Below are 57,671 nucleotides of genomic sequence, written 5' to 3' on the forward strand. Positions count from 1 at the left end.
CATCCTACTCAATAACACCACCAATAACCCCAAAAACGTAGAAGCCAACAAAGCACCTACCCAGCGCCAAACAATCCACGATAACCCCAATTCCACCACCACCCACAACCGCCTTTTGCACACTACAACCCGCACCCCAAAGCCATCTCACAGACAACCGACTAGGCACATCCCACAAAAAGATGTATAATACAATCAGCACATACTGCATCACAAGGGAGGGGCTTTTATTGGACAATATCCTAGATATTTTAAATACATCGGCAAAGAATCTGCAGCAGCAGACGACCAAGATCACGAAAAAGTACCACGTCACGATTGCGGAGTGGAAGTTACTGCGTCAGATCGACGCGAACATTATTACACAGGATGCGATGGCAGGTGCCTTGCAGCTCGACACGTCAACGCTGAGTCGCCAGCTCAAAAACTTATCCACCAAGGAACTGGTCAGCAAGACCGCCGTTGGGAAAGATCGTCGACAGCTTGAATATGCTTTGACCACAACGGGGCAAGATGCGCTGACGGGGATCAACCAGGCGTACGACACACTTGTCGATGCCATTTTTCACTACTGGCCAAACGATGAGCAGGAGATGTTGCGCATCATGTTAAAGCGGCTGGATCGTAGTCTGCAAAAAGCCACTGTGACTTCGGGGGAAGACACAGCGGACGAGAAAACGCATTCTTAGCGCAGGTTTAGCAATTTGACCGCAAACCTGTTAGAATGGGTTACATATCATTTATGACAGCATTTAATAAATTGAAATTTAACTAAAGAAACGGGTGTTTTGTATGAAAATAGCTGTGGTCACAGACAGTACCAGCTATTTATCAACAGAGGAAGTTGAACGTTACCACATTCATGTTGTGCCCATTCCGGTTGTCATCGACGGCCGTTCCTATAATGAGGGCGTTGATATCACACTGGATGAATTCTGGGAGAAATTGCGGAATTCAAAATCCTTTCCAAGCACGTCGCAACCCCCAATGGGTGAAATGATTCAGCTCTATCAACAGCTGGGCGATGAGGGATACGATACGATCATCAGTATTCATCTCGCAAGTACCATCTCTGGATTTGTGAATTCGTTGCGAGACGTCAACAGTCAGCTGACAAATACGAAGGTGATCGTTTACGACTCCCAAATTACCGTTAAGCTGATGGGGTATTTAGCCATTGAAGCGGCTCGGATGGCTGATAAGGCGCCGATGCAGATCAAATTATTGCCCGGCTGGATGACGTTCGGTCCACCATTGACGAAGTCTTCATCGTGGATGATCTCCAACACCTTGTTCGCGGTGGTCGGCTGTCAAATGCGTCTGCGTTTATTGGCAGCATTTTAAAAATTAAGCCGCTGTTGACCTTCGATGATGAAACACACGAAATTGTGGCGTTTGAAAAAGTGCGGTCGCGTAAAAAAGCGCTGACCCGGGTCGAAGAGATCTTCAGTGAAGCTGTCAGCAAAGTGGATTACCCGTTGTGGGCCATTGTCATCAACGGGAACGACCCTGATGGCGGGAATAATTGGCTAAAAACAATTCATGAAAAATTTCCGCAAGTTAAAATTGAAACAGGTTACTTTGGTCCGGTTATCGGAACCCATCTGGGCGAAAAGTCATTAGCCTTGGCCTGGCTCAAAGATATCTATAAAGCCTAATTATTGGTATTAGCACTTATTTAAATGAAACATCTCTCAAAACCACAGCGCCCCAGTCGGTCTGTGGTTTTGATGTTTGGTCACAATGCGCTTTAGCAGATGATCATTACAAATAACAACTACTGGCATTAAGGTTACGATGGCGCTATAATTTGGCATCACAATAAGATTGGAGCGACACCGTGTTCGCCATTATCATTGCCCTGGCCGTTGGCGTGGGGTTACCGATTCAAACGAGTATCAATTCCCGCTTACGCAGCGTTTTAGGGTCCCCATTTTCAGCATCATTTATTTCGTTTTCCGTTGGCACGATTTTTTTAGCCATTATGAGTTTAATCGTCGTTCATACATTGGTATTTTTACCGTCGCTGCTGACATCTGAACCCATCTGGCTGTGGTTTGGCGGGCTATTTGGTGTCGTTTATTTAACCGGAAATATCTTGTTATTTCCAAAGCTCGGCAGCGTTCAGATAGTGATCATGCCGGTTCTGGGCCAGATCATCGCCGGACTAGCTATCGATAACTACGGTTGGTTTCATTCACCGATCAGCCACATCACGCTAGTTAGTGCCTCAGGTGCACTGTTGGTCATTCTTGGTGTCATTGGGACTGTCGCCGGCAAACGTGGGATTGCTGAAGGTCATGAAGTTTTGGATCAAGAAGGTGCAGCCCCCATCTCGGAAACGACTGAAGCGCACGGTATCGAAGCGTGGCTTTGGCGTCTGCTTGGTGTTTTTGCCGGAATGTTGAGCGCTTCGCAGACAGCAATCAACGGCTACCTCGGTGCCGTGTTGCAGTCAAAAATCCAGGCGGCGTTCGTCTCGTTCTTTGTCGGAACAGTCGTGCTGCTGATCATCGTGTTGATCTTACGGCCACCATTTCATTTACACAGTTTACGGACTGAACATCATCCGTGGTGGATGTGGATCGGCGGCCTCATCGGTGCGTTGTTTGTGCTCGCAAACGTCTATCTCGTTCCGGTTATCGGGACTGGACTGGCCGTTGTGATTACGTTGATCGGGTTGATGGCTGGCGGCCTGTTGATCGATCAATTCGGCTGGTTAGGGGCTAAGCAAAATCGCGTCACCGTTTGGCAACTTGTCAGTTTGATCGTGATGGTTGCTGGCGTTGTGCTCATCCGACTGGTATAGTAAAAGTTAAAGTTTTAACAAGATACAGGGGACCTGACTTGAAATGGCCACCCGGGTTAGGCGTAAACTAGACCTAGCCACTAAACTAAGCGCATTTTAAAAAGGGGAACTGATATGAACTTAACATTCAAATTTGATGACGAGATTACGGTCAACCGGCTAGGATTTGGGACCATGCAACTGCCTGGCACGGGTGTCTGGGGGCCAGCTGATGATGAAGCAAACGCCGTGAACGTCATTACAACAGCAATCGACCACGGCGTCGACTTTATCGATACGGCGGATTCATATGGCCCGCTCTTTGCCAACATCTACCTGAAAAGAGCGCTAGCACAACGCTGACAACCATGTTCTGGTGGCCACCAAAGTTGGGTTTACGCGTCAGGGACCCAGTGAATGGACCGAATTAGGCAATCCAGCCTACCTGCGTCAACAAGTTGAAGAAAACCTGTTCTCCTTGGGCTTGGACCACATTGATCTGTTGCAGCTGCACCGCATCGATGCCAACTACTCGTTAGAAGACCAGATCGGTGAACTGGCAAAAATGCAGCAGGAGGGAAAGATCAAGCATATCGGCTTGAGTCAGGTCTCCATTTATCAGCTGAAGTCGGCACAAAAGATCACGCCGATCGTGTCAGTTCAAAACCGCTATAATTTAATCGATCGTGCGGATGAAGATGTGCTGAACTATGCGGACGAGAATCACATTGCGTTCATTCCTTGGTTCCCATTAGCGACTGGTAAACTGACGGACGACAGTCAATTGACAACAATTGCCAAGAAATACGACGCAACACCGTCACAAATTGCCTTGGCTTGGCTATTAAAGCGGTCTGAGGTCATCCTGCCAATTCCAGGAACTTCGTCAAGTGAACACGTCATCAGTAACGTTGCAGCTCAAAATATTGCGTTAAGCGACGCAGATTTTGATGTGTTAAGTAAAATGAGTACAAAATAGGCATAGATTTAAACAAAATAACGCCACCTCAAAAGTCTAACTCGATCTTTGAGATGGCGTTTTTTCGATGTTCAGTACCCAGTCAAGACTGGCGTAAAATATCAGCTGTAAACTTTTGTTGGGCTTGCTGGGCAAGAAATTCTAACGGTCCCGAGAGTTGATGGTTACGGTGATAGGAGGCGCTAAAGTCCACACTGAGCTGCGAGATGGGCAGTTTAAACGCATTTATCGTCGCGCGTTGAGCTGTCGATAAACGCGTCAACATCGCTGTGGAAACAATTGTGCACCCAAGTCCCTTTAATACGAGATGTAACGCAAATAACAAATTTTCTACCTCGATCAACGGAATGGTTTGCACGCCCTGATCTGAAAAATAGTGATCGATCATCTCCTGCATCCGTGACTCACCTATTGACCGAATAAAGGGTTGGCCATTGAGGTGGGTCAACACATCAGCAGAAAATGGTCGCCAGAATTTGCCCGGTTGAAAGTCATCAAACGTTGCTGGGATAACTAATGATAGCGCAATCGTGGTCAACGGAAGAGAAACAACTTGCGGTTTATGAATCGTTTTTCCGATAAAAAAGTCTAATTGACGGTCAACGAGTTGTTTTTCTGCCTCAGAAGTACTGACTTCGATGATGCGGGTTCGCATGTTCGGGAACCGGCTGTAGAAGGCTGGTAACGTATCTGGATACCAGGCCATCGCAGCGGGTGGCGTAATGCCAAGCGTGATCGTTTGCGATTCAGTTTCCTTCAGTTGTGTCATCTCAGTCACCATGGCTTGGTTCAAGTGCTCGGCACTTTTAAGGTAGGTCAATAACCGCTCGCCAGCGTATGTAAGCTGAATGGGCCGATGGTCACGATCGACTAATGTAATTTGGTACTGCGCCTCCGCCGTTTTAATGACGCGACTAATATAGGGCTGTGAAACAAACAAAGATTGTGCAGCTTTCGTCATACTTGAATGTGACTGGATGGCCTCGAGAAAAACAAGCGATCTATTTCCCACAACAATTCCTCCTATCTATGTTAACTAGTGTCAGTATAGGATAAAACCGATTACAAAACAGTAATACTACAAAAATAAAAAGTTATTTCCAATTTTTGGAAAGCGGATTCATAATAGGTTTATAGTAATGGTGTGATGTGTTCCAAACCATTATTGTGAAAATAAAAACAAGGATTGCTGAAAGGCAGGTTTTAACTATGTTAGCAAAAGCATCACAACTCAATTGGGATCAAACCTTCGACACCGTAATTTTAGGCTTTGGCGGTGCCGGTGCAACGGCGGCCAGATTTGCCGCAGATGCTGGGGCGTCGGTGCTGTTAACTGATTCAGCACCCAATGGACATGAAGGTGGGAATACACGATATTCTGCCCAGCTGATAGGCACCGTTGACACGGCTGAGGCTGGTAAAAAATACTACCAGCGATTGACGTACCCGATGGCGCTCGATGAGACCATGGTTGACACCTTCGTCGACGGGATGGCCCATATGCGCGACTATGTTAAAAAATATCTCGGCGTTGAACCCGTCAGTGTTAAAAACGACTTTACAAGTGTGGACGCGCCATTACCTTTGGACAGCGCAGTTCACGAATATCCTGAGTACGAAGGTCAAGAGGCTTATGATTTCACGACGGTTCACCACGGCCTATTTGACGCGGCACTTTGGAAGAATCTGCGGCAACAGGTTATCTCGCGAACGGATAAGATTACCGTCTGGTTCAGTTCACCGGCCAAACACCTGATCCAAGATCCAGATACCAAGGCCATTATTGGTGTTCAAATCGAACGCGATGGTCATCTGTACAACATTCAAGCCAAAAATGGTGTTGTGATGGCCATGGGTGGGTTTGAAAATGACCCGCAAGCCGTTCAGGATTATCTAGGTGCTGACCATCTTGCACCGCTTGGCAGTCTCTACAATAAGGGTGACGGCATCCGGATGGGAGAAGAAGTCGGTGCTGACATGTGGCACATGCAAAATTACGAGGCCTTAGGCTTATTGCATGGCATGGCAGTCGCGGTTCCTGAAGGAGAACGCGGCCGACTATTGTTAGCATGGCCAGACATCGCAAACGGCAGCATCATGACGGTTGCTGACGATGGCAGTCGGTACTTTGACGAGACCGAACCGAATCGTCATGGGCACATTTACGATCACGGCACTTGGCGCGTACCACGAACGAACGTGCACCCATACCTTGTCTTTGATCAAACACAGTATGATCAAATTCAGACTAACGGCAACGTCCCCGTCCCAGATTTTGAACAACAGTTAGTTAAAGCTGATACGCTGACTGACCTTGCGACAAAGATCGGTGCCGATACTGAAATTTTGGCGAACACCGTCGCCGATTTTAATCACTTTGCTGAAACCGGTCACGACTACGCGTTTAACCGGAAGCCTGACACCATGCGAGCCTTTGACAACGGCCCATTTTATGCCCTTAAAATGACCCACGACGTGTTGAATACTCAGGGTGGTCCCCGTCGAAATGCACAAGCTGAGGTGTTGGACACAACTGGCCAACCCATTCCGCACCTGTATAGTGCCGGCGAACTTGGCGGTATCTGTGCGAACCAGTATCAAGGTGGGGGAAATCTTGCGGAGTGTTTGATTTTTGGAAAGATTGCCGGTGAAAATGCGGCCCAGGCCAAAGCAGATTCCCAGCCCGCTGCGATGGCTGCTAGCACTGATACCACAACGGGTGCCAGTGCCATAATGGGTTGAGCAGCGACTTAAAGCCAGACATTGATTTAAATCAGATTACGCTGAGTGACAACCAATATCTAGGCGTTGATAACGATGGTATTGGTGGCGAAATTGTGGTGCGAATCACCTATGCCAACGAAACACTCCAAAATATCGAAATTGTCGCACAAAGTGAAACCGGCGAAGTTGGTGGTCAAGCCGTTAAAAAACTGCCAGACAAAATGGTTGCTGCCAACACCTATGAGGTTGACGGTATCACCGGCGCATCCGTTTCCAGCCGAGCCATTAAAAACGCGGTTAAGGATGCGATTCAGAAAGCCAAAAAGGCGCAACCCAGTCTATAAAGGACGCGTCACGTCAGTTACAGTTGATTGAAAAATGCAGTAAATAAAAAATTCGTGCAGCCAAGGACCTTCAATGAGCTGCACGTTTTTTATTCTTTTTTTGCGGCATAGTCCCTTATATTGACACGCCATAAGCGTATAATAATGAGGATTGACTAAGAAATTACGGAGATGATTTTCATCATAGAGTTGTTTGAAAAGGCCCCGATACCAAAAGCGTACTTTACGCTGGCCTTACCCGTGGTCTTTGGGACTGTGGTTTCCATGATCTATAACCTGACGGACACCTTTTTTGTGGCACAAACGCAAAACGCTAATCTGGTTGCCGGCATCACAATTTGTACGCCCTTATTTTCCATGATGATCGCACTTGGCGACATGTTTGGACTGGGTGGCAGCTCAGCAATTTCACGACTGCTGGGGCAGCGCAAATATGATGTGGCTGGACGGGTTAACAGTTTTTGCTTCTACGCGGCCTTGGTGATGGGCGTCATTGTGACGATTTGTCTATTTGTGTTTAAACAACAGGTGCTTGGCCTCCTGGGTGTCTCACAGGAAACTTACCGGTATGCGGCAATTTACTACCAGATTATGGCGGCTGCTGGTATTTTGATTATTGTGTCGCTGGTGCCCATTAACACCCTGCGAACGGAAGGCTTAGCCACTCAATCCATGATTGGAACGGCCTCCGGAACGGTTTTTAAGATTTTCCTTGACCCGCTCTTTATTTTCGGCTTTCACTTGGGCGCAGCTGGGGCCGCCCTCGCAACCGTTGTCGGTTATTTGATCACGGATTCGATTCTGATTGCCTACACGGTTCGGCGGGCGCGGTACATCCACATTAACCCGCACAAAATGCACATTCCAGGCGCGGAAGTCAAAGACGTTTTCATGATCGGGATTCCAGCTTCCGTCACTAACTTTATGACAATGCTGGGAACAGCGCTCATGAACAACTTCTTGATCAAATATGGCGCTGACAAAGTTGCCGGGTTTGGGATTGCCACCAAAGTTGAAACCATCGTGACGATGGTATTGGTCGGGTTTTGTTTTGGGTCGCAAGCGCTGATCGGCTACAACTATGGTGCCCGAAACAAGGAACGCCTCAAAAAGATCATTCAATTTGATATTCTGGTCAACGCCGGCTTTGCGTTCATCATCGCGTTGGGATTGATTGCAATTGCCCCGTGGCTATGCGGCTGTTTATGAAGGACCAAAACGTGGTGCACGCAGCCAGCTACATGTTGCGCTGGTTCCTGACCACAACGCCATTTATCGGCATTTCGCTAGTCTTTACCACGATGTTTCAGTCGGTTAACCAACCGCTGGACGCGTTTATCATGTCGATTTCACGTCAGGGTTTTATCTTTACCATCGTCATCTTCATTGTGGCGTCAGTAATGGGGTACCAAGGCGTGATCGTTTCACAACCCATTGCGGATGTGATCACCGCCTGTATTGGTCTGTTGCTGTACTGGCGCGAATTCGGGCCACGGGGCAAGGTCATCCAAAACTGGTAGCCGGATGAGCATATCCTCCGCATCATTTGACTAAACCATGTACAATGGCCTTATCAATCTAGATGGAGGCGACGATAGTGAAAGCATTTGGATACGAAAAATTTGGTGGCCCCGATGTGTTTCAGGCATTCGAATTACCAGAGCCATCCGTGAAACAGGCAACGGACGTTAAACTCAAGACCCTCGCCGTTGGTCTTAACAATTTTGAGCGCAGTCAACGGGCCGGCAATTTCGGTGGCGGCCGATTTCCGATCTTCCCAGGTCGAGACGTCGTTGGCGAAGTGGTGGCCCTTGGCGATGACGTTACCGGGGCTCTCAATTGGCGACGTTGTGATCGGCCAGGGTGGGCCGGCGTATGCTGAATACGTGGTGGTGCCTGCGCAAGTGGTGGTCAAAAAACCAGCCAACGCGTCAAACGCTGAAGCGGTCACACTTGTCACGCCAGGCATTACTGCGTACAACGCTGCAACAGCCTTTACACAGATCAAATCCGGCGACCACGTTTTCATTAATGGCGCGACTGGTGGTGTTGGGGCGTTAGCGGCACAAATTGCGAAAAATTTAGGCGCTTACGTTATCGGGACGGGGTCTTCAAAAAATGAAGCCCTGTTAAAGGAATTGCCGTTAGACGAGATCGGTTTATACGATCAGGAAGATATTGCGGCAAAGTTTGCAAATAGTTCAGACGTTGTGATCAACGCTGCGATGAACGGTAACAACGGAGAATTGCTGGGCGCCGTGGTTAAAGACGGCGGGCGCGTTGCCTCCGTTGGTGGTGAACTTACGGTTGCGGATAAAGAAATTACGTTTGAACATATCCGGCCGTTACACGCAGATCAAACGCAAACGGCGCTGACTCAGCTGGCAAAAATGCTGGGTGATGGTACGCTGGCAGCCAAGATCTTTAAGACCTTACCACTGACCCTTGACGGTGTCATTGAAGCCATGAACTGTTGGAACAGCACCATGCGCCAGGTCGAATTGTGTTGCTCGCAGATTAAAGTCATTAAAAAGCGTGGTGTCTTCGCCTGAAATGGTGAAGACATCACGCTTTTTGTTTACCGGCCAGTTAGCAGTGCATCCGCCAGTTGATCAGTGATACCACTGGCGGCCTGTTCCGAGATCTGGGTCAAAAACCCAGTATCTTGAATGGAGAGTTTGGCCCGGGCTGGACGTTGTTGCCGCCGCTTTAAAATCTCAAAGACTGTCGCACACGTGAGCGCATCGCTGTCAGCCGTGTGCGGGCGCCCTGCGTCGATGCTGAATAACGCCGCCAAAGATTGGAGCGGCACGCTGTCCTTACCGATCACTTGCTTGACTAGTTGCTCCACATCGTAATACCGCACGCAGTTTTTGGCGAGGGATTCTGGACAGATCACATCTGGAAAAAAATGGGTCAATTGAATCAGGTCATTGCGCACGCTGTACCCCAATATGGGCAAAAGGTTAGCACTGTCCCTCAGTTGGTCTTCAGGCCAGCCGAGATTCCGGGCACTCATCTTGGTCCACCAGGAGAGAAAATGCCGGGCAATCGCCTTAATATCCCCATATTTGCGATAGGTTTTCGGCGTTGTGTCTGCGTATTCCAGTCCCCGGACAAAATCTTCCGGCCGCATATTATCGTAGTAGGCAAACCGGTTAAATCGATTGGGTTGAACTTTTCCTTGATGGACGTAAACGGCGGCTACCTGCAGAGGAAAGGACTTGCCTGATTTTTGGTGTAGGCAAATTCCAGATCTAATGAAATATAATTGCTGGGGTAGTGGTTGACCGCTTCTGCTAAAAGCTGATTCTTATTAAAGGTCACCAAACTCACTTCCGCTTCTAAATTAAAAGACTTCAAACAAGTTATTTATACTTAGTATAGCGTAAAATTTCACCAAAATCAAACATACGTTCGTGTAAAGAATCAGCGCTATTCTTTACATAACGTACATCAAATCGTTACAAACATGTCCATTTTTACGTCTTTCTAGACTGGAAGGCACTACGTCTTTTAATACTGGTAAATAAGGGGTACAGTAGGAGTAATCAACGCACCGACAAAAAATCCGTAATAAAGGAGCCATCGCCCCATGTTTCAAGAAATTGCACCAGATGTTTTAGACACGCAGTACCTCAACACACCGCTATCAGACGATGCCTACGTCGTGACGATTCATCAAAATCAGCTCTTATTAGTTGGTGAAGGCGCCGAAACCCGGCTGCCAACCTACGCTGAAATTAAGACCACTTATGGCCAAAAACTCGCAACATTGCGCTATTTATTGGCGGTGGGCGACCACCATTTCTTTTACCTGAGCACCGATTTGCCAGAGCTAGGTGACTTTTCGTACCAGTCCATGAACGCCCTGCGGCACACCGCACCTAAGTGGCGGGCCTTCGCATCCGTCACAGCGGGCCACCTCGCTGTTTGGTACGCAAATAACCAGTACTGCGGCCGCTGCGGTCACTTATACGAACCAGGCGCTGGCGAACGAAAGCTGGTCTGTCCAAACTGTGGGCAGGAACTGTTCCCGCGAATCTCGCCAGCCATCATCGTTGCGGTGAAACGACATGATCAGATTTTGTTAACGAAGTATGCCAAAGGGTACGACCGGTTTGCGCTTATTGCCGGTTTTGTGGAGATTGGAGAAACAATCGAGGAAACTGTTCGTCGTGAGGTCTACGAAGAAACGGGTCTTGAAGTCACCAATCTACAGTACTTTAAAAGTCAGCCGTGGGGCTTTTCCCAATCGATCCTAATGGGCTTCTTTGCTGATTTAGCCAACGGGGATACTTATGCAACGGATGATTACAAGTCGGACCCAGACGAGCTGGCTGTTGCCAAATGGTTTAACCGGGACGACATTCCAACCGATGATAATAATTTAAGTCTGACGAAAACAATGATCTCCGCGTTTCGTTCAGGCGATATTTAATAGGTGCGTTGCCTCAAGACAACAGCGTCAGTCATCGCGCAGATAAAAACACCCATCCAGAATTTTGATTCAAATTCGGGATGGGTGTTTTTATTTTGCAAAAATCCGTCAATAACTCTTTTAATACCGGGGATGAGACTGCGGATAACGCAACCGCCGACAAAAATACTCGACACGTCACACATATCGCAGTACAATGTATCTAGAAACAATATATCACACTACGATATATAGAGAGGTGATACACATGCCGATTGAAGATCAACTCCCCATGACGGAGAGTGCGTTCTACATTTTATTATCGCTGCTAACGCCCCGTCACGGGTATGGCATCATTCAACACGTTGAAACGATTACGGCCCACCGAATCGTTCTGGGGGCCGGAACCGTTTACGGCACGCTGAAGAAATTCCAAAAAGCCCAGCTCATCGATTTAGTGGATCAAACCACTGATCGGAAGGTCTATCAAGTTACTGAAACTGGCCGTCAATTACTCTTGGCGGAACGCAACCGGCTAAACGAACTTATCACGAACGCGGAGGTGCTCGACCATGGAACGCAAACAGATTAAGCTTTTTCCCGTATGGGCGTATCAAAAAGAGGCACAGTACTTGACCAAAATGGCACATGCAGGCTGGAAATTTACGAACTGGCGACTGGCCCGCTACCACTTTGTCCAAACGGAAACCTTATCCGGAACGATTCAACTCGATTTCCAAGCCAGTGAAGATATTGCAGCCTACGTGAAGCTGGCCCAGGATGCCGGTTGGCAGCTGATATTCAAACACGAAACGTTAAATGGAGCCTGGCTCTACTTCTACAATTCAGACGTGACTGCCAAGCTATACACTGATAAGACAAGTAAGATCTCCTTGTTAAATCGGCTCCGCACCCGTTGGACGATTTTTGGCCTTGCGATATTTGTTTTCGAACTGTGGTTGATTGATCCTTTTTCCGTTTCATTTGTGCAGCAAGCAAAAACGGTTGGCATGATGGTGTTTCTTGCACTTGTTATTTTTGAGATCGGCATCTATATTTGGAATTTCATTGCGCTCACAGGTCGGATTCGAAGGTTAAAACAGTGAATGACTGGACAACTATCCTGACGTCAACCCGCGACCTTCCTGCAATCTCAGCCATTAACGAAATTGGTGCTTGACGGCCATCTTCGATCCAGTCGATGGTCATGTTGTACAGTCCCGCAGCAACAAAGCTGTTCCAATACCGGGCGTAATCACCTTCAAAGGGAATCGTTTGGGCGTTGGTCAAATAAAATTGACTCACGAGCTGGGTGAACTGCTGGCTCAAAATAGTTTCAGCACCGCTCTTAATCAACACCTCAAACAGGGCACTATTATGTGCCACATAGGTAAAGTAGGCCTCGCTGATCACAGCGGGGTCCTTTGTCGGCAGCGCGTTGAGTTCATCGTAGAATGGGTCAATGTAGTGGTTAATAATCTCGCAACACCGCATCCTTTGAGTCGTAGTTGCGGTAAAAGCCCATCCGCGAAATACCCGCTTTCTTTGCGATGGCACTGATCGAGATGGCAGGGTACGGTTGTTCTTTCATCAGTGCAAACAGGGCTAACTGAAGACTTTCTTGACTTAAGGCTTTTTGCTCATGACTATATGGATTTGACGTAACAATGACCTCCTAACTGTAACGGTACAGCGCAATTGGCTTGTAATTGACTTGCCTCAAGACTATCATGTTCCCATAGCAGTTACAAGTGTAACGTCAAAGGAGACCATAATCTAATGAAAACCCCACAACAACCCATTAACAGTCCCTTCACCATGAAGCGACCAGCAAGCAAGTCATGCGCGGCATCAATTTGACCGGTAAAACAACCATCGTCACAGGCGGTTATAGCGGCATTGGCCTCAAAGTGACCGAAGCCCTCGTCAAGGCCGGCGCCCACGTGATCGTGCCCGCAAGAACCCTTGAAAAAGCGCAAACCGCTGCCGGCCATCTACCCAATGTTGAATTCGGCGTCCTCGACCTTATGGATCCGGCATCCATTGACACCTTCGCAGCCCAATTTCTCGCCCAGCATCATCAATTGGACCTGTTAATTGAGTGCGCTGGCATTATGTTTGCCCCGCTCAGGCGGTATAGCCGGGGAAATGAGTCCCAGTTTTCTACGAATTATTTGGGGCATTTCCAATTAACTGCCAAACTGTATCCCGCCTTGAAGGCAGCGGGTACGTCTCGGGTCATCGTGGTGACCTCGCGGGCGCAATCTTGGAACGGCGCTGATTTCCAGGATCCGAACTTCGATCATCGCGACTACGATTCTCACGTCGCCTATGCGCAATCAAAGGCGGCCGACATCCTCTTTGCAGTTGAACTCGATAAACGCGCACAAAAGGATGGTGTGCGGGCATTCGCCGTTCATCCAGGAATGGTCCCAGGAACCGGTTTAGGACGCTTTGTGAACAGCAATACGCACCTCCAGCACGCCATGGGCATCGTGATGAACAATTTGCAGGCGACCCGGTTGATCAGTACCCGCAACGCGATGAAAGCGCATCGTTACGGCCTAACGGAATACGATTATTTTAAAACGGTCAGTCAGGGCGCAGCCGATATCCTGTGGGCGGCCACGAGTCCGTTACTCCGAGATAAGGGCGGCGTGTTTGTGGAAGATTCAAACATTGGAACGGCTGTGAGCGCCGAGAGCACCTCAAAATTCGGGGCGCGGCCATGGTCGATCGACCCACAGTTGGCAGCAAAACTCTGGTCGCTTGGAGAGCAGTATTCCGGGACGAAATTCAGCCTTTAAAAAAGACGTTCGGCTACTTGCCAAACGTCTTTTTTGATAGCACCTATCGTGCCGCAACGATGTTAAACGACTTGCGGTTCATCATATAAATCACCCAAATCAACGGCAGGGTCACCAGCATCACTGGGTAGAACAAATGCAGTGGGAACACGCTCTTTAACGCGCCACCCAGCATCGGTCCCAGCGACATTCCAAGATCCATGCCAATGTAAAACGTGCTGTTTGCAAGACCCTGTTCGTTTTCGGGAACGATCAGCAGGGACGTTGCCTGACAGATGGAATACATGAGCCATAGCCGCCAGCAACACCCAATGCAGCAAGGCACAACCACACATTATTGGTGAGGCGGGTGAGGGCAATCAGACCGATAAGGGTGCTGATTAAACTCACGTACAAAAATTTACCAAAAGCAACGGTGTCAAACAGGGACCGTAAACTCAGGCGCAGGATGATCAAGAAGACCGCGTAGATCGGGAAAAAGCTGCCGACGGCCACGGGAGGTGCAGCGTTTCAACGTAGCTGACAATGTACGCCTGGGTTGCAAAGTAGGGCAGCGCAAACAACATCAAGATCATCGCCAGCGGAAAGACCTTCGGCTGAATCAAATGTGCCTTGTGCTGAACAGGCTGACGTTCTGCCTTGGTCACCATCGGCGCCCCCTTATCGCCCACGAGCTGAACGAGGATGATCATGAGTGCACTGCAGATGACAGCGGCACTGAACGCTTTGCGGTAACCAAACTGCTGGTAGAGCGCAATGCTGAGGGCGGGCGCGATGGCAATGCCAAGCGCATTCATCAACCCATAGATGCCCATGCCAGACCCAAGTTTTTCGCGCGGCAGTAAACTTGCCATCCACGTTGCCATACAAACGGAACACAGCACGTAGCCGACACCGTTAATGATCCGAAAAACCATCATCCAGGCAGTGTTACTGGCAATCATGTATCCGATCGTCGCAATCAGCAGGCAGATACCGCCAAGTGACGCCAGCAGTTTCTTTGAGTACCGGTCTGTCAGCTGACCGGAAAGCGGCCGCAAAAAGAGTGACGTAATGTTCATGGCACCGGCCACAAAGACCGCCATGAGCGTCGTGCAGCCGATGCCCTTGGAAAACCCTGTGATCAACGGGTTAATGAACATGGCGCTTGCAATATAGCAAAAACTCGCCGCTAGAATTAAAATTATATTGTGATTGTAGAAATGTGGTTTTGTCATGCGTTAGGCCTCTTCGTTCGTTAAATTTAAGTAAGCAGTATGTAAGGCGGCCGCGAATTGGGCAGTGTCGGTTTGTGAGAAACCAGCCAACAATTTTGCACCAGTGTTCACGCCATTTGTTTTTAGCTGGTGACGCACCTTGAGACCCGCATCGGTTAACTGTACGCGTTTTGCTCGCCGATCCGTTGGGTCCACGCTAAGTGAAATCAGATCCTTTTTGATCAACCGTTGAATCAGCATTTGAGCCGTTGCGTGTTGAATGTGAAACCCATTCTTCAGCGCGGTGATCGTACTGTTGGGATGTTCATCAAAGAAATTGATCGCATCAGCCTGACCCGCCGCAATCCCTAAATATTTTAGGTGGGCATTTCGCGTTTTTGTGACAGTGTTTGCGAGCAGCAAGACCGCCCGCGCAATTTGATAGTCTGTTGTTGTCATTTGTAACCTCCGTCTCATAATGTACAGCCGACTGTATATTATCGTCAATGGGGCTTTTTCCTTCTGAAAACAAATGAAAGGTGCTGTCTCAATCATGAAAACGATTACTTTTGCCTGCAATTATTTTGTGAAAACGTGTTATGATAGAGACGTTAAGGCAAGGCAATTAAACGATATGCCGGTTGATAAGTGTCACCAATAATGTAAGCGCTTTATTAGCCGGCTTTTGAAGGGAAGTTTATTGTTATGAGCAAACAATATCAAGGAACCGCAAAGGGCTTTCACGGCAACATCACAGCCACTGTGACCATAGAAGATGACAAAATAACCGCTGTCACTGCTGAAGTTGAGCCGGGCACGGTTGGTGCACTGGGAGTTGCCCGGTTAGCTGACGCCATTTCGGCAACGGGCAATCCTGACGTGGACGCCATCACGGGGGCAACGGTAAGCTCTTACGGGTTTGAGGCTGCGGTGCACAAGGCCACAGCGGTCGCAAAGGGTGATCTCACAGCAGACCAGGCACTGGATGCCGCCACTGAAGACCCCTATAAACTCGCAGATGTGACCACTGGTGCTTCTGAAAACGTCAACGTTGTCGAACGCAATCCATCACCGGTGACAAAACCCGTTCCCTATAACAGCGATGTTCACTTTGATGAAACGTACGACGTGGTCGTGGTCGGTGCCGGTGGTGCTGGGCTTTCAGCCGCAACCGAAGCGGCGCAGGCAGGCCTATCCGTTTTCATTAGTGAAAAGGCCGGTATTCCAGGCGGGACCACTAACTTTTCTGGCGGGGTCATGCAGGCGCTGGCACGTCCTATCAAAAGGACCTGACCGATTACGATTCAGATAATCCAGACAAACACGCCAGTTACTGGATCGACGCTGGTGAAGACCAGGTCGACATGACCCTTGTCCGAGATCTCGCCAAAAATGCGCCCAAGAATATCGACTGGCTGGCCGATATGGGCATTAAATGGCAGTCCGTTTATGGTAACACCCACATTCCGGCCACCAGTTCACTGGACTTTGCTGACCGGATCCACGTTTACGACAACGGCAAGGGTGGCGGCATCGTCCTGACCCAGACACTATTAAAGGCCGCTTTGGACGCTGGTGCCACTATCAGTTACGATACGCCGACTACTGCGCTGATTCAGGACCGTGACCGGAAAATCGTTTACGGTGTGGTGGTCAGTCAAAATGGTGAGAAGAAAGTGATTGCTGCTAAGCGCGGCGTTATTTTAGCAACCGCCGGGATCGACCACAACCTGGAACTCGCAAAGGCGCTGAACCCGCAACACTATAGTGACCTCCAGCATAAGGCCAATCTATCAGCGTGACGGATACCGGCGACGGCATCTTTCTTGGCATGGCTGCCGGTGCCGGGATCAACGGGATGGGCGGCACGATCGACCTGGATGGGAAGACCGGTAATGCCACGAATGACCAAGTACCGTCCATGCCAATGATCTACGTCAACGCTAAGGGCAAGCGGTTTGTCTGTGAAGATGCCACCTATGCGTTTACCATGCGGGCTGTTTTTCAGCAGGAAAAGCAGCTTGGTAAGCCGACCTACATGATTTTCGACGACAATAGTATCACTGCTGAAGGGAGTGCTTGGACCGCTGAAAGTCTCGCCAAGGATCTAGCCAGCGGCGAAGTGAAAAAGGCCGATTCCATCGCTGACCTTGCGAAATTAATTCACGCACCGGAAACGAATTTGTACGCCACATTAAAGGAGTGGAACGCCAACGTTGCGAATGGCGGTGACCCGGTTTATGACCGGCAAACTGGGATCGCGCCACTAGACGCACCGTTCTACGTCCACCAAACAAAAGCGATGAACCTCGGCGCAATCGGCGGGTTGACCATTAACGTTGAGGGCCAAGTCCTCGACGTCCTAGATGCCCCGATCAAGGGACTGTACGCTGCCGGCTGGCTTGGCCCGTACTATCCAGGGTCAGGAACCGCAATTGCGGGGATCGTCCATCAGGGTCGTAAAGCGGCACAAACTTTAATTAAAAAGCACGTTTAACACAAAAAACGACTGTGAATCCAATCATCCGCAGTCGTTTTTTCGTCGCCAAACATGACAGACGATTATGTTTGTTTTCGCACAATTATACCCACATCCGCCGCTAGCATGGTAAAATTCAAGTATCAGTTAAGGGGGAGAAACAACACATGAAACAGCGCCGACTAGCAGTACTCGTCGCGATTTTGGCGGGCGTGGTGACCATGGGGATCACGACCACCCAGGCACACGCACGCGAGTACACCATTAACAAGTACCACATTAACGTTGCCGTCGACAAAAACGGGAACGCGGAACTGACGCAAAATATTACCTACAAGTTTGACGGCTCATTTAATGGGGTCTATTACAACCAGGACATAACGGGTATCAAGGGGTTGAAGAATCCGCAGATCACGGCCACTCAAGACGGTCGTGAAACCACACTGCGCCAAAGTAATAGTGAAGCGGCGAATACCTACCAGACCACAGCCAGCAATAAGAACTATCGGTTTAAGGTCTTTTATCCGACCAGTGACAGTCAGGTGACTTTCCAGTATAAGTATCAACTCGACGGGGTCATCACCAACTATATCGACACCGCGCAACTCAACTGGAAGATCATCGGCAGCAAGTGGGATGTCCCGCTGAATAACGTCAAGATCAAGGTTGCCTTACCAGCCAAGAATATTGACAAACTCCAGGCCTGGACACACGGCCCACTATCGGGGCATACGGCTGTTAATCGACAGGCGGGTACCGTCACCATGACGGTCGATGAAGTGCCAGCCAACACGTTTGTTGAAAGTCACATGCTATTTCCAACCAGCGTGACCCCGACAAATACGAATAAGAAGAACACGCGTCATTTAAAACAGGCGCAGCAGCAGGAAGCCACGCTGGCAAAACAGGCCAATCAAAAGCGGTTTTGGTCCCGCATGATACCGCTTATTGCCGGTATTGTGATCTTGCTGATCGGTGCTTGGCATTACCTGTATCAACGTCGCTGGTTCAACACGCATCCGGCGCAACACATCACGGAACAGCCGGATGTGCACAACTATGAGATTCCAGCGTACGATGCGGTGACGTCCCAGGTATTGTTGTCCCGGGAAGACCCGACGGATGAGGCCTTCAGCGCGTGGTTAATGGAACTGGCGGCAGCTGGCGAGATCACGATTGCCCAAGAAGACGGCAAGCATCACAAAAAGACTTACCGGTTGACAGAAACCACCAAGTTGACTGCTGAACACAAGAAAAATAAGATGCTCAACTTCATCTTTGATCAGGTGGGAGAGGTCGGTAGCGATGATCACCGAACCGTCACCTTGGCTGAAATCAACCGTTATACTGGCCATGGCCGCCACAATAACCTGTACGATAAGTTCTCAGCCTGGCAGTCAACCACCTACACCCGCGTCAAAAACATGGGGTTGTTTAACGATATCAACCAAAGCGTGAAGAATCACGGCTGGATGTTGATCATCATCAACGGTGTCCTGTCGTTTGCGGGCATTCTTGTGTTCGCCTTCGCAGACAGTACCCCGCTGGCAATTGGTTGGCTGCTCACTTTGATTCTGTTTATTTTAAGCCTGGTCACGGCCATCAGCAGAATGTGGCACTTGTCGCCGTACACTCAGGAAGGCGAAGACAAAGTGGCGCCGATCCAGGGCTTTAAGGACATGTTAAACGATATTGGCCATTTTGACCGCTCAGAGGTGGGTGATTTAATTCTGTGGGAACAGATCCTACCGTATGCTGTGGCCTTCGGGTCAGCCAAGAAGGTCATTAAGCACTGCAGGCCAACTTTACGGATGCCGAACTCCAGACAGGCATGCCAGTCTACTACCAGATGTTCTTCTACGGCACAGGCTTTAGCGACAGTTTCGCCGGCCAGTTCAATACCGATTTCAACGCCAACGTGGGCAGAACGGAAGGCAGCAGCTCAACCGGCGGCTCAGGAGGCTTTAGCGGCGGCAGTTCGGGTGGCTTTGGTGGTGGATCGGGAGGAGGCGTGTTTTAGAGTAGAGTGTGGAAGAAGGCGCTTTGAGGGCGGAGCGTAAGCTGACCCTGGCAGAAAATCCCGGGCCTGGATTTTTTGCCAGAGTCAGCTTACGCAGTAGCCCTCAGCCTTCTGGAACACGTTTCCGCTATATAAAATAGGGGCGCAGTAGCCATAACTCCCCGATTGCAATAAACCCGAGAATCCGAACCTGACTTTTCGGACCAGAGCGACTTACACAGAAGCCCTCACCACCAACATCAAAAAACAAAAAAAGACGCAATCAAAATCCCATTCAAGAGATTCCAATTGCGTCTTTTATGATGCGGTCAAAAGCAACGATGACAAATGAGCAACACGCACCCATCTAATCCTGCCTATCACCCGCACGCTTTGACTTCGTCTGCCAGTTCATTTTCATATACAAATGCCCGTCTGTCAACTCTGTTAGCATTTGTTGCAGGCGTTTTTCCTGCGTGGCCGGCCGCTTGGCCTGTTGAATCCAGCGCAGATAATCATTTTGCTGGTAGTGGGGTCGCGCGTTAAATTGCGCCAGCAAGCCAGCTTGGGTCAATGCTTGTTGAATTTCAGGCGGCATGGCCTCAGTCGATCGTCGGTGACGCGCTGCCGTTTCAGGGTGAGCTAACCGTGACCGCACCAACTTCGTGATCAGATTGGTCGGCAAGGGGCGATCATAAGGAAACTGAATCGCACCCTTAGAATGGGTGTAGCCATCCAATTCATCCGCCAGCTCGACCAAGGGTGCCGCTGTGGGATAAAACCCTAGATGATGCTTGTTGGCGATAAAGTGCACAAGGTTGTGCTGCTGCCAAAACGTCGGCATCCCATAACTGATGCGTTCCTCGGCGTCAGGCAACAATTGTTTCAACAGTGCATAAATTTGTTGTAGATGGGGCTGTGCCAGGGTTGGCGCCTGGTCAATATAGTCTGTGATCACAGTCATGAGCCTCACGTCCTTTTGTACCGAGTATACCATAGCATCCAACCAAAAAGAGGCTTCCTTAAACCACCACGTGCCAGTTTTAAGAAAGCCTTCTAAACCATCATTCGGTTTAATCGTGATAGGCATCAATGCCTTGTTTCAACCGGTTCAACCCATCCGTCAACTCGGCAGTGGGACAGGCCACGCTGATCCGAATAAAGAGTTTACCGTTTGGTCCGTAAGCATTCCCGTCAGCGACAATCAGCCCGGTCTTTTCCCGCAAAACGCGGTCAGTGCCGCAGCATCCGTCGTCACAGCACTGACGTCCAGCCACATCAAATACGTGGCATGACCAGTGATCACGTGGACCTGAGGGAGGTTGGCGGCCATAAATGCAGTTAACTGCTGCTTGTGGGCCGTAATGACCTGGCGCAATTCTGTGACCCATTGCGCCCCAAGGGTATAGGCGGCAACACTTGCGGGTACCGCAAACGGGTTTGGTTCTGCCAGTTCATCCGTGTTCAGCCCGCGGTTCACAATTGCCCGTAATTCTGGGTTGGGCACGATCACTGTTGCAACGTGCATGGCGGCAACGTTAAAGGTCTTGCTTGGCGAAACACAGGTGACACTATTTTGCGCGTTCACGTCGTTTACAGACGCAAACGGCACGTACTGATAGCCCGTATCCGTGACGTCACCATGAATTTCATCGGCAATAACCACCACGTGATACTTAGTAGCCAGCGCACCGATACGTTCAAGTTCAGTGGTTTCCCAGATATGCCCGGTCGGATTGTGTGGGTTACAGAAGATCATGAGTGACGTGAGCGGGTCGGCCATTTTTGTTTCCAAGTCGGCCCAGTCAACGGTGTACGTACCGTCAGTATAGACGAGGTCGCTGGATAAAACGTGACGGCCGTTATTCAAAATGGAATTGTAGAAAATATTATAAACGGGTGACTGAATCAAAACGTTGTCACCAATCTGGCTCAACCGTCGCACGGCTGACGAGATGGTGGGCACAACGCCGGTCGCAAACAGCATCCAATCCGTTTTCGGCTGCCAATCATGTTGGTCACGATACCAGTTTGCGACGGCCTCAAAGTAGGCCTGGGGCACTTCTTCATACCCAAAAATCCCCGTTTCAGCTCGCGTTTGAATCGCACTGACGATCTCAGGTGCGGTGCGAAAGTCCATGTCAGCGATGCTGAGCGGCAGTTCATTTGGTTTGACGTCCCACTTCACAGAGTTGGTGTTACGACGATTTACGGGTGATTCGAAATCATACGGCATGTTGCTGATCCTTCCTTATTTGTATTTCGGTGCGCTGACGGTCGATCTGCGGATCATCGAAAATGACTTGGCCAATGGCGGGAGCAACAATGCGGCCGTTCACTGGATTCTTGACACTGTCGATTGCGGTGGTCACGGTAGTATCAACGTCGGAACAGTACTCAAAAATAAGATCCGAGTTGACCATACTACAGTTTTGAAGTGTCAAGTGGTCCACGTAGCACAGTCCCTGGTCGCTTTCGATCCAGCAATTGACAAACGTGATGTTTTTCGAATTCCAGGCGAGATATTCACCTATTAACGTGGAATCGTAAACGGTCACGTTATCGCAATTCCAAAACGCATCGTGGGTCATGAACGTCGAATTGTGCACCTCAACGTTCTTTGACCCATCAAAGGCATAGTTGCCAGTGAGGTTCAGATGATCGACAACCACGTTTTCGCAGTTTTTTCCGAAGTAGTCCCCGGTCGCTGTGACGTGATCCAATTTCACATCAGTGCACCACCAAAGCGTTTCAGCGGCATCACTGAAGGTGACGTTTTGAATGTCAAGATCAGTGGCGTGACGAAATGTCTTGGTGTCTAACACCATGGTATCACGCATGGCGAGATGGTGGGTGTACCAGATTCCAGCGTGAGCACCCTGTTGCAGGGCACTATCCGCGACGGTAATGTCGTTGGCATACCACAGCGGATACTTCCACTTAAATAGGGTGTGGTCGATGGCGAGATTGCTGGCGTGTTTGAGCGGCGATTCACCATCCCTGAAAGTACTATTCGTAATATGGGTGTCGTGGGCTTGAAACAACGCCCGTTCACCCGTTAAGGTTTGTTGGTTAATTTCTTGAGTTAATTTTTTCAATGCAGTATCACAGCCGGGTAGAACCGGACTGTTTAATCTAACTTCCTCTCTGTTTGACACAATTTCCATGCCGCAAGTGCAGCATGCAACAAACAGTATAGGACTTAAAGTGTACTTTAAGTCAATTAAAAAGACTTTTTGCAGCTTAAATGTGGTTTAGTCGATCTTATCTTCACCACCAAACAAGCAATTATCGAACAACCAACGCATAAGCTGATCGGGGTCGCCGTCAGCATCGACCTGATGTAGCCAACTTCGAAAGTGAGCCATTTTATGAGGTGGCATTGTGAAGATACCAGCACCGGCATGCAGCAAAATAGTATTAGCTGCGAAATACGCGGTTCGCTTGTTGTCATCTTCAAAGTATTGCCAACGTGAACTATCTGAAAATAACGTGAGGGCTTTCGCAGTTGCCGATAATGGGCTCGTTATCAGTCGTTGAAATTGGTTTTTAACGGCCTCCTTAAACTGAGAAACTGCGTCACAATTAGTTTAAACTTTCAGTATTGGCCCGTCTACCGCCAATATTGAAAGATCACTTTCATCTTAATTGTGGAACAAAAAGAGACTGAAAAATAGCTTTCAATCTCTTTAAACAAATCTTATTTTAATCGTCCTATATCCGTCATTATCTCGCCAAAACCTGTTGTGGTTCTGCCAGTAATGCCCGGCCTTTGTCATAATACCGCTGCATCTCATCCGTTGGGACTAACTTCCCGCCAGTTGCCCAAACAACGTGGGTGGCGTTCTTCAAAACAGCTTGATTTTCAAATCCGGCAACGGTTGGAGCAATGGCGCTAAAACCAGCCGCAGCCGAAGGTTCAACATAGATGTTTTGCGTATCAGCCAACAGGCTAAATACCGGTAGATATCGTCGTCGCTGAAGGTGTGGGCGCCATACAAGAGGGTGCGCATCACGCGGCCAGCAATCTTCGATGAGCGGGGAACGGCTAACCCGTCTGCCAGGGTCTTGCCGTCGATGCCCAGATCAGTGACCGCAATTTTGTCGTAGAGGTGGGTCATCATGCCCATGGTGACGGATGGCACGTGCGTTGGTTCAGCAAACACGGGATAGATTCCCTCAGGCATCATCATTTGCAGACCGAAGCTGACACCGCTGGGACTGCCGCCTACGCCAGCTGGCAGATACACGAAAACGGGGTGGTCCGCATCCGGAAAGATGCCATCGTCAGTTAACTGTTTTTGAATCTCAATGCCGGCTGCTGAATAACCTAGGAATAAGTCCTTTGAGCCTTCGTCATCGATAAAGTAAGTGTGGGGATCCTTAGCCGCTTCTTTCCGCCCTTGAGCGATCGCCACGGAAACACTGTCGTCATGCTCAACAACGGTCACGCCGTTGGCCCGCAACATGTCCTTTTTCCACTGGCGTGCATCAACGGACATGTGAACAGTGGTCTTGAAGCCGAAACTAGCGGCGGCCATACCAATGCTCAAGCCTAAGTTACCAGTCGAGCCGACCATGATGCCATAATCAGCAAATAATTTGTGGTAGTCGGGTGTTGCCAAAACCGCGTAGTCATCGGAGTAGGTCAAATTCGTTTCAGTCATGGCCACGTGTTCGGCAAACTTCAGTACTTCGTAAATGCCACCCCGAGACTTAATAGAGCCGGAAATGGGTAACATACTGTCAGCTTTAAGATAAACGTTGCCAGGAATCTCGGCCGCATTCCGGTCTTCCAACACAGTCTGCATCTTATCGATTTTGAGCAATGGTGAGATCAGCTGGCCATCTGTTTTCTGTGTTTCGGGAAAGGCGGCCGCCAGATACGGTGCAAACCGTTTAAAACGGGCAGCAACATCAAAAACTTCTGCTTGGGTAAATGGAATTTCAGCTTCTTCGCCAAATTCTGGGTTGATCCAGGTAATTGGCTGATAGTGTTGCATATTATTTAGTAGTGGGAATTTATGGATTAATTGTTCAAGTTCGTCTGTCATGATAAAACCTCCAAGTACAGATACCGGTGCGATTGACCAATGCCCGGCATCAGGTTATACTTCATGATAGCTTAAGTGTTTTAACAAAAAAATCAAAAATATATTGAGTATTAGTTTGGTTTTGATTGACTTAACATCATAGTGGAAGTCTGGAAAATGGGGGCTTTCCGCCATAATCTTGTCAGGAGGTGACGACGTGCTGGATATTTGGCGACTCAAGATTCTGATACAATTTGACACGTTAAAAACAATGAAACGGGTGGCCGACGTCATGGCCATCACGCAATCAGCCGTGTCGGCGCAACTCAAGCAATTAGAAAAAGACACCAATACCACCTTGCTGGAAAAGGTTGGCCGCAATGTTGAGTTGACGCCAACGGCCAAGGATCTCATCGCGCAGGTTCGCCCGATCATTGATGAATTAGAAGCCGTTGAAGTGTCACTGACAGGTGCGGATACCAACTATGAAGGCATTGTCCGCATCGGTGCGTTTTCCAGTGCACTACAAGAATTGGTGGTCCCAGCAACTGCGGCCGTGAACCATCAATTCCCAGCTGTGGACTTTCGGTTGGCTGAACTCGAACCACCCGCAAGTTTGACGGCGCTCAGTGCCCACCAGATCGACCTGGCCATCGTGGCCTACATTGGTGACATGATGCCGTTGCCAGCTGATCTAACGGCGGTTGAACTTGGTACCGACGCGCTCAAAGTGTTGGTCAACACACAAAATCCGTTGGCTTCCCAGACCGCGATCAGCATTTCTGATCTTCGGGACCAGGACTGGGCCATGGAACCGGATGGCGCGTATCTGAGTGACCGGGTCTGGCGGCTCTGTCAGGAAGCCGGTTACCAACCGCACCGAATTGCCACGTTCCAAGACTACGCTGCGATTCGCAGTGCCGTGCAGTATAATGTCGGTATCGGTGTGTTGCCAGGCATCACGATTCCAGCCCAGCTGACGGCAACCCGAGCGTTGCCGCTAACGCCTGGACAGCATCGGCATTTCTATCTCGTTTCCCGGAAGGCACAAGCCCACTTGAAAACGATCGAAGCCACCCAGCAGCAGATCATCCAAACGAGCGCGCAGGTGTTAACGACCAGTCACACCGCGCCCACAATCAATCGCACCCGCCAAACGACCCGGATCGTTCACGGCGCACAGCATCCAAACAGAAAGCGAGATTAACATGGCACTTCAAAAACACTTTGATTTCGGTGGGGCGACCCACCACAGCGGCGGCAGTAAATCAGCGGCCAAGAAAACGTTGCACGCCTTTTGGGACTACATCCTAGGCCAGAGCGGCTCACTGCCGGAACAACTCACTGTCGGCGACTTAGCACCCTTTCAAAAAAGCATCAAAAACCACGGCGACAAATTGATCAATTCCTATCGCGTCTCCGGTGGCGCGTTTGTTACGCCGGTTCAGGACTACATTGAAGCCAGCACCCAGTTTTTAGACCAGTTTACGCTGGACGGCGACGACCAGCCGGTGAGTGCTGACACGCAGTTAGACCTGTCCAAACGCGACTTGATGCTGCAGTTTGAACATCACGTGAATGGGTTGATTCGCCAGTATGAAACCGTGATTAGCCACTATCATCCAGAATAATGCGCTTTATTTTTTAAATGCCACAAAATAGACGCACGGAAATCTTCTGAAAAAATTTCTAAAATGGTAAACTAATAGGGATAGTTCTACGTAGTTCCTACTAACCAACCAAATTTTAGAAAAGAGGATTTGCCATGCGTTTTTTGCATACAGCCGATTGGCACATTGGCCGTCGCTTACACGGCTTTGATCTGACCGAATCTCAGGCGGATGCGTTTACTCAAATCGAAACGATTGCCAAGCCGAAAAAGTGGACGGCATTTTATTAGCGGGCGACCTGTACGACCGTGGCCTGCCGTCAGAATCATCCGTTGAACAACTCAACGCCATGATCGAACAATTAAACCTCACCGACCAGATTCCGATCTACGCGATCTCCGGCAACCACGACAGCGCGATTCGGATCGCCACCGGTGCCCAGTGGTTTAAGGCCACCAAGTTCTACATGGCAACCGATATCAAGGACGCGTTTGACCCCATTACGGTTGGGGATACGCAGATCTTCCTATTGCCGTACTTCGAACCCTTTGCGGCCGCCCAATACTTTGATGATGAGTCCATTGTCCACCTGGATCAGGCAGTTGCGGCTGCCGTGGCGAAGATGAAGACCCTGTTTGACCCGGATAAAAAACACATTCTTGAAGCGCACTTTTTCGTATCCGGTAGTACCACCACTGATTCTGAAACGCAGTTGACGGTGGGCGGATTAGCCTCAGTGCCGCTGGAAACACTGAAAGACTTTGACTATGTTGCCCTCGGTCATCTCCACGGCCGGCAGGCACTCCAGGCCGACAACGCCAGTTACAGCGGCTCACCGGTCAAGTTTTCACTGTCTGAGGCAACTCAAGAAAAAGGCGTCTACATTCTCGATACGGAAACGATGACTCGCGAATTCAAACCACTGACGCCGTTGCGTGACGTTCAGTTGCTGCACGAGTCCTTTGAAACGTTGATCGATCCCATTTTCTACAACGGGCTTGACCTTGATAACTACTATGGCATCACACTGACCGATACCAAGCCGATTCCTAACGTGTTGGCACGATTACGGGAAATCTATCCCAATATCATCACGCTGGAACGGGAAAAGGGCTACCAGGCGTCCCTGCGGCCAAGTGCCCTCAACGTGAAGCATCAGGATCCAATGGCACTGCTGGAACAGTTTTACGAACTGGTGGCAAAAGACGACCTCAGTGACCAGCAGAAACAGTGGCCGAGGACGCGCTGAAGAAGGCCAATAAGGAGGTTCAACCGTGAGACCGTTAAAACTAACATTAAAGAACTTTGGCCCGTATGAAGCCGAAACGATCGACTTTCAAAAATTGGCTGAAGTCCCCGTTTTCTTAATTTCTGGTCAAACAGGGAGCGGCAAGACCACGATCTTTGAAGCCCTGACCTTTGCGCTATACGGTGAAAGTGTGACGTCAGATCGACCAGCAAATAGCTTGCGGTCAGACTTTGCGGTGGACACCGAACCGACGGAGGTCACCCTGTTATTTGAGCACCAGGGCAAACAGTACGAGATCACTCGGCAGCCTAAACAAACCCTCGCTAAAAAACGTGGGTCTGGCGATAAGACCTATAACGCATCCGCTGAATTAAAGGTGTTTGATAACGATAAAAAGGTTGAAGACACCACCAAACTAAAAGATATCAACATTGAACTGGAAGGCTTACTGCAGATCAACCGGGACCAATTTTCACAGATTGTCCTGCTGCCGCAAGGTGACTTCCGGCGGTTTTTAATCTCTGATAGCGAAGGCAAGGAAGGCGTGCTCCGTAAGCTGTTCAAGACACAGCTCTACCAAAACTGGGGCGATCAGATCAAGGACCAGCTGCGAGAGGCCAACGCCAAGAGCCGCGGCTGGAAGAGCACGATCACTGATAACCTCAAGGCAATTCAGTGGGTCGAAACCCCCGATGACTTAGACAACCTCGGTGTGGAAGCTCAGGCTGACCTGTTGAAGACCCAGCAGAATAAAACTGAAGCGACTGGGCACGCACAACGCACCGCTCTGAATGAAAAACAGACTGCCGTTCAAAAACAACAGACCGCCATTGAACAGGCCGTCAAACATAATCAACAGTTAGACGAACTCGCAAAATTGGAAGCCCAACACACGCAATTAACGACCCAGGAACCCGCCATGGCAGCCTTGAAGACCCAAATTGCTGACCTCGTCTGGGCGCAATCGCTCAAGCCGGATTATGATACCCGCCAACAGACGACGACCAGTTACCAGCAAACGGCCCAGTCGATCGTTGCTGAAGAAAAGACGCGGACACAAACAACGGCTGACTTAAAGGCCCTCAAGACGACCCAGACCATGTTACAGGCACAGGCTCCTGAGTTCGCTGCAAAGCAGCAGCAAATACCGCTGCTGGAACAGCAACGGCCCTCATTTGAAAAAGTTGCCCACTTAACTGCGGCACTCAAGAAGGCCTCCCAGGATGCTGATCAGGCACAAACGGCCTTGACCGCGATGACAGCCCAGCAGAAAACACTCAGTGACGCCCTGACTCAGCAAGAGTCGCTTGCTAACCAAGCAGCACCATTGAAATTACAACAAACGACTTTGTTGCAGCAACAGGACAAGTTGGCTGGCTACACGCGGCAAGGCCAGACGTTGACTGGGGTCAATGACCAGCTGAGCACGCTTCAAGCGCAGATCACTACCAAGCAGGCAACCCTGCCGGACTTACAGGCCGCAGTCCAGACTGCCGAAGCCGCCAAGGCCGATTTGGAGAATCAGCGCCTAGCCAACCACATTGCTGAGTTAGCGCAGCAGTTAAGCCCGGGCACGCCATGCCCAATCTGCGGCAGTGTGGACCATCCCAGCCCAGCAGTCGCCGTGGCAGGAAAAACGGTCACCAAGGCAGCGCTCACGAAGGCTGACAAACTGGTCACAGCGCAAAGTCAGACGCTGACCAAACAACAAACTGAAATTGAACAGTTGCAACAGCAGTTAACGACGCAACAAACTGCCCAAAACAAGGCAATCACGTCATTTGAAACTGAATTAGGCGCCCTTGAGTGGCTTTCAGTTGATGCTGGATCAGGACTGGCCGATTGCCAAACCGCGCTCCAAAAGGCGGCACAAACGGTGACGAGCCAGCTGGCGGCGGTGCAACAGGACTTGGACAAAAGTCAAAAGGCAGCAGTTCAGGTCACCGAATTGACGCAACAACAGGCTGACTTAACTAAGGCGGCAACTGATCAACAAGCCCAGGTCGCCACGGTGCAGCAACAGGTGCAGACGGTGACTGTCCAATTGACGGATGCGCAAGCCAGGTACCGACGGCCTTTAAGGACCTCGACAGCCTCGACGCCCATCTCAACGCGCTTAAAAAAGAAACTGCCGATTTTGAGCAGCGGCGACAAGAAACGCAAAAAACAGTCTCCAGTACTGAAAACGCACTGGCCGCATCCACCTCTAAACTAGATGTGATGACCGCCCGCCAAAATGAATTAACCAAACAGTTAACCGCGTTGAATGACCAGCTGACAACAGCGTTAGAGGCGCACTTTGACGGTGAACCAGATTGGGATCAGTTCAAAACGTTACTGAATCAACTACCATCCATCACTGACCAACGCCAACAGTTACAAACGTACAATCAACAGGTAGCGGCGGTTCGAGCCCAATTAGAAACCTACCGGAAAATGGTCAGCGGCGAGCGCATTGACGTGACCTCGGCGCAAACAACCTTAAAGACGGCTCAGGATGAGTTGCAACAGGCGAATGACGCGATGGAAGCAACCAGTAAGTTGTACATTCTGAACCAGCACACTCTGGAAACAATCGAGAAAGCCACCAAGCTATCCGTAAACAGGCAAATGACCTTGACGCGCTGACGTTACTCTCGAGCACCATCAACGGCAACGGTGACGCCAAATTAAGTTTGGAGCGCTACGTTTTACAGCAGTACCTCTTAGAAATATTGGACGCCGCAAACGGTCATCTGCAGGCCCTAAGTTCAGGCCGCTACTACCTTCAACTGCACGAAGAAGCGGGGACGTACGCCAAAAACACCGGCTTGGAATTGGATGTGTACGACGACAATGTTGGCCACACCAGAAGTGTCCACACCTTGTCCGGTGGCGAGAGTTTCATCGCCGCGCTGAGTTTAGCGTTAGCGTTGGGTGAAGTCATTCAAAACCAAGCTGGCGGGATCTCCATTGACGCGCTGTTTATCGATGAAGGGTTTGGCTCACTGGATGCCGACTCGCTGCAAACAGCCATGGCGGCCCTCGAACACATCGAAGGTGACCACCGAATGATCGGGATCATTTCCCATGTAGAGGCCTTAAAATCACAGATTCCGTACCAGATTCAGGTTGCCACTCAGGGTCAGGGCAAGAGTCACGCCAAGCTGGTTGTCCCACAATGACCCGGTGCATCGTCGGAATTTTATAATTTTTTAAGCACTTTACTGAAGCTTAGACATTTGAACAAAACGCTGTCACACCAATGATGTAACCCGTATCATTCAAATTCTCATTTTCCTCACATTTGTTTTTTAGTTCGAATTAAGGTCAAATTGGTTAACTAGTAACCGTAGACATGCAGGACAACCAAACCACATGTCCAATCAATCTAGCCGACACGCTATCGTCATTAAAAAAAGGAGTGTCTTACCATGTTAATCGACCAAAATAAAGAACTAAAAACGTTACCGCAGCACAAATCATTGAAGTGACTTACCCCGTTATTAAAGCCCGCACCGAAACCGGGTCGCTGGTTGAAGTCAACGTTTCGCCAACCGAGAAACAGGACCCGCTTTTCTGGGAAGAAGTCCGCAGTATCCTGAAAGCAAAACTCTGGGTGCCGATGGGCAAGAAGTACCACCAGTTGATCGATAATGGGTGGTTGTTGGATAACTCGGCGTTGAGCTATTAATCATGAAAAAGCAAAAAAGTCTAGAAACCTTTATGAGATTTCTAGACTTTTTTGTTTTACTTTGAGGTATAAGTACACGTTTAGAATTCAGAAAGTGACTTGATAGGCTTAGCAGGGACACCAGCCATCAATGTGTTATCTGGTACATCACTATTCACAACAGCGCCAGCAGCGACTACGACATTATTGCCAATCGTTACACCTGGCAAGATAACAACGTTGCCTCCAAGCCAAACATCGTTGCCAATTGTAATCGGTAAAGCCTTGGCTTTGTATTCTCGACGCCCACTGGCAGTCATTGGATGATTGACAGTATAGATACCGACGTTTGGTCCAATCATGACGTGGTTTCCCATAGTGACAGGTGCGATATCCAAAATAGTCAGATTATAGTTACTCAGAAAATCATCGCCAACGTGAATGTTTTTGCCGTAATCGCAATGAAAAGGGGCTTGGACGGACAGTCTTGTACCCGCTGTACCAAACAAGTCACGAATTTTTGCAGTTTGGGCTGCCGCGTCTGTTGCAGGGAGGGCATTAAAGTCCTGGCAAAGTTGTGCGGCACGGGCTTTACGCGCAACAACTGCACTGTCTAAAAAATAGTACCAGTCACCATTATTCAGCTTCTCTAATTCAGATTTCATGTCATCCATCCTTTCATGATTATTTTAGAACTTAGAGTAGCGTCTAAGTCAAACGCCTGTTAGTTTTAAACTTTAAAGCAAACTAGTGACTTAGAGCCCACTCAAGGTCGTAGGCTAATCCTTGTAATCAATTAAGGAGATGTTTAAATGAGTCTTTTAACCGAAACATTCACCCTCAACAACGGCATTAAAATTCCTAAAGTCGGGTTTGGTACCTGGCAGATTCCCGATGGCGACACCGCGTATAACGCTGTTTCGAATGCGCTAAAGTTGGGCTACCGGCATATCGATACCGCCTACGTCTACCGCAATGAAAAAAGTGTTGGGAAGGCCATTAACGAATCTGGTATCGCGCGTGAAGATATCTACCTGACCTCAAAATTGCCCGCTGAGGTCAAGAATGCCGGTCAAGTTGCTGACTACTTCAATGAGACACTCAGCAATCTCGACACCGACTATCTGGACCTCTACTTGATCCATGCGCCTTGGCCACTGAATCAGGTTGGTACCCGTTTTGATCAGGAAAACCTCGCTGTTTGGAAAGAACTGGAAAAACTGTATAAGACTGGCAAAATCAAGAGTATCGGAATTTCAAATTTCGATGCGCATGATGTTAAGAATCTGTTAGACAACGCCGAAATCGTTCCAGCGGTCAATCAAATCATGTATTATGCTGGGTTTACCCAGCCTGAAAATACAAAATTTGCGCAAGACAACGGCATTTTGGTTGAAGCCTACTCACCACTAGCAACCGATGATCTGTTAAACAATCCAACCATGACCAGTTTAGCCAAGCAGTACACCGTTTCAGTACCCCAACTGGCACTTCGGTTCGTCATTCAAAACGGTGTCTTGCCGCTGCCCAAGGCAACCTCAAAGACTCACATTGAAGCCAACACTGAATTAGACTTTACCATCAGTGATGCTGACATGACGACCTTAAATGCAATGCAGGACACGGCACCGACCCATTACCATAACGCAACGGAAAAATAAATAATTGAAGGAAAAAGTTTGAGACCAAAATGGAAGGACAGTCAGCTTTAAATTTCAAAGCAAACTAGTTGACTTAGACCCTACTCAAGGTCGTAAGCTTATCCTTGTAATCAATTAAGGAGATGTTCAAATGAGTATTTTAACTGAAACGTTCACCCTCAACAACGGCGTTAAGATTCCTAAAGTCGGGTTTGGTACCTGGCAGATCCCCGATGGCGACACCGCGTATAACGCCGTCGCTAACGCGTTAAAGGCAGGCTACCGGCATATCGATACCGCCTACGTCTATGGCAACGAAAAGAGTGTCGGCAAGGCCATTAACGATTCTGGCATCGCCCGGGAAGACATCTTTCTGGCCTCAAAATTACCTGGTGAGGTTAAGGATGCCAGCCAGGTTGCTGACTATTTCAACACGACACTCAGTAATCTCGACACCGACTATCTGGACTTGTACCTGATCCATGCGCCGTGGCCATGGAGCCAAATCGGCACGCGCTTCGATAAGGAAAACGTGGCCGTTTGGAAAGAACTGGAAAAACTCTATCAGACCGGTAAGATCAAGAGCATCGGGATCTCTAACTTCGATGCCCATGATGTTAAAAACTTGCTGGACAACACTGAAATTGTGCCCGCCGTCGACCAAATTCAGTACTATGCAGGCTTTACGCAGCCTGAAAATACGAAATTTGCGCAGGATAATGGCATCTTGGTTGAAGCTTACTCACCACTGGCCACCGGTGATTTGCTGACCAACCCAACCATGACCAGTTTAGCCGACCAGTACAGTGTTTCTGTACCACAACTGGCACTCCGGTTTGTGATTCAAAATGGCTTACTGCCGCTGCCTAAGTCAACCTCAGAAGCGCACATTGAAGCCAACGCTGAATTAGACTTTACGATCAGCGACGATGATATGGCTAAGTTAAACGCTATTCAGGATGCTGCGCCGACTCATTTCCATAATCCTACACAAAAATAAGAGAGTGGAGAAAAACGGGTGAGACCAGAACGTAAGAGCAGCTAGTGGAAAATCCTGGGCCTGGATTTTTCACTAGCTGCTCTTACGTGGCCGGTCTCAGTTTTTCGGAACTCATTTCCGCTACATGACAGAGAAAGAGTACCCCAAGTCTCTAACTTGCCTAGTCGTAGCAAGACTCCCGGAAGAAGTAGTTTCAGTCCCCACTCATCATTTCATTGACTCAGAATTTCTCTCAGGTCAAACGCCTACAACCGCGTTCTTTTCATCTTGACTTCCATTGACTCGATAGTCATTGACTGGCAAGTTCAGCCATTCTATACTTTAGCCATCAAGACAGATACCGCGAATTAACGGTATCGCTGAGGGGTGAGAATGATGAGTGACATTTTAACAGTGGACCATCTAGAAAAGAAGTTCGGGAAGTTCCAAGCTTTAAAGAACATTACCATGACGATTCATGCGGGGGAAGTTTTTGGGTTTATCGGGCCAAACGGGGCCGGCAAGTCAACGACGATTCGAACACTGCTGGGAATCTTACGGCCAACGAAGGGGTCGGCGCAGATCTTTGGCATGGACGTCTGGCAGGATGCCGTTGCGATTCATAAACGGATTGCCTACGTGCCCGGCGACGTTTATCTTTGGCCCAACCTGACTGGGGGGCGAGGTGATTGATTTGTTGCTGCGGCTGAATGGGCAGCAACATTCTGCGAAGACGGATGCGTTGATCAAGGACTTTGAATTGGATGTATCGAAGAAAGCGCGAACTTATTCCAAGGGGAATCGGCAAAAAGTGGCGCTCGTTGCGGCGTTTTCGAGTGATGCCGACTTTTACATTTTCGATGAACCGACTAGTGGGCTGGATCCGCTGATGGAAGAGGTCTTCCAAAAACAGGTTTTAGCGTTAAAAACTGTTGGTAAAAGTGTACTGCTGTCATCGCATATTTTAAGTGAAGTGGAACGAATGTGTGACCGCATCGCCATCATCCGTAAGGGTGAGATCATTGAGATCGGCAGTTTGAGTGAGATGCGCCAGCTGAGCCGGAGCACCATCACCGTCACGACTAGCCAGCCGCTTGCGGCCGTTGCCAACATGACCGGTGTGCATAGTTTTGATGAAAAAACGGCTACCCAAGCGATCTTCTCAGTTGATTCAGAGCACGTCGGTTCGGTTATGACGGCGCTTGGACAACTGGGTATCCTCCAGCTGCAGAGCACGCCGCCGACCCTTGAAGATCTCTTCTTGCGGTACTACAACCAGGACAACAGTGAAGCGGGTGACGGTCATGACAGCAAGTAAACTGACAGGAACTGGTGCCTTACTCAGACTTAATTTACGGCATGACTGGTTAAAGATCGTGTATTGGTGGATCGCACTGATCGGCCTCATGACCGCAGCTGCTGTAAAATTTGATGGCATGTATGGGACCACCAAAGCCATGAACTCCATTATCACAACGTTAAAGACACCGGCGATGGTTTCACTATTAGGCCCATTTACCGGAACAAAGCCGTACACTGTCGCCATGGTGTATGGCGCCGAAATGATGGTGTTTATGGGACTGTTTGCCGCCATGATGAACCTGTACTTCGCGGTGCACGCCACCCGGATGCAAGAAGATGACGGCACAACGGAACTGTTGCTGGCGCATGCGGTTGGCCGGCAAAGTCCATTAGTGGCCGCAATCGGCGAACTCGTTTTCATTAACCTTGGCGCCGGCGTGCTTGAGGCGTTGGTGCTTCAATTTGCTGGGATGAGTGGCGCAAACGCCGCTGGTAACTGGCTGTTTGGCCTTGGTCTGGCTGCTTTCGGATTCATGTTTGGCGTATTCGCGCTCTTCTTTAGTCAAATCGTCAACAACGGGCGGAGTGCCACGATTCTGAGTTATATTTTCCTCGCGGTGCTGTTCATCGCCCGAATGGGGACGGATGTGCAAAACCCCAAGTACACGTGGTGGACCATTTTTGGCTGGATCGAAAAAATGAAACTCTACACCGGTAACGACTGGACACCCGTCTGGATGATGCTTATTCTGAGCGTGGTCATGCTGATTGTCACCGTGCTCGTGGCCGTTCGGCGCGACATTGGTGCCGGAATAGTTGCTCCGAGAAACGGCCGCAAGACTGCCAGCGTGTGGTTGCGCGGACCCATTACACTGCTTATGCGGTTGGACCGGGTTAGCACAGCCATCTGGCTCATTGGGTTAGCGCTGTTTGGGGCAAGTTACGGCTCAATCTTTGGTACGGTGGGGGATCTGGTCAAAACGAATCCAACGCTGGGCCAACTGCTTGGCAGCGCGGCGGTTAAGAGTGCCAATAAGACCATCATTCTGGGACTGGCAAATAAGCTGACGATCATTTTCGTGGTCGTGGCGTCGATTCCACCGCTGATGACGCTGTTGAAGCTCAACACCGACGACAAGAAGGGCTACTTGGAAGCCGTCCATGCTAAACCAGTGTCACGGTTGCGGTTATTTATCACCTATACTGGGCATGCCTTGGCAGTGGGCACTGTCAGCTTCGCGCTCGCCATCTACGGCATGGCGTTTGCGGGACAGCAGTCCATGGCGTACATGCCAGTTTCGGTCGGCCAGCTCATGCGTGGTTTCGTCGGCTTTTGGCCAGCCTTGTTAGTTGTCTGCGGTATCGCGGCCGTTTTAGTTGGGGCGCTGCCAAAGGTCCAGTCGGTCGTTTGGATCTTACCGATCTACGGGGTCTTCTCACTGTACATTGGCGCGTTGCTTGACCTGCCAAAATGGGCGCAACGCATTTCACCATACGGTTGGGTCAACTCAGTTCCCAGCCATGCAGTCAATTGGACGACCTTTAGCTGGATGACTGTTTTAGGAATCATCTTGTTGATGATTGGTTACGGGTGCTACCGGCGCCGTGACTTGACGATGAATTAGAAAGGAGCGGTGACCGTGGCAGCACGACCAAAAGCAGCAGTGAAGGGCGAGATTCCAAAGGACCCCGAAAAGGTGGATCGTATCCTGACCAGTGCGCTGCACGAATTTGCGCAGGCCGGGTTTCGCAACGCCAAAACGGATGTGATTGCCAGTGAGGCACAGGTGTCGAAGGGGTTGTTATTTCACTATTTCGGCAACAAAGCCAACCTGTATTACGAGGTGTCGAAGTGGTCGCTGGCGAGGATGAATCGGGCAGCTGACTTCAACGTTTGGCAGTCAGCGCCCAACCTCAAGGTGATGATCGAGCGCGCGATGCGATATAAAATCAAAATGCAGCTGGATTATCAAGACGACTTCGCATTTTCACTTGCGCTATATGGCGGCACAAACAAATTTCCCGAAGCATTGGCAGCAAAACTGCAGGGCCTATTGGATGGCGAAATGAAAATGGCCACCACAGATCTGGCGGGGCCGGTGCTCGATCGCATGACCCTGCGTGAAGGGGTTAGTCTGGAAACTGTCAGGGGACTATTTCTGATGATGGCGAACCTCATCTCAGACAAGGCACAGGCCTATATGACGGACCATCCAGACGTCAAAGTGGATGATTTGGAATGGTTAGTTCAAGAATCACTGGGGTATATCGATGTTTTGGAACATGGATTTTTAGCTGAATAGAACACAAAAACCGTAGCGAAATTACTCGCTACGTTTTTGTGTTCTATTTTTAAAATAAATTCAATAATTCAAGAAATGGTCTGCAAATGGAATCTTTTAATAAAATATTGTCAAAAACACATATCGGTTCTAACCATGTTGAAAAATTATCTTTTAGTCTTTCTATTTTTCAGTTTAACTGAATACCAACGGCAACCTTTCACTTTAAAGGGTACAAAGCACTCAAAATTTTGCTCATTTTGAAAAATGTTGAATCTTAACGCAACCTAAAAAGCAAAAGAAAACATTAAGTTGTTTTCATGCGTGATGGGTAAATCTTATCGCTGGTTATAGACACTAAATCACGGTCTGAGTTGATTGACTGATTGCTAGGTAGCAAATTTGATTATTTTTAATGATTTGTCGCGCTATAATTTGTCGAGTCAGCATTAGAGTCAAGTTGTTGCTCAATGAGTTAACGATGTGAGTCGAACAGACAATAAGTCTAAAACGAGGTGAATTAAGTGAACGAAAATAGTATCGAACTTAAACATGTTTCCAAACGCTACCAGTCAGCAACCAAGCTATTCCAATCAAAATCGATATCGCCATTGGTTTTAAAAGACATCAATTTAACAATTCCTACTGGCGAATTTCACGTTTTTCTTGGTCAAAGCGGATGTGGTAAATCAACCCTTTTAAACATCATAGCCGGCTTTCTTCCTAAAACAAGTGGCCAGGTGCTCGTCAATGGCCATGAAGTGACTAAGCCTGGTAGTGATCGAGGTGTCGTATTTCAAGATGCAGAAACAGCAATCTTTCCTTGGTTAACCGTTCAAGAAAACATTGGTTATGGCATGAAGATGCAGCACGTTTCTGAAAAAAAACGTCAGCCAATTATTCATCATAGTTTAAAGTTGGTTGGCTTAGAAGAACACGCAGATAAATATCCATATGAATTATCAGGAGGGATGAAGCAACGTGTTCAAATTGCCCGAAGTATTGCGAACAATCCTAGCATCCTAATTCTAGATGAACCTTTGGTGCTTTGGATGCCCAAACAAGACGAATTATGCAAAACGAATTGATCAACATTTGGGAAAAAACAGGGAAAACGATTCTATTTGTAACCCATGACATTCAAGAAGCAGCGTATCTTGGTCAGAAAATTAGTATCTTTTCTAAGTCACCGGAATCACGTATTTCAATTACAGTTTCTGTCGATCAATCTTATCCAAGAAACTTATACTCAAATGAAAGTGAACAATTAGTGAATAGGATTAATGACTACTTTGAAGTAGGAGGACCAGCAAAATGAAAACAGTAAACGCCAAGCCTTCAAAAAGAACCGGTCTCAATAACACATTCATTGCATAAAGTAAAAAAGGTAAGTCGCCAAATTGAAGATGAGGATAGCTCAAAATTAAAAAATGCCCTGGCGTTTTTTGCGCAACGTGGATTACTAGCGTGGCTGTTACTTCTTGTAGTATGGCAAATTGCCGCGAATATGATGGGCAACAGTTTTCTATCAACACCGCTGAAAACTCTATCGGGCGCTGAAGAATTAATTAAAACTGGAACTCTGCAAAGTGATCTTCTCGTTAGTCTTTTCAGAATAGTTTGTGGGTGGTTAATTGGCACCATTATCGCTGTACCATTAGGACTAGTCGTTGGTCAATTCAAAATTGTCCGCTGGTTGATTGAACCACTAATCAACTTTTTTCGATTTGTTCCTGCTATCGGATTTTTGACACTGTTTCTGTTATGGTTCGGCGTTGGTGAAGTTTCAAAAGTGACGTTAATCATTTACGCGACAATGTTTCCCATCATTATCAATACGATTACTGGTGTTGTTGCAGTTGACCCGCTAAAAATTGAGTCTGCACAATCCCAAGGCGCTTCAAAATTTCAAATTTTTTATAGTGTCGTTATTCCATCGTCCATTCCCAGTATTTTTACAGGTGTTCGACTGGGTCTAGGTGGCGCAATCATTGCCATTGTTGCAGCTGAAATGCTCGCGGCACAAAATGGAATTGGTTATTTAATTTACACGTCAAGGCTTTATTACAGAACAGACTGGATTTTTGTTGGTATTTTTATTCTGGGTTTTCTTGGCTATATCTCGGATATGATTTTGAGATTATTTGGCAACGTTGCGCTCCGAAAATACGGCATTTCTGACAAACAGCGAATCATAAAATAATTAAAGGGAGCGTTTATTGTCTTGAAAAAAATCATTATTTGGATTGCCAGTATCATGGTCATTATCGGGATGATTGTTGGTGCTGTGCTTGGTCTTAAAAGCACTAATTCTTCATCTAATTCCGGTAAGACCACCATTCGTTTAGGTCTGATGACAAACTCTGACGGGCAGTATTTGGCTGCTATTGCACAAAAAGAGGGGTACTTCAGCAAATACGGAATCAAAGTTAAAACGTCTACATTCTCATCTGGAATTGAATCTGTGAACGCTATCACCACTGGTCAACTTGATATCGGATATGTTGCTGATTTTGCAGCGTTGAACCGATTTGGTGGTTCAAGCAAGAGTGGTCTTAAAATGTTTGCAAAGCTGTCAAGTTCCAGCGGGAGTAACGTAAAACTTTACGTGGCGAAAGGAATTAATGCCTTATCTGATTTGAAAGGTAAGACGGTTTTGACTAATAAGGGAACTGTAACTGAATACTGGGTCGCTAAAACGTTGGCTAAAGCAGGCTTAAAGTCCAGTCAAGTTAACCTGGTGTCGGTTGAAACAGGACAGGAAGGGTTGGCACTTATGAAATCCGGCAAGGCTTCGGCCGTATGGGCATCTGGTCAAGATGCTGCTAAATTGGCAAAAACCGGCAAGTTTAAGGTGTTAACGACTCAATCAAAGGTAACGTCGCCAACCTTAGCCTTTGCAATTTCAAACAACTCATTTTTGAAAAAGCACCCTAAGGCTGCAGAAGCGTATCTGAAAGCAATTAATGACGCTGTCAATTTAGTCAATAAGCATCCTAAAATGGCAGCAACTGTCGTTTCAGAAAAACTGAATGTTCCTAAAAACACAGTTCTTCAGGTTTTTAAAAGCACAGATTTTAGCATCGACTTTAGCAAATCAACAGTCACCGATCTCAAAGAAATTTATAATTATCTCTCAAAAAGCGGTGATCTCAAGCATAACTATGATGTGAATGATTATATCGATACATCAATATTAAAGAAAGCTATTTCGAGTGCTACCGTAACTGACAACTAATTAATCCAACTCTTGAAAGGAGACTTTTTCATGGGTTTTCCAACAGTTTATCCAACGGGAACAACCGTTTATAATCCCGAAAAAGCAAACAATGGCTACACCGTAATCACAAGAAATGGCAAAATAGATTTCATCGACATGAATGGTGAGGTAGTAGTGACCAAACCTGCGAGGGCAAAAAAGGGAAAGATTATCGTTGAGACAAGATTAGTATCAAGGTCACAACTTAGTAGCTTACCAGTCCTAGATAGCCAAATTATAATTAAAGATAATCAAGGTGGTACGCAATGGTACTGGTTAGCTAGCAATCACTTTACTGAACTTGGTTTTAATACCACAGCAGAGAACGCTATTTATCGACTCATTGAGCAAAATAACCGCTTAGGGTGGCAAAAACCATGGCTTAAAATAGAACACGTTGCCCGTTTAGGAAAGAATATATGGTTTGATGGCGGTGATGATCGCTTCGATCCTGAAAATATCATCTTTAGTGCACCAAATGCAAACGTAGTCGTTATTATTAGTCATCAAACTGGACAGATAGTTTGGAAGCTCGGGCCCACGTATGACAAGTTTTCTGGAGATCAACAATTCGATTGGCTTATTAATCCAACTGATGCTCAGTTGATTGACAATCGACTGCCAGGAGCCGGAAACATACTTATTTTTGATCAGGGTGGTGCAGCTGGCTTTGGTGCTGTTAATGGGTTGTCTCCGGATGGTATCGACAATCAACATAGAGAATATTCGAGGATATTAGAAATCAATCCACGGACGATGACGATTGAGTGGCAGTACACACCTGAAGAAGCAGGTAATGTTCAACCTCTCGATTCGTATAAATTTTACAGTCCGGCATTCGGTAAAGTCCAGCGACTAAAAAACGGCAATACTATTATCTGTGAGGGAATTATTGGACGAATATTCGAAGTTACATCTGATTGTGATACGGTATGGGAGTATTTAAATCCCGTCTTTTTCAGGGGTAATAAAGGTGACAAGACTAATCGCGTTGAATGGATGACTCGGATACCATATGATCAAATAGACTTATCAAAACCTAAAGAAACCCCAGTGGCACAACTCAATGTAACAAACCTACGTGTCCCGGGGGCGCCAAATGGAGCTAATACTGGTAAGGTCACCGTAGTTGATGGCGTCGACCCGCACCGGCTAAAAGCAGTTCGCGACCCGCATGCCAAACAAAATCTAACGAAAACATCAGAACATGACTTCTGCGTTGTCACTTTTGGTAACGCTAGTCAAAATTAGGAGGTACTGTAAATGGGCTATCCAAGAATTTATCCAACCGGCACCACAATATATGATCCAAAAAGATTTTATAATGGCTTAACCATTTTCCCTTCTGCTAAAGGCGCACTTCTGATCGATATGGACGGTAACGAAGTTCAACTATGGGCGGGCTTGTCCGGATTTCCAAATAAGATCTTGCCCGGTGGTTACGTCCTTGGATCTACTGGAGAACGTGATATTAAACAGGGCTATCAAGATGAACTGGATCTCGTCCAGGTTGATTGGGACGGCAACATAGTTTGGCGATATGATCAGACAGAAGAAGTCACCGACCCAGGTCAAAAGCCAACCAGGATGGCCCGCCAACACCATGACTTTGAACGGGAAGGATCAACAACCGGTTATTACGCACCTGGTATGATACCTCAAACAGAGGGAGGAAATACCCTAATATTGACGCATGAAAACCTGTACAATCACAACATAACCGACAAACGCCTTCTTGATGATAAATTTGTCGAAGTTGATTGGTCGGGAAACACACTCTGGCAGTGGCGGGCTAGCGATCACTTCAATGAATTAGGGTTCAATGAAACTCAGAAAAATGTGCTTTTCCGCGATCCTAGCATGGTACCTGCTGGAGGAGGAATGGGGGATTGGCTACACATTAACTGTCTCTCAACATTAGGTCCCAATCGGTGGTACGATAATGGTGACGAGCGTTTTAACCCCGACAATATTATTTGGGATTCACGCAATGCAAATATTCTCGCAATTACAAGTAAGAAGACTGGTGAAATCGTTTGGCGAATTGGACCAAACTTTGACGAACTTTCGTTGGGTCAAATTATTGGCCAACACCACTTTCACATGATTCCAAAAGGTTTACCAGGAGAAGGCAATTTGCTTATGTTTGACAATGGTGGCTGGGCAGGATATGGTGCTGTTAACGGTGTGTCTGAACATGGTACTCAAAGTGAACGTCGCGATTATTCACGAATCCTGGAAACTGATCCGACTACTTTAGATATTAAATGGCAATACACTGCTGAAGACGCTGGTGAAAATGACAATACTCGTTTCTTCAGTCCGTATATCAGTGCCGCGCAAAGATTACCAAACGGAAACACACTCATCACAGAGGGATCTGACGGTCGAATATTTGAGGTTACACCTCAACATAAAACTGTTTGGGAATATATAAATCCATACTATGAAGCTTTTGAAGGCAAAACATTAAACATGACTTATCGCGCCTATCGAGTCCCATATGAATGGGTACCACAAGTAACAGATCCACAGGAAACTGAAATTCAACAAATTGAACCAGCCGACTATCACGTATAACACAAGAATAGAGCGCCGAAAAACCGTAGCGAAATTACTCGCTACGGTTTTTATTGCCCATTTGACTTAGTAGACCAACTGCCAGCCCTCAGGTCGCAGTTGCTGATACAAATTCTCCGCATTCTTAAATGTCGTATCGATCAGCTGACTCGACTTGCCGACAATGTTCAACAAGGTGCTCATAATCGTTTGCGTGACTTGTTCAACCGGCACCATCAAACTGTCCTTAAACCGGTACAACTGCAAGCCGCCGCTGATTGCAAATAACAACGCCGCCTTTACCTTATTGTCGTCTCGCTGCACAAAATTGTTGTCCGTCAGCCACTTACTAAAGAAGGTCATAAATGCATTAAACAGCTCGTTGTTGGCGATGATCTCGGTCATCAACCCATTGACGGCCTTATTGGCTGAGATGAAATCAAAGAACATCAGTAAAAAGGCTGTCAGTCGCGTATATAGCTCACCCTCTGGAATCGTTTTAAGCCACTGATTGAAGTTCACGTTCATCAAGTCTTCCATGAGTTGGCTCTTTTGTGGGTAGTGGTACTGCAATAATGACTTACTGATGCCGACCGCGTCAGCAATCTGTTTATAGGTGACTTTTTTATACCCGTGTTCAATAAACAGGGGCAGACTGACGGCTAAAATTTGTTTTTTTAATGGTTCTGTGGTCACAACATAACCTCCTTTGAAAAAAATAATATGCCTTGGTCGCCCAGTTTTATGAGGTTTCAACAAGCATCATATCATTTTTTGATTGACGTTGTCACGTGACTATACTAGTATAGGTTTCATTCAGTAACTATACTAGTATAGTAATTAAAAAGCAATTCAGAAAGGACGTCATTATGTCAATCGCAATTATTACGGACAGTTCAGCATACCTGTCGCCGCAAACGGTGGCCCGGGCCGGAAACATTTACGTGACGCCAATCGCCATCAATTGGGACAATAACACGTTTTACGATATGAGAACGTTACAGCCCAAACAATTCTACGACCAGTTGGCCAAGCGAAAGGCGCTGCCCACAACGTCGATGCCAAGCATGGGCACGATCACCCAACTCCTGGATGACCTGGCAGAGGAGGGCATCACCGACGTCATCATCCTCCCCATGTCAAAGGGCATCAGTTCCTTTACCAGTGCACTTTCGGTCGTTGCGGACCAGACCATGCCGCGCGTCCACGTCGTCGATACCAATAGTACCTGTGGCGGAATGGAAATGCTGGTGCTGCTGGCGTCTCGGTTGGCAAATGAGGGGTTCGAGATCACTGATATCTTAGCCGCCATCACCACGCTTCAGCACTCCATGCAGATCGAATTTATCGTTAAGGACCTGAATTATTTGAAACGCACGGGGCGCATCTCGACAACCTCTCAGGTCTTGGGCAACCTGTTGCGCGTTCGCCCAATATTGGCGATTGATACGCAGGACACTGGCATCATTCGGCCGATTGGAAAGGAACGGACAGCCAAGCGTGCCATCCGTCACATTGAGGACGACTTAACCGCCAGTATTAAGGCCGCGCCGAAATTACCTTACGCCGCCGTGGTGTTTGACGGCAACGCACCAGAAGAAAAGCGCGCGTGGCTGCATCACCTAAAAGAAACGTTTACCGATGTCCGCTTTAGTGCTGGCATCATTGGCCCCGGGGTTGGCTGTCACACCGGTGGTGGCGTTCTCGCCATGGCCTGGGCCTATGACTGGCAGGTCTTGGCTGACCAACTGATCAGCGAACGCGCCCAACTACAAATTCAAATCTAAGGAGTGACCCACATGTTCTATCGGTTTGCGCGCCAGTGTGTGCGCCTGTATCTCTTTTTCAAACTCGGTCCCGTTAAGGTTCAGCATCGCGAGCGGGCGCAACGTGACCAGCCCTACATTCTGGTGGCGGAACACCACCACGCCTGGGATGCTTTGTTGTATGCATCACTGCTGGCACCGACCCCGTTTTTCTTCATGGCCAAGCAAGCATTATTTAAACGACCTGTTTTAGGGCGGTTATTGCGTTGGTTGAACGCATTCCCAGTGGATCGCGGGCAGGCCAATGTGGCCGCCTTACATGACACCATTGACCACCTCAAGACACAGCCCGAATCACTGATCGTGTTTCCCAGTGGTTCACGGTACAGCACGACCCTTAAATCCGGCTACTTGGTTGTTGCACATGATACCGGGGCGCCGATTATTCCGGCCGTGTTTCAAAGTCGCGGGTGGGGCCGAAACACCTTAATTGTGGGTGAACCGGTCGTCACTGATCCGGATCAACCGCTCAATCGCAAACAGCGGGAACGGGCAACGCATGAGTTGCATCAAAAATTTGTTGGGTTGCAGGCCGAGATGCCAAAGCCAAAATCACTGCTGCAGGTCTTCTCGTAATGGCAGTGATGACGGGCATTCATTTCTATATCGTTTGTTTTTTGGCTTACATTATCGGGTCGATTCCGACCGGCGTGCTGCTCAGCCGAGCTATCAGTCATCGTGACGTTCGCCAGTTCGGCAGCGGCAACATCGGAACAACGAACATGACGCGGATGTTGGGCTTACCGGTGGGCTTACTGACGCTGGTGGGTGATGCGTTCGAAGGTTACGTCGCAGCCACATTACCGTTTTGGCTGCAGTTGCCACACGCGCCACTTGTCAGTTTGATCACCGGATTGATTGCCATCGTGGGCCACGCTTTTTCGTGTTTTCTCAAATTCAAAGGCGGCAAGTCCGTTGCGACGACGGCCGGGGTGTTATTGGCCATCGACCCGAAACTCCTGCTGCTGGCGCTGGCCATCTTTTTGGTGACCCTGGCGATCACCAGTACGGTCAGTCTTGCGAGTATCATTGGTCTTTGGGGCACGACCATTGCGATCGCGTTCATGACAACGCCACTGCTGGTCGGGTACATGGCGGTCGTTTCTGCATTCGTTACAGCCCGTCACTGGCCAAATATCAACCGACTCCTAACGCACTCAGAACGGACCATTCCCTATGGGCTCTTTGCGACCTGGCAGCACTGGCAGCATCGGCCGCAACCCTAAATCTTTTCTTGACTTGAAGTGGGCTTTAAGGACTACACTAAACGTATGAAGTCGTTTCACGTCATTTAGAAAAGGGGCAAACTATGGAATATACCACATTAGGCAACACCGACATCACCGCTTCCAAAATCTGCGTCGGTGCAATGAGTTTTGGTCAAGCTGGCACCATGCATGACTGGACGTTGAACGCCAGCGACAGTGAAGCCGTCATTAAACACGCTTTGGATCTTGGCATCACTTTTTTTGACACCGCGAACGTTTACTCAGCTGGTACCAGTGAAGAGTACCTCGGCCAGGCATTGAAGAAAAACGTCGCGCGCGATAAGGTCGTGATCGCATCTAAAGTTTATTTCAACGAAGGCCGTCTCTCTAAAGGCGCAATTGCACGGGAAATTGACGGCACACTGAAACGACTTGGGACAGACTATCTGGACGTGTACATCATTCACCGGTTCGACTATGACACGCCGATTGAAGAAACGATGAGTGCGTTAAATGACCTCGTTAAGGCTGGCAAAGTTCGAGCACTTGGCGCCTCCGCCATGTACGGCTACCAGTTCCAGAATATGCAGCAGGTGGCTAAGGATCACGCTGGGCCCAATTTCAGACCATGGAAAACCACTACAATCTGTTATACCGAGAAGACGAACGGGAACTCATTCCGATCTGCAAACAGGATAACGTGCCCCTGATGCCATACAGTCCGCTGGCTGCGGGCCACCTGAGTCACTTGGATTGGCAAACAGACACCCTGCGCAGCCAAACAGATCGCGTTGCCATGGGTAAGTATGATCGCGCTAAGGCACAAGACCTCGGCATTATTAAGCGGGTCAATGAGTTGGCCACAAAATACCAGACAACTATGAGTCAGATTGCACTTGCGTGGCAGTGGGCGAAGGGGGTCGCATCCCCAATCGTTGGTCGACCAAAACCAGTCATTCAGATGACGCCGCAGCTGCGTTGAACCTGAAGTTGACAGCTGATGACGTTGCCTATCTGGAAGCCTGTATGTTCCTCATGAGATTGTGGGCGCAATTGCACAGAATCCGGACCAGGGGACTGTTTTGATTGACGAGAAGAAGTAAACTATCCTTTAAAAAAGTGATTAGAAACCACTGAAATAATAGAAAAAAACGCGTGGAAAGGCTGACCCTTCCACGCGTTTTCTTAAGTCAAAATCTGGTACAAAAGTGATTGAATCTAGAAATGATTAAAAAAGATCACTTCTCACAATCAGTGTACAAGTAACGACCATTACTAAAATAAGCACAACGTAGCAGACGTTCTGCAACTGCCCAACTGGATTTGCCGCGAAGACCAGTCCATACAGCGTTGGGCCAAAGGCAGAAATACAGTAACCGCCAGCTTGCGCCATTCCGGATAATTTAGCTGTTTCGTAAGGGTTTCGCGTCTTTAAAGCAAACATCGTCATTGGCACCATGAAAAATTAGCCAATCGTAACCCCAACCAGTAACCCTTCTGTCAGCCAAAACCACACGGACGAGGTCTGTTGCACAAATAACATTAAACTCGCTAAAAGTCCGAATAATCCCATGACTAGTGTGATCCACGTGAGTTGGCGCTTAGAATACTTTGCCAATAGATTAGGCAGAATCATTGATAATGGGAGACCAATAACGGCATACAAAGCCATTATGACCCCAGTCTCCGTCGCATCAACATGATGATATGCCATTAGCGATGGCATCCAAGCCGTGAAGGTATAACTTAACAGCGCCTGACAGCCAAAAGCTATCAAAAACGGCCAATCACGGGCTTGGGTCCACATCGACCGTGATGAAGACACATCAGTAGTTTGACTTGTGCTCACAGTTTCAACCTGTGGCGTCGTTCCGTTTCGAACCGTCACAGCCCAACTCACAGTGCCAAGCACCGCAAGCACCAAAAGAATCCCTAAGATTGACTGCCAGCCAAATTTTTCGGCAACCGGCGCCGTAACGAGGTTAAAGACCGTATTCCCAAGAATCATTGAAAACGAATACATCGTGGTATACAGACCGATATGTTCTGGAAAATAGGCGGCCACCAGTGATGGCATAAAGACATTCAGGTGCGCAATGCCGATCCCAATAAAAATCGTTCCGACGATCATGGCCCAAAAGGCTGGTATCAACCGTAAGATCGACCCAAACGAAATGATTGTCATCGTCACTAATAAAGCGCGTTTCAGGCCAATCAGCCGCATTAAGTGGGAAGCAAAGTTGGAGAACAGCATAAACATGACCAGCGGAATCGTCGTTAAGATGCCTAACTGACCCTGTGGCACGTGAACCGCCTGCGCTAATTGATTGAGCATCAGCGGCGGTGTTGTAATAGGTGCGCGCATAATAAAACCGCTAAGCAGGATAGCGGCAAGTAACCAAACATATTCCCTTTTAAATCGTTTCACGATCATCTTTCCCTTCATCAAAACCAGCTCAACAACGTCACTATCAAGGACGTATTTCCCAGGGACTGTTGCCTGTTTTGAGAAAAGAAATGAGAGACCTTATGGCGTTTTCGACCATATCAGTCACTGCTGTGTCGGTGTAAAAGGCGGTGTGAGGCGTCATGACGACATTGGGAAATCCCTTAAGTACCTGCCAGTCATGGTTATAGGTAAACGACAACCGGTGATCTTGCTGAAATAGAGTTGCTTCAGTTGCTAGGGTGTCCAAGCTGGCACCACCCAAATGACCAGAAGCAAGACCGTCAATTAAGGCAGTCGTGGACACTAATTGGCCACGGGCACAATTGATCAACACCGCGTTGGATTTCATCCGTTGAATCTGGTCACTATCAATCAGATTATGGTTGTCAGCTAGTAACGGCAAATGCAACGTCACAATATCGGAATTTGCGAGGAGCGCGTCAAAATCAACGTATGTGACCATCGAAGTCAGACTAGTGCTTGGATGAGGATCATACGCCAATAGGTCACAGCCAAATCCGGATAGGATCTCAGCGACTGCGTGCCCAATTCTCCCAGTACCAACGATACCAACGGTTTGGTCATGCAATTCTCGTCCCTGCAACCCAGCTAAAGTGAAATCTTGGGCGTTTGTTCGCGCAACGATTGCTGGTAAGTGACGCAACGTCGCCAACATCAACATCACGGTGAACTCCGCGACACTGTGAACAGAGTAGGACACATTTGATAGCCGAATCCCACATTCTTGCGCGGCTTGCAGGTCAACGTTATTGAAACCGGCACTTCGAACGACCAGATAGTGGCACCCTAAGTTGGCTAACTGATGCAACACGTGAGCGTCCACAAATGGATTAGACCCTTGAATCGTGGCCGCCTCAAAGCCCGTTAAAACCAACAGACTTTGCGCAGTCATTGGGCCGTCAACAAATTCAAGATCGATGTGATTACGCTGTTGCACCTGAGAAAACGTTGCTGCTTCATCAGCTCGCCGGTCAAACACGATAATTTTTGTCATAAGAAGTCCTTCTTCCTAATATTTAGTTTTCATGAGCTAAACCATTAGGACTAAGGACCAACAATCGGCACGGCCATGTGGTTAGAATCCACGAGTGGCCGGACATAGCCGGGTGGGGTCAGTGATCGTAAATGAGCTAAACTTTTCATTAATAAGCGCAAAACTGATCCCTCCCTTTTTCAGAATATAATATACTATTAGTATTAGGTTATTAACCTGTAATGTCAATTGTAAAATGACACAAAAATAGGTGCTTTGATTGCTACCATCGAATAAGCTTTGGAATTTATCGGACAAAATGTAACCCAAACGATTAACGCTTTTCGTGCACCACTCAAAAAATGCGATAGGCGAGCTGCTCATCACAAAAAGGGCGCTAGCCTGAATGCCATTCAAGTTCAGTCTAGCGCCCTTTTTAGCAGTCAACAGTTATTTTCGACTACCTCACTTGCGCGTTAATGAGCTTAGGAATTTGCCCTAAAAACGCGGTTCTCTTTGCTATCGTCGAGGTTGTAATGCCACCCATATTGCGCCACGTCACGTGCTTGATGCCTAACTGTTTTAAGGTGCTGTGAATCAACACGCGGTTAATGCTATCGCCACAAAATAGTCTGAGATAGGGTGTTGGTGAGGTTGAACTGGTTAAAATAAGGGTCGATCTGATCTGTGTTAAGTTACCGCGTAGCCCAGTCCTTGTCGCCACATAGGCCTGATCAGTCCCGCGTTTCATCACTTTGTCAAAGAACCCCTTGATCATTGCCGACAAGTCGTTCCACCACACTGGAAAAATAAGGATCAATTGAGTGGCAGATTGAAGGGCGGTAAGGTAGGTCTTTGCCAGTGCATCGTGAGTCCCGCCTTGAGCGTACAGTGCCAGTTCACTCGAATCAACAACGGGATCAAACCCGTCCGCATAGAGGTCCAAAATCTGATAATCAGCATGCGACTGTGCGAGATGTGTCGTCACGGTTTGTAACACAGCGTGACTAAAACTTTCCTGATAGGGATGACAATAGAGAATCACCGTTTTTGTCATCAGTTGACGCCTCCTAGTAGTGCCGTTAGTGTGTCAGCAGTCAACTGTTGATCGTACACAACGGCTTTGTTTTTGATGAGGACCCCGTAACCTTGAATGAAAGACCAGATCTGAACGAAAAATTGTTGCGGGTCTAGCGATGGATAATCCTCGCTTAAGTCCCTGATGAGCCGCTGTGTTTCTTCCAAAAGCGGAAAGGCAGTGTTCTTATCATTCAGAGTTGCCAGCGCAACGGGATTAAAAAATAAGAACATCATGGTGTTCGGTCGATTTTGGTACGCCGTCAGTAACACATCCGCTAGGGTCAATAACTGTTGTTTGGGACTATCATTTGGTTTGAGTTGGTGCTTAGCATCATCAGCGAGTTGTGTTGAAATAATCACTGTCAAGGCACGGAACAAGGCGTCTTTGTTCTCAAAATGCTTATAAAAAGCACCGGTCGTCAAGCCAACTGATTTTGCTAATTGCCGGAGTGACAAGCTTTCATCGCCTGATCTTTCAATCTGGTCAAGCGCCGAAGCCACTATTTTGTTGGTCGTTTCTTCATACGACATAGATGAGGATCTCCTTCGGAAGGATAACAGTGTTATCTTTCTATTTTTAGGATAACACTGTTATCTTATAAATTCAATGTTTGGGTCACTATTAAAGCGTCATACTCGATTATCGCTTAATGCCAAAATATGACAAAAAAATAAGGTTGCAACACCCGCAACTGAACGGCCATTACAATCCTTAGAATTTCTCATCATCCGTTTAGCAACCACCACTTTTTCCAGCGTTGCCGCTTCGCTAAGATAAATGACGATAACAACCAGCACCTTGGTTGATAACCTCATTTTAAAAATGGAAACTAACGAAACGAATGGTGGGAAAATCATGCAACCCAGAAAACAAGCATTAAAAATCGGCGCCGTTCTGCTGGCAGTCAGCACCGTCGGACTGATTGGCTGGCATTTGCACCAACGTCACCAAACAGTGATCACTACGTCACACCAAAGCCTGCAGCCCGCAACAAAGTCCGGTAAGCAACGCCAGACAGCGTCACATAAACGCAGACGGGTCACACAGTATTTAACCCGCCATCACTTTGTCGGCAGTGCCTCGTCATCAAAAATAACCGGGTCATTTATCAGCAGGGCATCGGGTGGGCAAACGCGCGGCAGTCAGTGCCAAACGACAACCAATCAGAATATCAGATCCTCTCGATTCAAAAATCATTGACGGCAGCGATGGTGATGAAGTTGGTGACGGCACATCGTTTACGCCTGAATACCACGTTATCCCGGTTTTACCCCAAAATCAAAAATGCGGATCACATCTCGATCCGATCACTTTTAAATATGACCTCCGGCTTGTCGCTAACGCACGGAAGCCCTAGCCGATTAACGGCAAAGCAGGTGGTTGCTTACGATGCTGATCATTTAACGTCACAACCAAATCAGGTCGGACAATGGCATTACGAACCGGTCAACTATGTATTGCTAACAGGCATCATCATGCGACTAACACACCGGTCGTACGCCCAAAATTTCAACACAATGTTTAAGGGACCGATACACCTGCTCCACAGCGGGTTTGTGCAACAGTGGGGTCATACCGTTTTTCGAACGACCAGTTACCATCACATCAGCAATCGTCAAATCGTACCAAACTACCAGCGGGTCTATCACGAATCCACGGTGGCAATGCAAAACGAACTGGGTACGGGACAGGTCTATATGTCGACCCGAGATCTGTTCCGGGTCGAACAAGCGCTCCTGCAGGGCAGACTCATTTCAAAACGGGCGGTCGCCCAATTGCATCAGCCCGGCAGCGTGTCCACATACGGTGGCGGGGTCTATAACCAGCCCGATGGTATTCGACTACACGGTATCGGCTATGGGTACGAGTCGGCGGCACTCTTGACACGAAACGACCGAACCGGCGTCGTACTACTCTCAAACGATTACCGAAGACACGCGTCCGTTCTGCCGCTGGCTAATACGATGTTTAAAAAGGTGGCGGACTAATCATGAAAAATCGGTCCCGTGCGCCGCCTAGCACCCACTCGATCGTTTAGCACGTCAATCAGACAGAGAATGAGGGTTAGTTTAAGGATGATTCACAACCACTGGGTCAAACCGCTTGGAGGCCTATTGACACTGGGCGTTGTACTCCTGGCTGGGCGGATGAGCTGTGCCGCCAGTATCACCTACAATTCAATTTTAAGCATGCGTAATCATCGTTATGACGCGCAAATCGTGCACCAAATTGGGAAGGGCGGCTATGCGCTTTATACGGCAGGCCCGTATCACACCAATCGCAGGACGCTCACGAGGGATGCGATTGGCAGTGACCATACCAACCAGTACGTCCGTGTCATGCAGACCAAGGTGACGCGGACAGGCACGTATGTGAAACTGCGGTATTTTAACCAGCAACTGGGTTGGATGAACAGTCACGGCATCAAGCGCGTTTCGTTTGCTTCAGTGATTGCGGGGACGATGGCACAAGCGAACTTTAGTGGAACGGCCGCCCTGATCTCCGCGGGCAAAACACAGCCAACGGTGGTGAGTGCCGGCTTGGCGGATGCGTCAACGAAAACGGCCAACAGCAATAACGGCACCGTTTTATATCCGTTAGCCTCGCTGCAAAAAGCCATCACCGGGGCGCTGATTCAACAATTGATCAGTCAGAGGAAACTCAGCCCATCAACGCCCCTGAGCCGGTACTACCCCCAAGTGGCTGGCAGTCAGCGGATCACCATCAGTGAATTACTGAGTATGACCTCGGGCATCACCAATCCCGAACAGTTTCCTCGCCAATCACCATCGGAAACCCAGGCCGTTTCACTTGCGCTTAAAACACTGAAGACCAGTACCAACAAGACCTTTCAATACAGTGATGACAACTACGTGCTGTTAGCCGGAATCATCGCAAAGGTCACTGGCAACTCCTACGCCGCCAATGTCCAAACGCGCGTCCTCACAAAATTAGGACTGACGCACACGTTTCTGGTCACCCGGTCGCAACCCAGTTTAACGGCCACGCTGGCTCAATCGGCGACGTGGACCCCGGCAGATCCATATGCCACCCCACAATCGGTTACCTTGCCACGGTTTGCTGCACTCGTGGGCGCTGGCAATATGTTGACCACACCGGGGGAGTTCACCGCCGTGATCCAGGGGATGCAAAACGGCAGATTCTCACAAAGAAGCAGTATCGACAATTGTTGCGCTATGGTACTGTTTATTCCGGCGGGTTCTATGTGAACCGCGATGGTATTAAATACAATAACGGCTCGTTTAGCGGATTGACTTACCATACTGGCTACTACGCCACCACTGGTAACTACCACGCCGCCATCGTGTTTAGTAACCGAGCACCGCTACGAAATGGTCTGTCTCAAAAAGATTTTGTGGCTCAGCTTTATCGGGTCGCCGTTTACTATTAGGGTTCTAAAAGTCACGATTGTGGGTGACACCAGTCACACTGAAGCCGCAAAATTCAGTGTTGACTAGCCTTTTAATTGATCCAAGAAGTAAGCAAGCATGAAAACACCCACCTGCGGATGATTAGGTCATCCGCAGGTGGGTGTTTTTTAACTGTCTGATAATACTTTAAAAATGATGATTATGACTGAGGCGTAGAAGGGGGTGTCTGCTGCTTCGGCGTTTTACTGCCAATCTTTTTCACTTCAAACACATCTAACAGGAAGGTGAAGATCGGGATCCGACGATCAGTCCCCAAGCGCCGAAGAGACGTTCTGCCACCAGCATGATCACGATGGTAAAGAACCCGGGCAGCTCCGTCCGGCTGGCCATCAACCGGGGATTCAGAACGTAGGCCTCCAAGAAGTGAATGATGATGATCATGATAATAATGATCACGGCTGACTGCACGCCCCCGACCGTGTACGCAATGATGGTCAGCGGAATCACTGAAATGATGGCCCCGGCCACTGGAATCAGCGACAGGAAGAAGACCATGACGGCTAGGGTCGGGATGTTTGGCATCTTCAGGAAAATCAAGGTAATCGTAGTAATCGTCGTGTTGACCACCGCGATGATCAATTGTGCTTCAATGATGACCCCAAACGTGTTGATAAACTTCATGGCAAAGTAGCGCAGGTCGTCGAAGTACCAGCCATTGGCGATTTGAGGAACAACCCGCCAAAGTGCTTGAGCTCATCGATCTCAACTGTAAAGAAGAAACTGAGAAGAAACGACAACGCGACGGTGACCCCGGCGGAGCCAATACTGCCGGCATACGACAGTACAGCACTAAGCCCCGTCTTAATTTGGCCAGTCAGGTTCATCTGCTTCACACTCTTGACGGCCCACTGGATCATTTCATTATGGTCAAAGGCCCCGCTGGTGTAGAACTTGATCACCGTGTTGACCGAGTGGATCGACTCGTTGACCAGGGACGGCACGTAGTTGATGATGGCATAAAAGATGCCGCCAATGATCAAGAGGTAGAGCGGAATGACCACGATCACCGGCCGAATATTGACGTGCCGGCGGATCAGGTTGATCAGCTGGATCACCAAGAAGGAGAAGATGAACGTCAGCAGGACCGTGGACATGGCACTTCTTGCCAGCCACAGGATAAACACCAGGCTGATGAGGACCACGCCGCGACGGACGGGTTGGTTCGCGATGAATTTTTGATATCTAGACATTGTTTTCCCCTAACGCATTAGTATAGTCACGCAAAATCGTTAGTTAAAGTATAGCCGTCAATCCAACCGAACGCCATCACTGAATCCTATTTTTCTGAACATAGTTTCCGATGCATCAACAATTTTTGATAAATGTGTCGGTCAACGGTACTCGTAAGTCGATTCGGGCGACTTTCAGCGCCATTTTGGCGTAAAATAACCCTTATAGATTAAAAAGATTAGGGGAGGTTTCGCACAACATGGATTTTGTGCTTTTATTTTCAGTGATCCTGGCGGCCGTCGTGGGCGCCAATATTCTTGCGCGGCACGTCTCGTTTATTCCCGTGCCATTTTTTCTGATTGCGATCGGGCTGGTGCTGTCGCTGCTGCCCGTGTACCGTAATTTTCAGCTTGATCCCTCCACGTTTACGCTGGGCATTATTGCGCCGTTGCTGTTTAACGAAGCGCAGAACAGCTCACGCGGGTGGATCGGCCGGTCGATCACCAACATTCTATCGATGGCAGTGGGCTTGGTGCTCGTGACTGTTTTGGTGGTGGGGACTGGGCTGCACGCCCTGTATGTCCTGCTGCCGCTGAGTTTATGCTACGCACTGCTGGCAATCGTATCGCCAACGGATGCGTCTGCGGTCAATTCAATTTTTGAGGCCAACCCGATAGCCGAGGAACAGGCGGAGACGTTGAAAAACGAATCTCTGTTTAACGACGCTGCCGGCATTGTGATCTTTGACATGGCATTGGGGGCCTACATCTCCGGGTCGTTTTCCCTCAATCACGCGCTGGAACTCTTCTTATGGGAGTTCCTCGGCGGCCTGTTGTTTGGGGCACTGATCGGTGCCGTCATCGTCAGCATTCGGCTGGCGCTCATTCGGTACAACGACGATACCCCGCTGATCATGGTGCTGATCTCACTGATGACGCCATTTCTGGTGTACCTGCTGGCGGAGGAACTGGCATTGTCCGGGATCCTGGCGGTGGTTGCGGCCGGCCTGGTTCAGGGGTCGGAACGCGATAAACTGCGCCTGACTAGCTCGCGGATGCAGATGGTCACCAGCAACGTTTGGGAGATCATCTCAGGCGCATTGACCGGGACTGTGTTTGTGCTCCTGGCTTATCACTGCCCGAAGTGACGCAGGCGCTGCATATTTCTGATAAATCGAACTTGACGGTGCTGGTCTTAATTGGGATCGGTATCGTGGCTTACCTGGCCAAGGGCTGTTACGACTTCTGTGGACGCGGTTCTTGATCAAACGACATAAGCGCTCCGAACATATTTGGCGAGACAGCCTCATTATGGCCCTTAGCGGCGCCAATGGGACCATTACCCTGTCACTGGCCTTTTCGATTCCCAACACCGTCCACGGCCAGCCATTTGCCTTACGCGGGACGATGATCTTCCTAGCGGCGGTCGTCATTTTGGTTAGTCTGATCATGCCGACCATCTTTGTCCCGTTAATTTTGCCAAGTGAACAGGATACGCAACCACGGTATCAGTGGGTGCGGCGGATGATCCAAACCGCCATTCGTGATCTAGCTGGCGAAAAGGACCATCCGGCCGAAGCACAGATCGTCATCGAGTCGCTGCAGCAGCAACTCGTGTTAGATGCCACGCCGAACCGGCGTCTGCAACGGCAACTGATCAGCGAAAGCCACCAGGTTGAATTGCAGGCGGTGCACCAGATGTTTCTGGATGGTCAGATCACGGCCGACGAAGAAATGTACTACGGCCGGTTCCTGCAGTTTAATAATTTTACGGCGGACGAAAAGATCTGGAAAAACGTCTGGCTGCGGATTCGTTTCAGCCTGCACATGGGGACCCAGTATAAGGACCTTAGTCGGGCACAGGAAGCCTTTCTAACGGCGCCAATCGCGCTGGAAGAAGTCTACTGGCGCGAACAGTTTGAGGAACACGACGAAGATATTTTACCCATTGAACAGGTGGGCTTTGACGCGGTAATGGCCTTTTTGAAAACAAAACAGGGCAACGCGGTGGAGACCAACCTGGTCAGAAGATTCTACCGCACCCGTCATCGTCGGATTCACGCCAAGGATGTGGATTCAGACATTGTCTACCAAATGTTCATGCGCGCCTTCCATGCAGAGTATGAACTGATTCAAGAAGCAATCTCATCGGGCCAGATCGAACAGGATTTGGCGCAGAAGCTGCAGAGAA

General features: G+C 48.5%; 54 protein-coding genes and 10 pseudogenes (1 of these 64 running past the window's edge). 44 read left to right on the forward strand and 20 right to left on the reverse strand.

Translation table 11 applies throughout. The features are described 5' to 3' along the window. Nucleotides 1-230: 230 nt before the first annotated feature. The 4 genes and pseudogenes from JCM11969_RS01115 (at nt 231) to JCM11969_RS01130 (ending at nt 3,767) form a co-directional block, all read left to right on the forward strand. Nucleotides 231-689, forward strand: a complete 459-nt coding sequence (locus JCM11969_RS01115; protein ID WP_054707183.1) for a MarR family winged helix-turn-helix transcriptional regulator — start codon at nt 231-233, stop codon at nt 687-689. 103 nt (nt 690-792) lie between these two features. Continuing rightward, nucleotides 793-1,658 (forward strand): annotated as a pseudogene (locus tag JCM11969_RS01120) (DegV family protein). 182 nt (nt 1,659-1,840) lie between these two features. Continuing rightward, complete coding sequence (locus JCM11969_RS01125; protein WP_054707187.1) at nt 1,841-2,809, forward strand: DMT family transporter; 969 nt, start codon at nt 1,841-1,843, stop codon at nt 2,807-2,809. Nucleotides 2,810-2,923: 114 nt separating this feature from the next. Then, nucleotides 2,924-3,767: pseudogene (locus JCM11969_RS01130) on the forward strand (aldo/keto reductase). Between the two features lie 82 nt (nt 3,768-3,849). Here the strand turns inward: JCM11969_RS01130 and JCM11969_RS01135 are convergent. Continuing rightward, complete coding sequence (locus tag JCM11969_RS01135; protein ID WP_054707190.1) at nt 3,850-4,779, reverse strand: LysR family transcriptional regulator; 930 nt, start codon at nt 4,777-4,779, stop codon at nt 3,850-3,852. Nucleotides 4,780-4,952: 173 nt separating this feature from the next. On the opposite strand from JCM11969_RS01135, the pseudogene JCM11969_RS01140 reads away from it, so the two are divergent. From JCM11969_RS01140 to JCM11969_RS01155, 4 genes and pseudogenes are all read left to right on the forward strand, one after another. Further along, a pseudogene (locus tag JCM11969_RS01140) lies at nt 4,953-6,835 on the forward strand (FAD-binding protein). Between the two features lie 264 nt (nt 6,836-7,099). After that, nucleotides 7,100-8,355, forward strand: a pseudogene (locus JCM11969_RS01145) (MATE family efflux transporter). 77 nt (nt 8,356-8,432) lie between these two features. Beyond that, a complete protein-coding gene (locus JCM11969_RS01150; RefSeq protein WP_054707193.1) occupies nt 8,433-8,717 on the forward strand; it encodes an alcohol dehydrogenase catalytic domain-containing protein in 285 nt (94 codons plus the stop codon). Then, on the forward strand, nt 8,653-9,387 hold the full coding sequence (locus JCM11969_RS01155) for a zinc-binding dehydrogenase (RefSeq protein WP_082409099.1): 735 nt from the start codon (nt 8,653-8,655) through the stop codon (nt 9,385-9,387). The genes JCM11969_RS01150 and JCM11969_RS01155 overlap by 65 nt, the downstream gene beginning before the upstream one ends. Before the next feature lie 26 nt (nt 9,388-9,413). On the opposite strand, the gene JCM11969_RS01160 is transcribed toward JCM11969_RS01155, so the two are convergent. Then, nucleotides 9,414-9,971 (reverse strand): hypothetical protein, encoded by a 558-nt coding sequence (locus JCM11969_RS01160; RefSeq protein WP_054707198.1) that lies wholly within the window; start codon nt 9,969-9,971, stop codon nt 9,414-9,416. Nucleotides 9,972-10,430: 459 nt separating this feature from the next. Between JCM11969_RS01160 and nudC the strand changes: the two genes are divergently transcribed. From nudC to JCM11969_RS01175, 3 genes are all read left to right on the forward strand, one after another. Next, nucleotides 10,431-11,276, forward strand: coding sequence for an NAD(+) diphosphatase (nudC, locus tag JCM11969_RS01165; RefSeq protein ID WP_054707201.1), 846 nt, complete (start codon nt 10,431-10,433; stop codon nt 11,274-11,276). 247 nt (nt 11,277-11,523) lie between these two features. Next, the gene (locus JCM11969_RS01170) at nt 11,524-11,847 is read left to right on the forward strand and encodes a PadR family transcriptional regulator (RefSeq protein WP_054707204.1); all 324 of its coding nucleotides are present in this window, start codon (nt 11,524-11,526) and stop codon (nt 11,845-11,847) included. Further along, complete coding sequence (locus JCM11969_RS01175) at nt 11,828-12,361, forward strand: DUF2812 domain-containing protein (RefSeq protein ID WP_054707206.1); 534 nt, start codon at nt 11,828-11,830, stop codon at nt 12,359-12,361. The genes JCM11969_RS01170 and JCM11969_RS01175 overlap by 20 nt, the downstream gene beginning before the upstream one ends. Here the strand turns inward: JCM11969_RS01175 and JCM11969_RS01180 are convergent. Further along, nucleotides 12,330-12,749, reverse strand: coding sequence for a TetR-like C-terminal domain-containing protein (locus JCM11969_RS01180; RefSeq protein ID WP_054707209.1), 420 nt, complete (start codon nt 12,747-12,749; stop codon nt 12,330-12,332). The two genes, JCM11969_RS01175 and JCM11969_RS01180, sit on opposite strands and share 32 nt — an antisense overlap. Further along, on the reverse strand, nt 12,727-12,846 hold the full coding sequence (locus JCM11969_RS16875) for a TetR/AcrR family transcriptional regulator (protein WP_082409100.1): 120 nt from the start codon (nt 12,844-12,846) through the stop codon (nt 12,727-12,729). Before JCM11969_RS16875 ends, JCM11969_RS01180 begins: the two co-directional genes overlap by 23 nt. A gap of 250 nt (nt 12,847-13,096) precedes the next feature. Here JCM11969_RS16875 and JCM11969_RS01185 point away from each other — a divergent pair, with 250 nt between their 5' ends. Beyond that, on the forward strand, nt 13,097-14,062 hold the full coding sequence (locus JCM11969_RS01185; RefSeq protein WP_082409101.1) for an SDR family NAD(P)-dependent oxidoreductase: 966 nt from the start codon (nt 13,097-13,099) through the stop codon (nt 14,060-14,062). A 43-nt stretch (nt 14,063-14,105) separates the two neighbouring features. On the opposite strand, the gene JCM11969_RS20155 is transcribed toward JCM11969_RS01185, so the two are convergent. The 3 genes from JCM11969_RS20155 to JCM11969_RS01195 form a co-directional block, all read right to left on the reverse strand. After that, nucleotides 14,106-14,348: a hypothetical protein gene (locus JCM11969_RS20155; RefSeq protein ID WP_369523170.1), complete on the reverse strand. Its 243-nt coding sequence runs from the start codon at nt 14,346-14,348 to the stop codon at nt 14,106-14,108. A 166-nt stretch (nt 14,349-14,514) separates the two neighbouring features. Beyond that, a complete protein-coding gene (locus JCM11969_RS01190) occupies nt 14,515-15,279 on the reverse strand; it encodes an MFS transporter (RefSeq protein WP_369523171.1) in 765 nt (254 codons plus the stop codon). A 3-nt stretch (nt 15,280-15,282) separates the two neighbouring features. Then, a complete protein-coding gene (locus JCM11969_RS01195) occupies nt 15,283-15,717 on the reverse strand; it encodes a MarR family winged helix-turn-helix transcriptional regulator (protein WP_054707211.1) in 435 nt (144 codons plus the stop codon). A 246-nt stretch (nt 15,718-15,963) separates the two neighbouring features. Here JCM11969_RS01195 and JCM11969_RS19510 point away from each other — a divergent pair, with 246 nt between their 5' ends. The 4 genes from JCM11969_RS19510 to JCM11969_RS01205 all read left to right on the forward strand — a co-directional run bounded on the left by JCM11969_RS19510 (nt 15,964) and on the right by JCM11969_RS01205 (nt 19,797). Next, nucleotides 15,964-16,551, forward strand: coding sequence for an FMN-binding protein (locus tag JCM11969_RS19510; RefSeq protein WP_263849975.1), 588 nt, complete (start codon nt 15,964-15,966; stop codon nt 16,549-16,551). A gap of 44 nt (nt 16,552-16,595) precedes the next feature. Then, nucleotides 16,596-17,060 carry an FAD-binding protein gene (locus JCM11969_RS19515; protein WP_263849980.1) on the forward strand — a complete coding sequence of 155 codons (465 nt, stop codon included), beginning with the start codon at nt 16,596-16,598 and terminating at the stop codon, nt 17,058-17,060. Then, nucleotides 17,057-17,755: an FAD-binding protein gene (locus tag JCM11969_RS19520; RefSeq protein WP_263849976.1), complete on the forward strand. Its 699-nt coding sequence runs from the start codon at nt 17,057-17,059 to the stop codon at nt 17,753-17,755. The genes JCM11969_RS19515 and JCM11969_RS19520 overlap by 4 nt, the downstream gene beginning before the upstream one ends. A 149-nt stretch (nt 17,756-17,904) precedes the next feature. Continuing rightward, nucleotides 17,905-19,797 carry a DUF2207 domain-containing protein gene (locus tag JCM11969_RS01205; protein WP_054707214.1) on the forward strand — a complete coding sequence of 631 codons (1,893 nt, stop codon included), beginning with the start codon at nt 17,905-17,907 and terminating at the stop codon, nt 19,795-19,797. 306 nt (nt 19,798-20,103) lie between these two features. Here JCM11969_RS01205 and JCM11969_RS20160 read toward each other — a convergent pair whose 3' ends face one another. The 4 genes and pseudogenes from JCM11969_RS20160 to dsdA form a co-directional block, all read right to left on the reverse strand. Then, the gene (locus JCM11969_RS20160; protein ID WP_065912112.1) at nt 20,104-20,700 is read right to left on the reverse strand and encodes a DUF1801 domain-containing protein; all 597 of its coding nucleotides are present in this window, start codon (nt 20,698-20,700) and stop codon (nt 20,104-20,106) included. 109 nt (nt 20,701-20,809) lie between these two features. Further along, nucleotides 20,810-21,972: pseudogene (locus JCM11969_RS01215) on the reverse strand (MalY/PatB family protein). Beyond that, complete coding sequence (locus JCM11969_RS01220) at nt 21,962-22,834, reverse strand: DUF3737 family protein (protein ID WP_054707217.1); 873 nt, start codon at nt 22,832-22,834, stop codon at nt 21,962-21,964. The pseudogene JCM11969_RS01215 and the gene JCM11969_RS01220 overlap by 11 nt, the downstream one beginning before the upstream one ends. A gap of 628 nt (nt 22,835-23,462) precedes the next feature. Beyond that, nucleotides 23,463-24,790: pseudogene (gene dsdA / locus JCM11969_RS01225) on the reverse strand (D-serine ammonia-lyase). 196 nt (nt 24,791-24,986) lie between these two features. Here dsdA and JCM11969_RS01230 point away from each other — a divergent pair. The 8 genes from JCM11969_RS01230 (at nt 24,987) to JCM11969_RS01260 (ending at nt 31,301) form a co-directional block, all read left to right on the forward strand. Continuing rightward, nucleotides 24,987-25,976: a LysR family transcriptional regulator gene (locus tag JCM11969_RS01230; RefSeq protein ID WP_054707220.1), complete on the forward strand. Its 990-nt coding sequence runs from the start codon at nt 24,987-24,989 to the stop codon at nt 25,974-25,976. 1 nt (nt 25,977) lies between these two features. Beyond that, nucleotides 25,978-26,400, forward strand: a complete 423-nt coding sequence (locus tag JCM11969_RS01235; protein WP_054707223.1) for a hypothetical protein — start codon at nt 25,978-25,980, stop codon at nt 26,398-26,400. Nucleotides 26,401-26,534: 134 nt separating this feature from the next. Further along, nucleotides 26,535-26,669 (forward strand): hypothetical protein, encoded by a 135-nt coding sequence (locus tag JCM11969_RS20165; RefSeq protein WP_369523172.1) that lies wholly within the window; start codon nt 26,535-26,537, stop codon nt 26,667-26,669. Continuing rightward, nucleotides 26,651-27,628 carry an exonuclease SbcCD subunit D gene (locus tag JCM11969_RS01240; RefSeq protein ID WP_369523173.1) on the forward strand — a complete coding sequence of 326 codons (978 nt, stop codon included), beginning with the start codon at nt 26,651-26,653 and terminating at the stop codon, nt 27,626-27,628. The genes JCM11969_RS20165 and JCM11969_RS01240 overlap by 19 nt, the downstream gene beginning before the upstream one ends. 25 nt (nt 27,629-27,653) lie before the next feature. Beyond that, complete coding sequence (locus JCM11969_RS01245) at nt 27,654-29,843, forward strand: AAA family ATPase (RefSeq protein WP_054707226.1); 2,190 nt, start codon at nt 27,654-27,656, stop codon at nt 29,841-29,843. Between the two features lie 5 nt (nt 29,844-29,848). Next, a complete protein-coding gene (locus JCM11969_RS01250) occupies nt 29,849-30,256 on the forward strand; it encodes a hypothetical protein (RefSeq protein WP_054707229.1) in 408 nt (135 codons plus the stop codon). 47 nt (nt 30,257-30,303) lie between these two features. Next, entirely contained in the window at nt 30,304-30,792 is a 489-nt protein-coding gene (locus tag JCM11969_RS01255; RefSeq protein WP_439709728.1) for an SbcC/MukB-like Walker B domain-containing protein, read from the forward strand. 305 nt (nt 30,793-31,097) lie between these two features. Beyond that, nucleotides 31,098-31,301 (forward strand): hypothetical protein, encoded by a 204-nt coding sequence (locus tag JCM11969_RS01260; RefSeq protein ID WP_225353068.1) that lies wholly within the window; start codon nt 31,098-31,100, stop codon nt 31,299-31,301. Between the two features lie 80 nt (nt 31,302-31,381). Here JCM11969_RS01260 and JCM11969_RS01265 read toward each other — a convergent pair whose 3' ends face one another. Then, nucleotides 31,382-31,945, reverse strand: coding sequence for a sugar O-acetyltransferase (locus JCM11969_RS01265; protein WP_054707231.1), 564 nt, complete (start codon nt 31,943-31,945; stop codon nt 31,382-31,384). A gap of 147 nt (nt 31,946-32,092) precedes the next feature. Between JCM11969_RS01265 and JCM11969_RS01270 the strand changes: the two genes are divergently transcribed. The 11 genes and pseudogenes from JCM11969_RS01270 (at nt 32,093) to JCM11969_RS01315 (ending at nt 43,322) form a co-directional block, all read left to right on the forward strand. Continuing rightward, nucleotides 32,093-32,941, forward strand: a complete 849-nt coding sequence (locus JCM11969_RS01270; protein WP_054707234.1) for an aldo/keto reductase — start codon at nt 32,093-32,095, stop codon at nt 32,939-32,941. A gap of 130 nt (nt 32,942-33,071) precedes the next feature. Then, the gene (locus JCM11969_RS01275; protein ID WP_054707237.1) at nt 33,072-33,920 is read left to right on the forward strand and encodes an aldo/keto reductase; all 849 of its coding nucleotides are present in this window, start codon (nt 33,072-33,074) and stop codon (nt 33,918-33,920) included. 372 nt (nt 33,921-34,292) lie between these two features. Further along, a pseudogene (locus JCM11969_RS01280) lies at nt 34,293-35,217 on the forward strand (ABC transporter ATP-binding protein). After that, nucleotides 35,204-36,826, forward strand: coding sequence for an ABC transporter permease (locus JCM11969_RS01285; protein WP_054707242.1), 1,623 nt, complete (start codon nt 35,204-35,206; stop codon nt 36,824-36,826). The pseudogene JCM11969_RS01280 and the gene JCM11969_RS01285 overlap by 14 nt, the downstream one beginning before the upstream one ends. Before the next feature lie 15 nt (nt 36,827-36,841). Then, on the forward strand, nt 36,842-37,504 hold the full coding sequence (locus JCM11969_RS01290) for a TetR/AcrR family transcriptional regulator (RefSeq protein ID WP_054707245.1): 663 nt from the start codon (nt 36,842-36,844) through the stop codon (nt 37,502-37,504). 503 nt (nt 37,505-38,007) lie between these two features. Next, the gene (locus JCM11969_RS01295) at nt 38,008-38,571 is read left to right on the forward strand and encodes an ABC transporter ATP-binding protein (protein ID WP_225353069.1); all 564 of its coding nucleotides are present in this window, start codon (nt 38,008-38,010) and stop codon (nt 38,569-38,571) included. Next, nucleotides 38,556-38,801, forward strand: a complete 246-nt coding sequence (locus tag JCM11969_RS18425) for a hypothetical protein (RefSeq protein WP_225353070.1) — start codon at nt 38,556-38,558, stop codon at nt 38,799-38,801. Before JCM11969_RS01295 ends, JCM11969_RS18425 begins: the two co-directional genes overlap by 16 nt. A 51-nt stretch (nt 38,802-38,852) precedes the next feature. After that, complete coding sequence (locus JCM11969_RS01300) at nt 38,853-39,686, forward strand: ABC transporter permease (protein ID WP_054707248.1); 834 nt, start codon at nt 38,853-38,855, stop codon at nt 39,684-39,686. 21 nt (nt 39,687-39,707) lie between these two features. After that, nucleotides 39,708-40,721, forward strand: a complete 1,014-nt coding sequence (locus JCM11969_RS01305; protein WP_054707251.1) for an ABC transporter substrate-binding protein — start codon at nt 39,708-39,710, stop codon at nt 40,719-40,721. A gap of 30 nt (nt 40,722-40,751) precedes the next feature. Continuing rightward, complete coding sequence (locus JCM11969_RS01310; protein WP_054707254.1) at nt 40,752-41,993, forward strand: aryl-sulfate sulfotransferase; 1,242 nt, start codon at nt 40,752-40,754, stop codon at nt 41,991-41,993. Nucleotides 41,994-42,005: 12 nt separating this feature from the next. Further along, the gene (locus JCM11969_RS01315) at nt 42,006-43,322 is read left to right on the forward strand and encodes an aryl-sulfate sulfotransferase (RefSeq protein ID WP_054707257.1); all 1,317 of its coding nucleotides are present in this window, start codon (nt 42,006-42,008) and stop codon (nt 43,320-43,322) included. A gap of 66 nt (nt 43,323-43,388) precedes the next feature. On the opposite strand, the gene JCM11969_RS01320 is transcribed toward JCM11969_RS01315, so the two are convergent. Next, nucleotides 43,389-43,997 carry a TetR/AcrR family transcriptional regulator gene (locus tag JCM11969_RS01320; protein ID WP_054707260.1) on the reverse strand — a complete coding sequence of 203 codons (609 nt, stop codon included), beginning with the start codon at nt 43,995-43,997 and terminating at the stop codon, nt 43,389-43,391. A gap of 173 nt (nt 43,998-44,170) precedes the next feature. Here JCM11969_RS01320 and JCM11969_RS01325 point away from each other — a divergent pair, with 173 nt between their 5' ends. The 4 genes and pseudogenes from JCM11969_RS01325 (at nt 44,171) to JCM11969_RS18430 (ending at nt 47,438) form a co-directional block, all read left to right on the forward strand. Next, a complete protein-coding gene (locus tag JCM11969_RS01325; protein WP_054707264.1) occupies nt 44,171-45,088 on the forward strand; it encodes a DegV family protein in 918 nt (305 codons plus the stop codon). Between the two features lie 12 nt (nt 45,089-45,100). Beyond that, nucleotides 45,101-45,703, forward strand: a complete 603-nt coding sequence (locus JCM11969_RS01330) for a lysophospholipid acyltransferase family protein (protein WP_054707266.1) — start codon at nt 45,101-45,103, stop codon at nt 45,701-45,703. Then, nucleotides 45,703-46,353, forward strand: coding sequence for a glycerol-3-phosphate 1-O-acyltransferase PlsY (plsY, locus tag JCM11969_RS01335; RefSeq protein ID WP_054707269.1), 651 nt, complete (start codon nt 45,703-45,705; stop codon nt 46,351-46,353). The genes JCM11969_RS01330 and plsY overlap by 1 nt, the downstream gene beginning before the upstream one ends. An 83-nt stretch (nt 46,354-46,436) precedes the next feature. Then, nucleotides 46,437-47,438, forward strand: a pseudogene (locus tag JCM11969_RS18430) (aldo/keto reductase). A 125-nt stretch (nt 47,439-47,563) separates the two neighbouring features. Here the strand turns inward: JCM11969_RS18430 and JCM11969_RS18435 are convergent. The 6 genes from JCM11969_RS18435 to JCM11969_RS17465 form a co-directional block, all read right to left on the reverse strand. Further along, complete coding sequence (locus JCM11969_RS18435) at nt 47,564-47,794, reverse strand: hypothetical protein (protein ID WP_054707272.1); 231 nt, start codon at nt 47,792-47,794, stop codon at nt 47,564-47,566. 6 nt (nt 47,795-47,800) lie between these two features. Then, nucleotides 47,801-48,781: an MFS transporter gene (locus JCM11969_RS01350; RefSeq protein ID WP_082409107.1), complete on the reverse strand. Its 981-nt coding sequence runs from the start codon at nt 48,779-48,781 to the stop codon at nt 47,801-47,803. A gap of 25 nt (nt 48,782-48,806) precedes the next feature. Beyond that, nucleotides 48,807-49,799, reverse strand: a complete 993-nt coding sequence (locus JCM11969_RS01355) for an NAD(P)-dependent oxidoreductase (protein ID WP_054707278.1) — start codon at nt 49,797-49,799, stop codon at nt 48,807-48,809. 439 nt (nt 49,800-50,238) lie between these two features. Continuing rightward, nucleotides 50,239-50,835 (reverse strand): NAD(P)H-dependent oxidoreductase, encoded by a 597-nt coding sequence (locus tag JCM11969_RS01365; RefSeq protein WP_054707283.1) that lies wholly within the window; start codon nt 50,833-50,835, stop codon nt 50,239-50,241. Continuing rightward, nucleotides 50,835-51,389 (reverse strand): TetR/AcrR family transcriptional regulator, encoded by a 555-nt coding sequence (locus tag JCM11969_RS01370; protein ID WP_054707287.1) that lies wholly within the window; start codon nt 51,387-51,389, stop codon nt 50,835-50,837. The genes JCM11969_RS01365 and JCM11969_RS01370 overlap by 1 nt, the downstream gene beginning before the upstream one ends. Nucleotides 51,390-51,488: 99 nt before the next feature. Next, nucleotides 51,489-51,656, reverse strand: a complete 168-nt coding sequence (locus JCM11969_RS17465) for a hypothetical protein (protein WP_156319210.1) — start codon at nt 51,654-51,656, stop codon at nt 51,489-51,491. A gap of 58 nt (nt 51,657-51,714) precedes the next feature. On the opposite strand from JCM11969_RS17465, the gene JCM11969_RS17470 reads away from it, so the two are divergent. The 4 genes from JCM11969_RS17470 (at nt 51,715) to JCM11969_RS18440 (ending at nt 54,271) form a co-directional block, all read left to right on the forward strand. Beyond that, entirely contained in the window at nt 51,715-52,059 is a 345-nt protein-coding gene (locus tag JCM11969_RS17470) for a hypothetical protein (protein ID WP_156319211.1), read from the forward strand. Continuing rightward, nucleotides 51,978-52,847 (forward strand): serine hydrolase domain-containing protein, encoded by an 870-nt coding sequence (locus JCM11969_RS01380; RefSeq protein ID WP_263849981.1) that lies wholly within the window; start codon nt 51,978-51,980, stop codon nt 52,845-52,847. The genes JCM11969_RS17470 and JCM11969_RS01380 overlap by 82 nt, the downstream gene beginning before the upstream one ends. A 126-nt stretch (nt 52,848-52,973) precedes the next feature. Further along, the gene (locus JCM11969_RS01385) at nt 52,974-54,089 is read left to right on the forward strand and encodes a serine hydrolase domain-containing protein (protein WP_225353071.1); all 1,116 of its coding nucleotides are present in this window, start codon (nt 52,974-52,976) and stop codon (nt 54,087-54,089) included. After that, on the forward strand, nt 54,086-54,271 hold the full coding sequence (locus JCM11969_RS18440) for a hypothetical protein (protein WP_225353072.1): 186 nt from the start codon (nt 54,086-54,088) through the stop codon (nt 54,269-54,271). The genes JCM11969_RS01385 and JCM11969_RS18440 overlap by 4 nt, the downstream gene beginning before the upstream one ends. Nucleotides 54,272-54,450: 179 nt before the next feature. Here JCM11969_RS18440 and JCM11969_RS01390 read toward each other — a convergent pair. Next, a pseudogene (locus JCM11969_RS01390) lies at nt 54,451-55,501 on the reverse strand (AI-2E family transporter). 239 nt (nt 55,502-55,740) lie between these two features. Between JCM11969_RS01390 and JCM11969_RS01395 the strand changes: the two are divergent. Then, nucleotides 55,741-57,671: pseudogene (locus JCM11969_RS01395) on the forward strand (cation:proton antiporter) (it continues 56 nt past the right edge of the window).

The organism is Secundilactobacillus paracollinoides DSM 15502 = JCM 11969 (assembly GCF_001311135.1).
GTDB classification, from domain to species: domain Bacteria; phylum Bacillota; class Bacilli; order Lactobacillales; family Lactobacillaceae; genus Secundilactobacillus; species Secundilactobacillus paracollinoides.

What these genes read in the sequence shown, in the direction of transcription:
- JCM11969_RS01370 (WP_054707287.1), bottom strand. Translation starts at nt 51,389, where the DNA reads ATGTCGTATGAAGAAACGACCAACAAAATAGTGGCTTCGGCGCTTGAC.
- JCM11969_RS01205 (WP_054707214.1), top strand. Translation starts at nt 17,905, where the DNA reads ATGAAACAGCGCCGACTAGCAGTACTCGTCGCGATTTTGGCGGGCGTG.
- JCM11969_RS01175 (WP_054707206.1), top strand. Translation starts at nt 11,828, where the DNA reads ATGGAACGCAAACAGATTAAGCTTTTTCCCGTATGGGCGTATCAAAAA.
- JCM11969_RS01155 (WP_082409099.1), top strand. Translation starts at nt 8,653, where the DNA reads ATGACGTTACCGGGGCTCTCAATTGGCGACGTTGTGATCGGCCAGGGT.
- JCM11969_RS01350 (WP_082409107.1), bottom strand. Translation starts at nt 48,781, where the DNA reads ATGAAGGGAAAGATGATCGTGAAACGATTTAAAAGGGAATATGTTTGG.
- JCM11969_RS01195 (WP_054707211.1), bottom strand. Translation starts at nt 15,717, where the DNA reads ATGACAACAACAGACTATCAAATTGCGCGGGCGGTCTTGCTGCTCGCA.
- JCM11969_RS01190 (WP_369523171.1), bottom strand. Translation starts at nt 15,279, where the DNA reads ATGACAAAACCACATTTCTACAATCACAATATAATTTTAATTCTAGCG.
- JCM11969_RS18425 (WP_225353070.1), top strand. Translation starts at nt 38,556, where the DNA reads ATGCAAAACGAATTGATCAACATTTGGGAAAAAACAGGGAAAACGATT.
- JCM11969_RS01170 (WP_054707204.1), top strand. Translation starts at nt 11,524, where the DNA reads ATGCCGATTGAAGATCAACTCCCCATGACGGAGAGTGCGTTCTACATT.
- JCM11969_RS01185 (WP_082409101.1), top strand. Translation starts at nt 13,097, where the DNA reads ATGCGCGGCATCAATTTGACCGGTAAAACAACCATCGTCACAGGCGGT.
- JCM11969_RS20155 (WP_369523170.1), bottom strand. Translation starts at nt 14,348, where the DNA reads ATGTATTCCATCTGTCAGGCAACGTCCCTGCTGATCGTTCCCGAAAAC.
- JCM11969_RS01275 (WP_054707237.1), top strand. Translation starts at nt 33,072, where the DNA reads ATGAGTATTTTAACTGAAACGTTCACCCTCAACAACGGCGTTAAGATT.
- JCM11969_RS01270 (WP_054707234.1), top strand. Translation starts at nt 32,093, where the DNA reads ATGAGTCTTTTAACCGAAACATTCACCCTCAACAACGGCATTAAAATT.
- JCM11969_RS01265 (WP_054707231.1), bottom strand. Translation starts at nt 31,945, where the DNA reads ATGAAATCTGAATTAGAGAAGCTGAATAATGGTGACTGGTACTATTTT.
- JCM11969_RS01330 (WP_054707266.1), top strand. Translation starts at nt 45,101, where the DNA reads ATGTTCTATCGGTTTGCGCGCCAGTGTGTGCGCCTGTATCTCTTTTTC.
- JCM11969_RS18435 (WP_054707272.1), bottom strand. Translation starts at nt 47,794, where the DNA reads ATGGTGCCAATGACGATGTTTGCTTTAAAGACGCGAAACCCTTACGAA.
- JCM11969_RS01325 (WP_054707264.1), top strand. Translation starts at nt 44,171, where the DNA reads ATGTCAATCGCAATTATTACGGACAGTTCAGCATACCTGTCGCCGCAA.
- JCM11969_RS01355 (WP_054707278.1), bottom strand. Translation starts at nt 49,799, where the DNA reads ATGACAAAAATTATCGTGTTTGACCGGCGAGCTGATGAAGCAGCAACG.
- JCM11969_RS19510 (WP_263849975.1), top strand. Translation starts at nt 15,964, where the DNA reads ATGAGCAAACAATATCAAGGAACCGCAAAGGGCTTTCACGGCAACATC.
- plsY (WP_054707269.1), top strand. Translation starts at nt 45,703, where the DNA reads ATGGCAGTGATGACGGGCATTCATTTCTATATCGTTTGTTTTTTGGCT.
- JCM11969_RS20160 (WP_065912112.1), bottom strand. Translation starts at nt 20,700, where the DNA reads ATGACTGTGATCACAGACTATATTGACCAGGCGCCAACCCTGGCACAG.
- JCM11969_RS01365 (WP_054707283.1), bottom strand. Translation starts at nt 50,835, where the DNA reads ATGACAAAAACGGTGATTCTCTATTGTCATCCCTATCAGGAAAGTTTT.
- JCM11969_RS01310 (WP_054707254.1), top strand. Translation starts at nt 40,752, where the DNA reads ATGGGTTTTCCAACAGTTTATCCAACGGGAACAACCGTTTATAATCCC.
- JCM11969_RS01250 (WP_054707229.1), top strand. Translation starts at nt 29,849, where the DNA reads ATGACCGCCCGCCAAAATGAATTAACCAAACAGTTAACCGCGTTGAAT.
- JCM11969_RS16875 (WP_082409100.1), bottom strand. Translation starts at nt 12,846, where the DNA reads ATGAAAGAACAACCGTACCCTGCCATCTCGATCAGTGCCATCGCAAAG.
- JCM11969_RS20165 (WP_369523172.1), top strand. Translation starts at nt 26,535, where the DNA reads ATGCGTTTTTTGCATACAGCCGATTGGCACATTGGCCGTCGCTTACAC.
- JCM11969_RS17470 (WP_156319211.1), top strand. Translation starts at nt 51,715, where the DNA reads ATGCAACCCAGAAAACAAGCATTAAAAATCGGCGCCGTTCTGCTGGCA.
- JCM11969_RS01180 (WP_054707209.1), bottom strand. Translation starts at nt 12,749, where the DNA reads ATGCGGTGTTGCGAGATTATTAACCACTACATTGACCCATTCTACGAT.
- JCM11969_RS01315 (WP_054707257.1), top strand. Translation starts at nt 42,006, where the DNA reads ATGGGCTATCCAAGAATTTATCCAACCGGCACCACAATATATGATCCA.
- JCM11969_RS01285 (WP_054707242.1), top strand. Translation starts at nt 35,204, where the DNA reads ATGACAGCAAGTAAACTGACAGGAACTGGTGCCTTACTCAGACTTAAT.
- JCM11969_RS01235 (WP_054707223.1), top strand. Translation starts at nt 25,978, where the DNA reads ATGGCACTTCAAAAACACTTTGATTTCGGTGGGGCGACCCACCACAGC.
- nudC (WP_054707201.1), top strand. Translation starts at nt 10,431, where the DNA reads ATGTTTCAAGAAATTGCACCAGATGTTTTAGACACGCAGTACCTCAAC.
- JCM11969_RS01160 (WP_054707198.1), bottom strand. Translation starts at nt 9,971, where the DNA reads ATGCGGCCGGAAGATTTTGTCCGGGGACTGGAATACGCAGACACAACG.